At 65.8% G+C, this 55233-nt stretch carries 56 protein-coding genes and 1 pseudogene (1 of these 57 only partly in view); 22 read left to right on the top strand and 35 right to left on the bottom strand.

Going from position 1 to position 55233, the window contains the following annotated elements; genetic code table 11:
- Positions 1-2465, bottom strand: partial view of an Ig-like domain-containing protein gene (locus AB4Z32_RS03910; RefSeq protein WP_441934567.1) — the 5' portion only. The gene continues 5779 nt to the left of window position 1, outside the view; only the first 2465 of its 8244 coding nucleotides appear in the window; the start codon lies at positions 2463-2465; the stop codon falls past the left edge of the window.
- A 241-nt stretch (positions 2466-2706) separates the two neighbouring features.
- On the opposite strand from AB4Z32_RS03910, the gene AB4Z32_RS03905 reads away from it, so the two are divergent.
- Together AB4Z32_RS03905 and AB4Z32_RS03900 are read left to right on the top strand one after the other, a co-directional pair.
- A complete protein-coding gene (locus tag AB4Z32_RS03905; protein ID WP_441934565.1) occupies positions 2707-2949 on the top strand; it encodes a hypothetical protein in 243 nt (80 codons plus the stop codon).
- Positions 2950-2960: 11 nt separating this feature from the next.
- The gene (locus AB4Z32_RS03900) at positions 2961-3638 is read left to right on the top strand and encodes an HAD-IA family hydrolase (protein WP_441934563.1); all 678 of its coding nucleotides are present in this window, start codon (positions 2961-2963) and stop codon (positions 3636-3638) included.
- Here AB4Z32_RS03900 and AB4Z32_RS03895 read toward each other — a convergent pair.
- Positions 3627-4235 (bottom strand): cupin domain-containing protein, encoded by a 609-nt coding sequence (locus AB4Z32_RS03895; RefSeq protein ID WP_441934561.1) that lies wholly within the window; start codon positions 4233-4235, stop codon positions 3627-3629. The genes AB4Z32_RS03900 and AB4Z32_RS03895 overlap by 12 nt on opposite strands.
- Before the next feature lie 68 nt (positions 4236-4303).
- Between AB4Z32_RS03895 and AB4Z32_RS03890 the strand changes: the two genes are divergently transcribed.
- The gene (locus tag AB4Z32_RS03890; protein WP_441934560.1) at positions 4304-6370 is read left to right on the top strand and encodes a UvrD-helicase domain-containing protein; all 2067 of its coding nucleotides are present in this window, start codon (positions 4304-4306) and stop codon (positions 6368-6370) included.
- Positions 6371-6435: 65 nt separating this feature from the next.
- Positions 6436-7221, top strand: a complete 786-nt coding sequence (locus AB4Z32_RS03885) for a hypothetical protein (protein WP_441934558.1) — start codon at positions 6436-6438, stop codon at positions 7219-7221.
- Positions 7222-7226: 5 nt separating this feature from the next.
- Here the strand turns inward: AB4Z32_RS03885 and paaZ are convergent, their stop codons facing one another.
- The 12 genes from paaZ to paaA form a co-directional block, all read right to left on the bottom strand.
- A complete protein-coding gene (gene paaZ / locus AB4Z32_RS03880; protein ID WP_441934556.1) occupies positions 7227-9275 on the bottom strand; it encodes a phenylacetic acid degradation bifunctional protein PaaZ in 2049 nt (682 codons plus the stop codon).
- Positions 9276-9438: 163 nt separating this feature from the next.
- Positions 9439-10029, bottom strand: coding sequence for a phenylacetic acid degradation protein PaaY (gene paaY, locus AB4Z32_RS03875; protein ID WP_441934554.1), 591 nt, complete (start codon positions 10027-10029; stop codon positions 9439-9441).
- 1 nt (position 10030) lies between these two features.
- Positions 10031-11236 (bottom strand): 3-oxoadipyl-CoA thiolase, encoded by a 1206-nt coding sequence (gene pcaF, locus AB4Z32_RS03870; protein WP_441934552.1) that lies wholly within the window; start codon positions 11234-11236, stop codon positions 10031-10033.
- Between the two features lie 17 nt (positions 11237-11253).
- Complete coding sequence (paaK, locus tag AB4Z32_RS03865; RefSeq protein WP_441934550.1) at positions 11254-12576, bottom strand: phenylacetate--CoA ligase PaaK; 1323 nt, start codon at positions 12574-12576, stop codon at positions 11254-11256.
- Between the two features lie 18 nt (positions 12577-12594).
- Positions 12595-13050, bottom strand: coding sequence for a hydroxyphenylacetyl-CoA thioesterase PaaI (gene paaI / locus AB4Z32_RS03860; protein WP_441934548.1), 456 nt, complete (start codon positions 13048-13050; stop codon positions 12595-12597).
- Positions 13040-14620 (bottom strand): 3-hydroxyacyl-CoA dehydrogenase PaaH, encoded by a 1581-nt coding sequence (paaH, locus tag AB4Z32_RS03855; protein WP_441934547.1) that lies wholly within the window; start codon positions 14618-14620, stop codon positions 13040-13042. The genes paaI and paaH overlap by 11 nt, the downstream gene beginning before the upstream one ends.
- 3 nt (positions 14621-14623) lie before the next feature.
- Complete coding sequence (gene paaG / locus AB4Z32_RS03850; RefSeq protein ID WP_441934545.1) at positions 14624-15415, bottom strand: 2-(1,2-epoxy-1,2-dihydrophenyl)acetyl-CoA isomerase PaaG; 792 nt, start codon at positions 15413-15415, stop codon at positions 14624-14626.
- 120 nt (positions 15416-15535) lie between these two features.
- The gene (gene paaE / locus AB4Z32_RS03845) at positions 15536-16612 is read right to left on the bottom strand and encodes a 1,2-phenylacetyl-CoA epoxidase subunit PaaE (RefSeq protein ID WP_441934543.1); all 1077 of its coding nucleotides are present in this window, start codon (positions 16610-16612) and stop codon (positions 15536-15538) included.
- Positions 16613-16616: 4 nt separating this feature from the next.
- Positions 16617-17153: a 1,2-phenylacetyl-CoA epoxidase subunit PaaD gene (gene paaD, locus AB4Z32_RS03840; protein ID WP_441934541.1), complete on the bottom strand. Its 537-nt coding sequence runs from the start codon at positions 17151-17153 to the stop codon at positions 16617-16619.
- Positions 17154-17162: 9 nt separating this feature from the next.
- Positions 17163-17918, bottom strand: a complete 756-nt coding sequence (gene paaC, locus AB4Z32_RS03835) for a 1,2-phenylacetyl-CoA epoxidase subunit PaaC (protein ID WP_441934539.1) — start codon at positions 17916-17918, stop codon at positions 17163-17165.
- Between the two features lie 8 nt (positions 17919-17926).
- Complete coding sequence (paaB, locus tag AB4Z32_RS03830) at positions 17927-18211, bottom strand: 1,2-phenylacetyl-CoA epoxidase subunit PaaB (RefSeq protein ID WP_047821541.1); 285 nt, start codon at positions 18209-18211, stop codon at positions 17927-17929.
- A 112-nt stretch (positions 18212-18323) separates the two neighbouring features.
- Positions 18324-19313, bottom strand: a complete 990-nt coding sequence (gene paaA, locus AB4Z32_RS03825) for a 1,2-phenylacetyl-CoA epoxidase subunit PaaA (protein ID WP_441934537.1) — start codon at positions 19311-19313, stop codon at positions 18324-18326.
- A gap of 128 nt (positions 19314-19441) precedes the next feature.
- Here paaA and paaX point away from each other — a divergent pair, with 128 nt between their 5' ends.
- Positions 19442-20368 (top strand): phenylacetic acid degradation operon negative regulatory protein PaaX, encoded by a 927-nt coding sequence (gene paaX / locus AB4Z32_RS03820; RefSeq protein WP_441934535.1) that lies wholly within the window; start codon positions 19442-19444, stop codon positions 20366-20368.
- Here the strand turns inward: paaX and AB4Z32_RS03815 are convergent.
- Positions 20341-20604 (bottom strand): DUF2442 domain-containing protein, encoded by a 264-nt coding sequence (locus tag AB4Z32_RS03815; RefSeq protein ID WP_441934533.1) that lies wholly within the window; start codon positions 20602-20604, stop codon positions 20341-20343. The genes paaX and AB4Z32_RS03815 overlap by 28 nt on opposite strands.
- 260 nt (positions 20605-20864) lie before the next feature.
- On the opposite strand from AB4Z32_RS03815, the gene AB4Z32_RS03810 reads away from it, so the two are divergent.
- Both AB4Z32_RS03810 and AB4Z32_RS03805 read left to right on the top strand, forming a co-directional pair.
- Positions 20865-21998: a M14 family metallopeptidase gene (locus AB4Z32_RS03810; RefSeq protein ID WP_441934531.1), complete on the top strand. Its 1134-nt coding sequence runs from the start codon at positions 20865-20867 to the stop codon at positions 21996-21998.
- An 87-nt stretch (positions 21999-22085) separates the two neighbouring features.
- Complete coding sequence (locus AB4Z32_RS03805; protein ID WP_441934529.1) at positions 22086-22895, top strand: hypothetical protein; 810 nt, start codon at positions 22086-22088, stop codon at positions 22893-22895.
- Here AB4Z32_RS03805 and nfsB read toward each other — a convergent pair.
- A complete protein-coding gene (nfsB, locus tag AB4Z32_RS03800; RefSeq protein WP_441934527.1) occupies positions 22890-23543 on the bottom strand; it encodes an oxygen-insensitive NAD(P)H nitroreductase in 654 nt (217 codons plus the stop codon). The two genes, AB4Z32_RS03805 and nfsB, sit on opposite strands and share 6 nt — an antisense overlap.
- Before the next feature lie 92 nt (positions 23544-23635).
- Positions 23636-24988 carry a metalloprotease PmbA gene (gene pmbA / locus AB4Z32_RS03795; RefSeq protein ID WP_441934526.1) on the bottom strand — a complete coding sequence of 451 codons (1353 nt, stop codon included), beginning with the start codon at positions 24986-24988 and terminating at the stop codon, positions 23636-23638.
- Positions 24989-25081: 93 nt separating this feature from the next.
- Here pmbA and yjgA point away from each other — a divergent pair, with 93 nt between their 5' ends.
- From yjgA to AB4Z32_RS03775, 4 genes are read left to right on the top strand one after another with little or no spacing between them, the layout of a single operon-like run.
- Positions 25082-25681 carry a ribosome biogenesis factor YjgA gene (gene yjgA, locus AB4Z32_RS03790; protein WP_441934524.1) on the top strand — a complete coding sequence of 200 codons (600 nt, stop codon included), beginning with the start codon at positions 25082-25084 and terminating at the stop codon, positions 25679-25681.
- Positions 25665-26288: a molybdopterin adenylyltransferase gene (gene mog / locus AB4Z32_RS03785; protein WP_441934522.1), complete on the top strand. Its 624-nt coding sequence runs from the start codon at positions 25665-25667 to the stop codon at positions 26286-26288. Before yjgA ends, mog begins: the two co-directional genes overlap by 17 nt.
- 10 nt (positions 26289-26298) lie before the next feature.
- On the top strand, positions 26299-26967 hold the full coding sequence (locus tag AB4Z32_RS03780) for an alpha/beta hydrolase (RefSeq protein ID WP_441934520.1): 669 nt from the start codon (positions 26299-26301) through the stop codon (positions 26965-26967).
- 4 nt (positions 26968-26971) lie between these two features.
- Complete coding sequence (locus AB4Z32_RS03775) at positions 26972-27169, top strand: hypothetical protein (protein WP_441934518.1); 198 nt, start codon at positions 26972-26974, stop codon at positions 27167-27169.
- Positions 27170-27171: 2 nt separating this feature from the next.
- Here AB4Z32_RS03775 and AB4Z32_RS03770 read toward each other — a convergent pair whose 3' ends face one another.
- From AB4Z32_RS03770 to AB4Z32_RS03735, 8 genes are all read right to left on the bottom strand, one after another.
- A complete protein-coding gene (locus AB4Z32_RS03770) occupies positions 27172-27903 on the bottom strand; it encodes a LytR/AlgR family response regulator transcription factor (protein WP_441934517.1) in 732 nt (243 codons plus the stop codon).
- On the bottom strand, positions 27900-28970 hold the full coding sequence (locus tag AB4Z32_RS03765; RefSeq protein ID WP_441934515.1) for a sensor histidine kinase: 1071 nt from the start codon (positions 28968-28970) through the stop codon (positions 27900-27902). Before AB4Z32_RS03765 ends, AB4Z32_RS03770 begins: the two co-directional genes overlap by 4 nt.
- Entirely contained in the window at positions 28967-29530 is a 564-nt protein-coding gene (locus AB4Z32_RS03760; RefSeq protein WP_441934513.1) for a transcriptional regulator, read from the bottom strand. Before AB4Z32_RS03760 ends, AB4Z32_RS03765 begins: the two co-directional genes overlap by 4 nt.
- Positions 29531-29538: 8 nt before the next feature.
- The gene (locus AB4Z32_RS03755; protein ID WP_441934511.1) at positions 29539-30099 is read right to left on the bottom strand and encodes a transcriptional regulator; all 561 of its coding nucleotides are present in this window, start codon (positions 30097-30099) and stop codon (positions 29539-29541) included.
- Between the two features lie 136 nt (positions 30100-30235).
- Positions 30236-30790 (bottom strand): carboxymuconolactone decarboxylase family protein, encoded by a 555-nt coding sequence (locus AB4Z32_RS03750; RefSeq protein ID WP_441934509.1) that lies wholly within the window; start codon positions 30788-30790, stop codon positions 30236-30238.
- Between the two features lie 213 nt (positions 30791-31003).
- Positions 31004-31855, bottom strand: coding sequence for a fumarylacetoacetate hydrolase family protein (locus AB4Z32_RS03745; protein WP_441934507.1), 852 nt, complete (start codon positions 31853-31855; stop codon positions 31004-31006).
- 73 nt (positions 31856-31928) lie between these two features.
- Complete coding sequence (locus AB4Z32_RS03740; protein WP_441934505.1) at positions 31929-33143, bottom strand: YbfB/YjiJ family MFS transporter; 1215 nt, start codon at positions 33141-33143, stop codon at positions 31929-31931.
- Position 33144: 1 nt separating this feature from the next.
- Entirely contained in the window at positions 33145-35172 is a 2028-nt protein-coding gene (locus tag AB4Z32_RS03735; protein WP_441934503.1) for an FAD/NAD(P)-binding protein, read from the bottom strand.
- A 228-nt stretch (positions 35173-35400) separates the two neighbouring features.
- Here AB4Z32_RS03735 and AB4Z32_RS03730 point away from each other — a divergent pair, with 228 nt between their 5' ends.
- From AB4Z32_RS03730 to AB4Z32_RS03720, 3 genes are all read left to right on the top strand, one after another.
- Entirely contained in the window at positions 35401-36222 is an 822-nt protein-coding gene (locus AB4Z32_RS03730) for an alpha/beta hydrolase (RefSeq protein WP_441934501.1), read from the top strand.
- A 100-nt stretch (positions 36223-36322) separates the two neighbouring features.
- The gene (locus tag AB4Z32_RS03725) at positions 36323-36778 is read left to right on the top strand and encodes a cache domain-containing protein (protein ID WP_441934499.1); all 456 of its coding nucleotides are present in this window, start codon (positions 36323-36325) and stop codon (positions 36776-36778) included.
- 63 nt (positions 36779-36841) lie between these two features.
- Complete coding sequence (locus tag AB4Z32_RS03720) at positions 36842-38509, top strand: methyl-accepting chemotaxis protein (RefSeq protein ID WP_441934497.1); 1668 nt, start codon at positions 36842-36844, stop codon at positions 38507-38509.
- Positions 38510-38512: 3 nt separating this feature from the next.
- Here AB4Z32_RS03720 and AB4Z32_RS03715 read toward each other — a convergent pair whose 3' ends face one another.
- Entirely contained in the window at positions 38513-39082 is a 570-nt protein-coding gene (locus AB4Z32_RS03715; protein ID WP_441934495.1) for a DNA-3-methyladenine glycosylase, read from the bottom strand.
- Positions 39083-39261: 179 nt separating this feature from the next.
- Here AB4Z32_RS03715 and AB4Z32_RS03710 point away from each other — a divergent pair, with 179 nt between their 5' ends.
- The 3 genes from AB4Z32_RS03710 to AB4Z32_RS03700 all read left to right on the top strand — a co-directional run bounded on the left by AB4Z32_RS03710 (position 39262) and on the right by AB4Z32_RS03700 (position 42407).
- A complete protein-coding gene (locus AB4Z32_RS03710; RefSeq protein WP_441934494.1) occupies positions 39262-40131 on the top strand; it encodes an HDOD domain-containing protein in 870 nt (289 codons plus the stop codon).
- Between the two features lie 89 nt (positions 40132-40220).
- Complete coding sequence (locus tag AB4Z32_RS03705) at positions 40221-41372, top strand: tetratricopeptide repeat protein (RefSeq protein ID WP_441934492.1); 1152 nt, start codon at positions 40221-40223, stop codon at positions 41370-41372.
- A 33-nt stretch (positions 41373-41405) separates the two neighbouring features.
- On the top strand, positions 41406-42407 hold the full coding sequence (locus AB4Z32_RS03700; RefSeq protein ID WP_441934490.1) for an alpha/beta hydrolase: 1002 nt from the start codon (positions 41406-41408) through the stop codon (positions 42405-42407).
- 6 nt (positions 42408-42413) lie between these two features.
- Here the strand turns inward: AB4Z32_RS03700 and infA (AB4Z32_RS03695) are convergent, their stop codons facing one another.
- The 8 genes from infA (AB4Z32_RS03695) to AB4Z32_RS03660 all read right to left on the bottom strand — a co-directional run bounded on the left by infA (AB4Z32_RS03695) (position 42414) and on the right by AB4Z32_RS03660 (position 51424).
- Entirely contained in the window at positions 42414-42674 is a 261-nt protein-coding gene (gene infA, locus AB4Z32_RS03695) for a translation initiation factor IF-1 (protein ID WP_441934488.1), read from the bottom strand.
- Between the two features lie 208 nt (positions 42675-42882).
- Positions 42883-43149: a translation initiation factor IF-1 gene (gene infA, locus AB4Z32_RS03690; RefSeq protein WP_441934486.1), complete on the bottom strand. Its 267-nt coding sequence runs from the start codon at positions 43147-43149 to the stop codon at positions 42883-42885.
- Positions 43150-43465: 316 nt separating this feature from the next.
- Complete coding sequence (locus AB4Z32_RS03685) at positions 43466-44005, bottom strand: DNA-deoxyinosine glycosylase (RefSeq protein ID WP_441934484.1); 540 nt, start codon at positions 44003-44005, stop codon at positions 43466-43468.
- A 131-nt stretch (positions 44006-44136) separates the two neighbouring features.
- Positions 44137-45789 carry an efflux transporter outer membrane subunit gene (locus tag AB4Z32_RS03680; protein WP_441934482.1) on the bottom strand — a complete coding sequence of 551 codons (1653 nt, stop codon included), beginning with the start codon at positions 45787-45789 and terminating at the stop codon, positions 44137-44139.
- Positions 45786-48980 (bottom strand): efflux RND transporter permease subunit, encoded by a 3195-nt coding sequence (locus AB4Z32_RS03675; RefSeq protein ID WP_441934480.1) that lies wholly within the window; start codon positions 48978-48980, stop codon positions 45786-45788. The genes AB4Z32_RS03680 and AB4Z32_RS03675 overlap by 4 nt, the downstream gene beginning before the upstream one ends.
- Before the next feature lie 12 nt (positions 48981-48992).
- A complete protein-coding gene (locus AB4Z32_RS03670) occupies positions 48993-50198 on the bottom strand; it encodes an efflux RND transporter periplasmic adaptor subunit (RefSeq protein ID WP_441934478.1) in 1206 nt (401 codons plus the stop codon).
- A 198-nt stretch (positions 50199-50396) separates the two neighbouring features.
- Positions 50397-51275, bottom strand: a complete 879-nt coding sequence (locus AB4Z32_RS03665) for an alpha/beta hydrolase (protein ID WP_441934476.1) — start codon at positions 51273-51275, stop codon at positions 50397-50399.
- Positions 51272-51424: a hypothetical protein gene (locus AB4Z32_RS03660; protein ID WP_441934475.1), complete on the bottom strand. Its 153-nt coding sequence runs from the start codon at positions 51422-51424 to the stop codon at positions 51272-51274. The genes AB4Z32_RS03665 and AB4Z32_RS03660 overlap by 4 nt, the downstream gene beginning before the upstream one ends.
- A gap of 122 nt (positions 51425-51546) precedes the next feature.
- Here AB4Z32_RS03660 and AB4Z32_RS03655 point away from each other — a divergent pair, with 122 nt between their 5' ends.
- From AB4Z32_RS03655 to AB4Z32_RS03635, 5 genes are all read left to right on the top strand, one after another.
- Complete coding sequence (locus tag AB4Z32_RS03655) at positions 51547-52509, top strand: LysR family transcriptional regulator (RefSeq protein ID WP_441934473.1); 963 nt, start codon at positions 51547-51549, stop codon at positions 52507-52509.
- 52 nt (positions 52510-52561) lie between these two features.
- Positions 52562-52996, top strand: coding sequence for an Mpo1 family 2-hydroxy fatty acid dioxygenase (locus tag AB4Z32_RS03650; protein ID WP_441934471.1), 435 nt, complete (start codon positions 52562-52564; stop codon positions 52994-52996).
- Positions 52997-53049: 53 nt separating this feature from the next.
- The gene (locus AB4Z32_RS03645) at positions 53050-53511 is read left to right on the top strand and encodes a glycine zipper 2TM domain-containing protein (protein WP_441934469.1); all 462 of its coding nucleotides are present in this window, start codon (positions 53050-53052) and stop codon (positions 53509-53511) included.
- A gap of 67 nt (positions 53512-53578) precedes the next feature.
- Positions 53579-54526, top strand: a complete 948-nt coding sequence (locus tag AB4Z32_RS03640) for a DMT family transporter (protein WP_441934467.1) — start codon at positions 53579-53581, stop codon at positions 54524-54526.
- Positions 54523-55017 (top strand): GNAT family N-acetyltransferase, encoded by a 495-nt coding sequence (locus AB4Z32_RS03635; protein ID WP_441934465.1) that lies wholly within the window; start codon positions 54523-54525, stop codon positions 55015-55017. Before AB4Z32_RS03640 ends, AB4Z32_RS03635 begins: the two co-directional genes overlap by 4 nt.
- A gap of 21 nt (positions 55018-55038) precedes the next feature.
- On the opposite strand, the pseudogene AB4Z32_RS03630 reads toward AB4Z32_RS03635, so the two are convergent.
- Positions 55039-55233, bottom strand: a pseudogene (locus AB4Z32_RS03630) (hypothetical protein); the annotation flags it as partial.

Below are 55233 nucleotides of genomic sequence, written 5' to 3'. Positions count from 1 at the left end.
AGCTGTAGCGCACCAGTGCCGACGGCATCGAGGTCGGCCGTACGGTCGCCGGCCTGCACGGTGTACAGGAAGGTCAGCACATTGCTGCCGCTGCCGGACTGGTAGACGGCGGCGTGATCGGTGTCGCCGGTCTCCAGCAGCAGTTTGGGCGTGCCGGTGACGGTGACGCTTTCCGAGAACGCCACCTGGATCGAGATCACGTCGCCGACCTTGTAGGTGGCGTTCGCGCTGAGCGAGGTGATGCCGGTCACGGTGGGCGCCGTCTGGTCCAGGCCTTCCATGCTGAACTGGACCGGGGCCGAGGTGGCGCCGTCGCCGTCGTTCACGGTCAACATGAAGGAACGGGCGCCGGCGGTCGGTGCTGAATAGGTCAGATAGCCCAGGATTTCATTGATGGCGTTCGCGGTCGCATTCACCGTCGTGAATTCGATCAGCAGGTTGTGGCCGCCCTGCCCGTCCAGCAAGGCGTTCACGCGGCCGATTTCCGCGCCCTGGAAATACAGCGTGCTGCCGGCCGACAGGGCGCCGGTGACGTTGGCGCCCTGGTCGAGCACGAAACTGCCGTCGGTCGCGCCTCCAGTCTGGATGATCATGAGACTGCCGCCGAGGAAGTCGGGCGAGTCGCTGTCGTGTACCTGGGCCTGGTCGGGGCCGCTGTTCTGGAAGTCGATGTAGGACCCATCTCTGACCGGATTGGTGCTGCCGGCGATAAAGGTGCCATGTTCACCGTTTAGGCCCGTAATCACGGGCGCGGTATTGCTGACCAGGCCGAAGTCGGCCGAGGTGCCGGCGCTGTAGTAGATGTTGCGCAGGCCATCGGCTTCCGCAACCACGACGATGTCGCCGCCGGATTTGACGATGAAATTACGCTCGTTGAACGATTGCGAGCTACCCTGCAAGCTCAGCGCGGGGAGGTAGGCTTCGCCCTGGTAGCCATGGGTCCAGGTGCTGCCGTCCTTGCGCATCACATAGATGTCCGTGGTGCTGTTATCCAGCGCCCGGGAATTGACCAGCATGTAGGCTTTGCCGTCGGCATACTGCATCTGGCCGACGAGATCGGTACGCGCTTCGTTCAGGGCCAGGGTCGGCGCACTCCAGCTGCCGCTTTCATTGCTGACGGTGAAGATGTTGGTGCCGGTGGTCACGTTCGACGCATCGGCGGTCCTGACCGCGTAGCCGAGGTAGAAGTGGCCCTGGCCGTCTCCCGTCATCGAATAGGCGGAAGTCAGGTTGTCGGCCAGCTTTTGCGGCGCCGACCAGCTGCTGTCGTTCGGCCCCTTGGAAATGTGGTACAGGTTGCCGTAATAGGTGTTCTGGCTGTCTTCGCGCACATAGAAGACGTGCACGGTACCGTCGGCATCGACCGAAACCGTCGGCTTTTTCAGCTCGTCGGTGGCGCTCAGCGTGGTCACCAGTGTCGACGTGGACCAGCTCGTACCGCCGTCGCTGCTGCTCGCGAACTTGATGTTGTAGGTAAACGTGTTGCTGTCAGTGTAGTTGTACACGGAGTACAGTTTGCCGTTGGCGCCGGCCGCGATGACCGGGTCGTCGTAATTCTTCCAGCCGTTCGGATCCGAAGCCTGTTCGATCAGCTTGACGTTCCAGTTTCCGTTGCCCGGGTCGTATTCGGCAAACTTCACGCCGCGCTGGGAACCGATGTTGTCGCCGTTAATCGCCTTGCTATGCCTGAAGAGCAGATCCAGTTTGCCGTTCGCATTGACGGTCAGCGACAGGTCGTCCGAGAAACCGGTATCGCCGGTATCCGCGATCGTCAGACGCTTCAGTTCGGTCCAGCCGTTGCCATTCCACTGCTTCAGCGAAATTGCCGTGCTGTCGATCTTGTGGGCGAGATACACATTGCCCTGCGCGTCCTTGGCCATGGCGCTGAAGGCCCAGGTATTGGCGCCGTAGGCATATACCGTGCCCTCATTCAGCGCCAGCGTCGCCGCATAAGCGCCGCCGGCCGCGCCCATCGCAGCGGCCGTCTCGACCTGGCCGACGCTCGCTTCCAGGTTCCAGTCGCCGCCCGCAGCCGTGCCGCCGGTCGGGTTGGTCGACGCGGCCACGTCGGCGCCGGTGGCGGCGGCCAGGGCGTGCAGGAAGGTGTCGCCGACGGTGCCGGCGCCGGTGTCGCAGCCGTACACGAGGATGTCGCCGTCGCCGTTCAGCGAGCTGCCGATGCCGGCCAGGGCATCGGCGTGGGCCGCGATATAGCCGGCGTCCAGCAGGGTGCCGCCGATCTGCAGCGCACCGGCGGCGCCATGTCCGATCAAGTGGACGGCGTCCAGGTCGCTTCGTCCCGCCAGCGCCTGCGCGATCTGCGCCATGCCGTCGAGGGCCGGATCGAGCACCACGACTTCGATTCCCTCGCGCAAACCAAGGATGAGGTTCTGAAGATCCGGCAGGTTTCCGCTGACGAATGCGATTTCGTGACGCGCTGCGCCGGTTCCGGTTTGATCGGTCATAGTTCTCTCTCAGGAATTTATTGTTCTGCTTGGCAATTCTTGCCATGAAAGGCGACATATTACCTACAAGACACAACGGAAACTTCACAATGATCGTGAACTTTGGAAAACTGAGAGAGTGTGTTGCTACGTAGCATCAATATGATGACAGATAGTCCATAGTCATATGCATGTCACGCGTGGTATCTAAATACCCTGCGCGCGTAGAATCGTCCACGAAAAGACATCCGTGGAGGCTGCAATGCACCGCTACAAAAACCTGGGCGGCGACTCCGGCGTGCTTGCCTACGACATCGACGCCGGCCAGATCATCGTGCAATTCAGGAATGGCGACCGCTACCTCTACACCGAGGACAGCGCCGGCGCCGCCAACGTCGCGAAAATGCAGGAACTGGCCATCGCCGGCCGCGGCCTGTCCGGCTTCATCAGCCAGCACGTGCACGACCGTTACGAACGCAAGGTAAACTCCGGGCGACTCTACTAAGAAAGCAAACAGTGACCCAAGCATTCCGGACCGACCTGCCGCAGCGCAGCTACGCCGCCTTCCTGTTCGACATGGACGGCACCATCCTCACCTCGATCAAGGCCGCCGAGCGGGTCTGGGGCCAGTGGGCCAGGGGGCATGGCCTGGACGTCGAGGCTTTCCTGCCGACCATCCACGGCAAGCGCACCGAAGAGACCATCCGCGGCCTCGAACTGCCGGGCGTCGATCCGGTGGCTGAGGCCGCCTTCATCACCCGTGCCGAAATCGAGGACGTGGCCGGCATCGAAGCCATCGAGGGCGCCGCCGCCTTCCTCGACAGCCTGCCGCGCGAGCGCTGGGCGATCGTCACCTCGGCCCCGCGCCTGCTGGCCGAAGCGCGCATCGCCGCCGCCGGCCTGCCGATCCCGGATGTGCTGGTGGCGGCAGAGGACGTCGAGCGCGGAAAGCCGGCGCCCGATCCCTTCCTGCTGGGCGCGCGCAAGCTGGGCGTGGCGCCGGCCGACTGCCTGGTGTTCGAGGATACGCTGGCCGGCCTGAGGTCCGCCGAAGCGGCCGGCATGGACAGCATCGTCGTCACTATCACCCACGCGCATCCGCTCGACACCGGGGTGACGGCGGTGCGCGATTATGCGGATCTGCGCGCGGTGAAGACGCCGGACGGCCGGCTGGGCGTGGCTTCAGCCGCCTGAGTCGCGTTCGACCGGGTCGCGCTCGGCACGCTCCGGATGAACGCCATCCTGCTCGCCATGGTCGGCGATGTAGACGCGCGGAGCCAAAGTCTCGGCCTCGATCGGCAGCGGCGTCGTGGCCGGGGGCGCGTTCTTGTCGCGTTTCGGATACGGCGTGCCGTCGCGGCGGGTATAGCTGTCGGTGCTGCCGTCGTACAGCAGGTCGATGTCCGGGTAGGTGGCCCTGTCTTCCTTGCTGCGCGAGCCGACCACCAGGAACAGCGCCGTGCCCCAGCCGCGGTTGACCAGGTGATGGCCGTTCGGCCGGCCGGCCGGGAAGGCCGCGCAGTCGCCGGCGCGCATCAGGGTTTCGCCCTCGTCGGTGATGAGGGCCAGTTCGCCGGACACGACCATGACGAATTCGTCCTCGCGCGAATGCCAGTGGCGCTGCGAAGAGGCGGCGCCCGGCTGGAGCTCCACCATGTTGACGCCAAACTGGGTGATGCCGCCGGCGTCTCCCAGCGCCTGCCGGCTGCGCCCGCTGACGGCCTCGGCGAAGGGATCGGGATAACCGGTGCCGGTCATCACGGGGATACTGCTCAGGTCTAACCGCGACATGGACGCTCCTTGATGAAGGTAAGAGACAGGTGACAGTGTATAGTAGCCAAAAAGCCGGAACCACACGCATGTCCACGCAAGCAAACAGCCAGCAGGCTGCCATCCTGCAGTCCCCCAACAAAGTCAAGCTGATCGACGCCGTCGCCGGCGCCGGCAAGACCACCACGCTGGCGATGGAAGCGCGCCATGCCTGCGAGGGCGGCCTGTCCGAACGCGCGATCCTGGCCCTGTGCTTCTCGCGCGGCGCGCGCCTGCGCTTCCATGAAAAGCTGAAGGAGGAAGTCGGCGAAGACAGCACGATCTTCGTGATGACGGTCGAGGACTTCGCGCGCCAGCTGATCGAAGACCTGGCCGAGAAGGGCCGCATCGGCCGCCCGGTGGTGCACCCGGACGTCGAAGGCATCCGCGGCGAACTGGTCGATGCCGCCGCGCGGGTCTGGCAGCGCTACCAGGAACAGGGCATCCGCAGCGACTTCAATTTCGGCCTCGACGAGAACAACCAGCACCTGGACGACATCGCGCGCCGCCTGGCCCAGCTGAAGGCCGCGCTGGAAACCCGCGCCTTCGCGCCCAAGGACGCCGAGTCCCACGACGACGACGATACGAACGACGGCGACGATGCCGACTACGACGAAAGCGGCGACGGCGACTTGGCCGGCCAGCCGGACCCGATCGCGGACATCATCCGCGAGTACGAGGCGCAGCGCCATCCCTACCCCGAGGAATTCCGCTGGCAGGGCCCGAACGATGCCGTCGCCGACCTGGTCTACCTGCTGCAGCGCCAGCCGGCGCTGGGCCAGGAGCTGCGCCGCTGGTCGCTGTACCTGGTCGACGAATGGCATGACGTGAACGCGGCGGAGTTCGAGCTGCTGGCGCGGCTGCGGCGCGGCGCGCGCCTGGTGGTGGCCGGCGACAAGGACCAGACCATCAACCGCGACCGCGGCGCCGACCCTGTCTTTTCCGGCCTGCGCTTCATGGCAGCCTACCGTCCGGACGCCAGGCGCTTCCCGCTGGGGATGTCCTACCGCTTCGGCAAGGACCCGGCGCTGCTTGCCGACGGCCTGACCCACAACGGCTGCGAAGGCCGTCCGGACCGCGACACCGTCGTGCGCCGCATGCGCTACGATCCCTCGCAGCCGGGCGACTGCGCGCGCCTGGTGGCCGAGGCCATCAAGGAAAGCCTGCAGAAGGGACGCCCGAAGCCGAGCAACCGCGACTTCGCCGTGGTGCTGCGCGACGTCGACCAGAGCATCGAGATCGAGACCGCGCTGATGGAAGCGAAGATCCCGTACAAGTGCGACGGCTTCGAGACCTTCCTGCTGCTGCCGGAGATCCTGCTGCTGCGCGGGATCCTGCACTACGTCAGCAACGATTACTCGGCCCTGCACGGCCGCGCCCACGCCGACACCTGCGTGCAGATGGTGCTGGCGCTGTCGCGCTACTTCTACCTGACGCGCGATCCCAAGCACTGGAAGCTGGAATGGGCCGAACGCCGCTCGGTGCTGGCGTATGCCCAGGACGAGGTGAGGCGCACGCCGGAAGTGCTGAAGAGCTTCTTCGACGGCGCCCTGCTGCGCGAGACCGAGTTCGACAGCCCGCAGGCGCGCCAGTCCAAGAACCTGATCCGGCCCGTGATCGAGAAGATGGCGTCGATGGCCGGGACCGCGAGCGCACATGAGCTGCTGACCATGCTGCGCGACCAGGTCGACCTGCACGACGCCACCAGCCGCGCCTTCGTCAGCCGCGACCGCGTCGCTTCCGCCCGCCGCTCGATCGACGCGTTTTTACGCTTCGCTTCGAGCCACGGCCAGGTGCCGGCGGCGCAGTTCCTGGCCCTGCTTTCGCAGATGGAAAACGATGTCGCGCTGGTGCGCAGGTCGAAGAATGCGAACAGCATCGGCACGCGCCGCAGCCTGGTGCGGGTGACCACCATCCAGGCGGCCAAGGGCAGGGAGTGGCCCTATGTGCTGATGCCTTTCCTGGCGCAGGACGAGTTCGTGCGGACCCGGGATGCCACCAATGAGGTGCGGCATCTGTATGTGGGGTTGACGCGGGTGATGAAGGAGCTGGTCTTGTTTGAGCCGGATGAGGGGTCGGCGGAGCGGCGGCTGGCTTATCTGGGCGGTCTACGGTGAGAATGAACGCATTTCAGGGCGACTGAAACTGCTATCCTCCACTGATTCCACCGCAGAGGTTGACGATGAATGCACTGGAAAGACTGCACGCAGCGCGGCAGGCAGCGCGCGACGGCAGGCATGAGGAAGCGTTGCGCGAACTGGTCTGGTTTCATCACCACGCGCTGGAGGAAAACCGGTACCTGGCTGGCGTACGGCTGTCATACGCGCTGTATGATTGGCTAAACCTGGGCAAAGCCTATCCACCTGCGCAGCAAGCACTCATCAAGGTGCGCGAACAGAAGGCGCAAACCCTGCTGCAGGGTGAAGGCAACCGCGCCTTATTCCACGACATCGAAGCGATCGACGAACGGCTCGGCCAAGCCGGCGCCACCTATGAACTCTACATGGCGTTGGTCGAACGGCATCCGGCGCTTGCGGCGCAATGCGCGCAGTTGGCCTTGCCGTCCATCGTTGCAGTGAAGGACTACCGACTGGCCCATCAGCTCCGCATAGATCCGGAAGCGCGGCTCCGTACCTCGGCGGCTGCGCTGCGCGAAGACATCCGGGATATCAAGCACCGCCGCTTCACCCGGGCGCCGCAGCGCTGGGCCAGTATCAAGAGTTATACCGAATCGGCGCGCCGCGATGTTGAGATCACGGCCGGCATCGGCGAGCATGCCGAAGCCCGGCGCCTCGCCGCGCTTGCGGTGGATTTGATTCACGACCCGTCGCTGCGGGCTGCAGTTCGGGCCGGCATCGCCAAATCCTTGGCCTCGCCAGGGATGGGGAAACTGAATACACGTCGGGCCATGGCGCTGCGGAGGGAAATAGCTCTTAAACGCCGTTCCCGAGGAAGCGGGAACGGCTAGCAGGCTCAAGCGCGCTTCTGCACCAGCGTCAGGATGTCATAACTCGCCACCAGCTCATCATGCTGGTTGGTCACCTGCACATCCCACGCCACCACGCCCTGCCCGCGCCCCTGCTCGTCGGTGCGGTTGCGGTCCACCTTGCGCTTGCAGGTGAGGCGGGCGCGGATGGTGTCGCCGATCGCCACCGGCGCCACGAAGCGCAGGTTGTCGAGGCCGTAGTTGGCCAGCACCGGACCCGGCGCCGGCGACACGAACAGGCCGGCCGCCGCCGACAGCACGAAGTAGCCGTGGGCGATGCGCTTGCCGAACTGGGTGTCCTTGGCCGCGATCTCGTCGAAGTGCATGTAGAAGTAGTCGCCGGACACGCCGCCGAAGTTGACGATGTCCGCCTCGCTCACGGTGCGGCGGTGGGTCAACAGGGAATGGCCGATCTCCAGGTCTTCGAACCAGCGGCGGAAGGGGTGGACTTCGCTTTCCTTGACCTCGGCGCCGCGCACGTATTCGCCGGTCACCGCCGTCAGCATGGTCGGCGAGCCCTGCACCGCGGCGCGCTGCAGGAAGTGCTTCACGGCGCGGATGCCGCCCAGTTCTTCGCCGCCGCCGGCGCGGCCCGGACCGCCGTGCTTCAGCTGCGGCAGCGGCGAGCCATGGCCGGTCGAATCGACGGCCGCCACGCGGTCGAGGATGTGGACACGGCCGTGCGAGGCCGCCGCCACCGGCACCGCATGCGCGGCGATCGCCGGATCTTTCGTGACGAGGGTCGTCACCAGGCTGCCCTTGCCGCGCGCGGCGAGAATCAGGGCTTCGTCGATGTCGCGGTAGGTCATCATGGTGCTGACCGGGCCAAAGGCTTCGACGTCGTGCACGGCGTCGTTCGTCAAACCGTTGCGGCACAGGATCAGGGTCGGCGAGAAGAAGGCGCCGGCACCTACGCCCTCGCCCACCGGCTTGAAGCCGTCGCGTGCGCTGAACAGGACTTCGTTGCCGCGCGCGAGCGTCTCGACGCGCTCGCTGACGTCGCGGTGCTGCTCCATCGAGGCCAGCGCGCCCATGCGCACGCCCTCGACTTTCGGATTGCCGACCACGATCTTCGACAGGCGTGCGCGCAGGCGCTCGCCCAGCGCATCGGCGTGCTGTTCCGGCACGATGATGCGGCGGATCGCCGTGCACTTCTGGCCGGCCTTACCGGTCATCTCGCGCGCGACTTCCTTGACGAAGAGGTCGAATTCCTCGTCGTCCGGGCCGACGTCCGGCGCCAGGATGGCGGCGTTCAGCGAGTCGGCTTCGGCCGTGAAAGGCACGGCTTCGCGGATCAGGTTCGGGTTGGCGCGCAGCTTGGCGGCGGTGTCGGCCGAGCCGGTGAAGGTGACGGCGTCGAAGCCGGTCAGGCGGTCCAGCAGGTCGCCGGTGGAGCCGATCACCAGTTGCAGGCTGCCCTCCGGCACCAGGCCGGATTCCATCATCATCTTGACCACGGCATGGGTCAGGTAGCTGGTGGCGGTCGCCGGCTTGGCGATGCAGGGCATGGCCGCCAGGAAGCTGGGCGCGAATTTCTCGAGCAGGCCCCAGATCGGGAAGTTGAAGGCGTTGATGTGCACGGCCACGCCGCCGCGCGGCACCAGGATGTGGGTGCCGGCAAAGCCACCGCGCTTGCCCAACGCCATGGCCGGGCCTTCATGCAGCACGTTCGACGACGGCAGCTCGCGCGAGCCCATGCTGGCATAGGCGAACAGGGTGCCGATGCCGCCTTCGACGTCGACCCAGCTGTCCGGGCGGGTGGCGCCGGTCAGGTGCGAGATCTCGTACAGCTCTTCCTTGCGCTCCATGAGATGGAGCGCCAGGGCCTTCAGGCGCTGGGCGCGCTTCTGGAAGTCGAGCGCCATCAGCTCGCGTACGCCTTGCCTGCGGGCGTAGCCCAGGGCTTCGTCGAAGTCGATTTTTTCGGCGTGGGTGTGATAGATCAGCTGGTTGTCCAGGGCGCTGTGCAGGGGCTGGTGGGCTTGCTGGCCTTGCCAGCGGCCGGCGATGTAGCTTTGCAGGGTGGTTGGGGTCATTTTTTCTGTCTCCTTCGGTCAGTTTGGTCTAACGTCAGTATTTTCGAATTCGGATGCTTTTCCTTGGGTCCCCGCCTTCGCGGGGACGACGGTCTTTAGGCCACGTACCCAGAAACGTCATTCCCGCGCAGGCGGGAATCCAAGTTCCTACGAATACTCGCGGCTACTTTTTAGGACGGTGAGGTTCATCGAACACCAGCCGCCCGCGCCCAGCCTCCACCTCGGTAAAGGCCTCGACCTCCCGCAGCGACTTCATCGACCGCAGCGCCAGGTCGTGATACTGTCGCGTCCCATGACTCTTCCACGCGATCTCGTCGTCGGACACTTCGCGGATCACCTTGGCCGGCGCCCCCAGCACCAGGCTGCGCGGCGGGATCGCCATGCCGGCCTTCACGAAGCTTGCTGCGCCGACGATGGATTCCGCGCCGACCACGGCCTTGTCCATCACCACCGCATTCATGCCGACCATGGCATTGCGGCCCACGCGGCAGCCGTGCAGCACGGCGCCGTGGCCGATATGGCCGTCCACTTCGACCACCGTGTCGTCTTCCGGGAAGCCGTGCATCACGCAGGTGTCCTGCAGGTTGGCGCCCTCTTCCAGGATCAGGCGGCCGAAGTCGCCGCGCAGCGAGGCCAGCGGGCCGACGTAGCAGCGCGGGCCGACGATCACGTCGCCGATCAGCACCGCGGTCGGGTGCACGTAGGCGCTCGGGTGGACCACCGGGCGGATGCCGTCGATTTCGTAGATCGGCATCTCAGACCCGCTCGACGATAAGGGCGATGCCCTGACCGACGCCGATGCACATCGTGCACAGCGCATAGCGGCCGCCCGTGCGGTGCAGCTGGTTCACGGCGGCCGTCACCAGGCGCGCGCCGGAGGCGCCCAGCGGGTGGCCGAGGGCGATCGCGCCGCCGTTCGGGTTCACGCGCGGATCGTCGTCGCGCAGGCCGAGGTCGCGCAGCACCGCCAGCCCTTGCGAGGCGAAGGCTTCGTTCAGTTCGATCACGTCCATCTGCTCGATGCTCAGGCCGGTCATCTGCAACAGCTTTTTCGTCGCCGGCGCCGGACCGAAGCCCATGATGCGCGGCTCCAGGCCGACGCTGGTCATGCCGACCACGCGGGCGCGCGGGGTCAGCTTGTACTGCTCGATGGCGGCGCTCGACGCCAGCAGCAGCGCGCAGGCGCCGTCGTTCACGCCGGAGGCATTGCCCGCGGTGACCGAGCCGTCCGGCGTCACCACGCCCTTCAGCCTGGCCAGGCCTTCCAGGCTGACGTCGGGGCGCGGATGCTCGTCGGTGTCGAACACGCGCGATTCACCTTTCTTCCCATGCAGCGTGACGGGTACGATTTCCTCTTTGAAAACACCCGCCGCATTGGCCGCGGCCCATTTCTGCTGGCTGCGCAGCGCGAACACATCCTGGTCGGCACGCGAGACATTGAAATCGCGAGCCACGTTCTCGGCCGTCTCCGGCATCGAGTCGATACCGTATTCCGCCTTCATCTTCGGGTTCACGAAGCGCCAGCCGATGGTGGTGTCCTCGATCTTCGCCGTACGCGAGAAAGCGGTATCGGCCTTGCCCATCACGAAGGGCGCGCGGGTCATGCTCTCGACGCCCCCGGCGATGATCAAGTGGGCTTCGCCGGTGCGGATCGCGCGCGCGGCCATGCCGACCGCATCCAGGCTGGAGCCGCACAGTCGGTTGATGGTCGTGCCAGGCACCGAGGGCGGCAGGCCGGCCAGCAAGCCCGCCATGCGGGCCACATTGCGGTTGTCCTCGCCGGCCTGGTTGGCGCAGCCGTAGTAGACGTCGTCGACCTTGCTCCAGTCCACGCCCGGGTTGCGGTCGATCAGCGCCGCGATCGGCAGCGCGGCCAGGTCGTCCGCGCGCACGCCGGCGAGCGAACCGCCGAAGCGGCCGAAGGGGGTGCGGATGGCGTCGACGATGAATGCGTCAGTCATGAAAAAGTCTCCTCGGATTATTTGTTGCGCTGGTCGACCACGCGCCGCGCCTTGCCCGTCATCGAACGTTCGATGCCCTGGGCCGGCAGCAGGTTCACGCTGGTGGTCACGCCGATATAGGTCTTGATGCGGTGCTTCAGTTCCTGGGCCAGGGCCGCTACCTGCTCGTCCGCAAGGAGAGCTTCCCCCGCACCCGGGCGCAGCTCGCAGCGCACCTCCAGCTTGTCGAGGTGGCCGTCCTTGCTCACCACCAGCTGGTAGTGCGGGGCCAGCGCCGGCATCTGCAGCACCTGTTCCTCGACCTGGCTGGGGAAGACGTTCACGCCGCGGATGATCAGCATGTCGTCCGAGCGGCCCGTGATGCGGCCCATGCGGCGCATCGAGCGCGAGGTCGGCGCGAGCAGGCGCGTGAGGTCGCGGGTGCGATAGCGGATGATGGGCAGGGCCTCTTTCGACAACGAGGTGAACACCAGCTCGCCCTCGGCGCCGTCGGGCAGCACCTCGCCGGTTTCCGGGTCGATGATCTCGGGGTAGAAGTGATCCTCCCAGATCACCGGGCCGTCCTTGCTCTCGATGCATTCGCTGGCCACGCCCGGGCCCATCACTTCGGACAGGCCATAGATGTCGACCGCGTCGATGCCTGCGCCCTGCTCGATCTCGCGGCGCATGGCGTCGGTCCAGGGTTCGGCGCCGAAGATGCCGACCTGCAGCGAGGAGGTGGCCGGGTCGATTCCCTGGCGCTTGAATTCCTCGACGATGTTCAGCATGTACGAGGGCGTAACCATGATGATGGAGGGCTTGAAGTCCTGGATCAGCTGGACCTGCTTCTCGGTCTGGCCGCCCGACATCGGCACCACGGTGCAGCCCAGGCGCTCGGCGCCGTAGTGGGCGCCCAGGCCGCCGGTGAACAGGCCGTAGCCGTAGGCGATGTGGACCATGTCGCCGGGACGGCCGCCGGCCGCGCGGATCGAGCGCGCCACCAGGTCGGCCCAGGTGTCGATGTCGCGCCTGGTGTAGCCGACCACGGTCGGCTTGCCGGTGGTGCCGCTTGATGCGTGCACGCGCACCACCTGCTCCCGCGGCACCGCGAACAGGCCGAAGGGGTAGTTGTCGCGCAGGGTCTTCTTCTCGGTGAAGGGAAATTTCGCCAGGTCGGCGAGCGTCTTGAGGTCGTCCGGGTGCACGCCCTTCTCGTCGAAGGCGCGGCGGTAATGCGCCACGTTCTCGTAAGCGTGCTTGAGCGTCCATTTAAGGCGCTCGAGCTGCAGGGCCTGCAGCTCGTCGCGGCTGGCGCGCTCGATCGCTTCGAGATCGCCGGGTTGAGGAATGCCTTGCACCATCTGCCTCTCCTAACTTAATTACTGGGTATTGCCCGCTTCCGCCACCATGCCGTTCACACGGTGGGATTTGCCGCGAAAGAGCGCGACCTTGCGCCCCTCCTGGTTGGTGACCACGATGTCATAGACACCGGTCTTGCCGGACAGCGCCTGTTCGACCGCTTCGGCCGTCAACAGGTCGCCTTCGCGTCCCGGCGACAGGTAATCGATGCTGCAGCCGGCGCCGACCGTGTTGAAGTTGTGCGAGTTGCAGGCGAAAGCGAAGGCGCTGTCGGCCAGCATGAAGATATAGCCGCCGTGGCAGGTGCCGTGACCGTTCAGCATGTCCTCGCGCACGCGCATGCTCATGCGCGCATAGCCCGGGCGGATCTGGTCCAGGCTCATGCCGAGGCGCTGGCTGGCCGGGTCGCGCTCGAACATGGTCTTGCCGGCCAGTTCGGCCAGCTGCTGCGCACGTTCGCGGGTATCAAACTGCATGGAATCTTGCTCCTTCCGGATTGGCCGCCAGCTTGCGGCGCAACAGCGGCGAGACACGATAGCGGTCTTCGCCATAGCTGGCCGCCAGGTTGTGCAGCACGGCGGCCACGTGGCGCAGGCCCACCGTATCGGCCCAGGCCAGCGGCCCGCGCGGATAGTTCACGCCCTTCTGCATGGCGACGTCGACGGCGCGCGCACTGCACACGCCCTGGTTGACGGCGTCCGCCGCCTCGTTGGCCAGCATGGCGACGGTGCGCATCACGGCCATGCCGGGCACGTCGTCCAGGCGCGTGACAATGAAGCCGGCCGCCTGGAACAGGCCGACCGCGCCGCGCCAGGCTTCCTCGCTGCACTGGTCGGCTTTCGCCAGCGCGATGCGGGTGGCCCTGGCCGGGTCGAGCACCAGGTCGAACAGCACGGTATTCGGGTGATCGTCGTCGGCCGCGCGCTGGGTGGCGCTGCGGCCGTCGGTCAGGTAGATCGCGGCGCCATTGGCGTGGAAGGCCGGCTCTTTGCGGGTGTCGCTACCGTCGAACATCGAGGGATGGCTCGGATTGATCCCATGCGCCGCCAGGCGCTCGGTGACCACGGCCTGCAGCGCGTCGAAGACCGGATCGCTGAGGTCGCGCTGGCGCGTGATGCGCACCGTCGTCGGCATCTCAGCTGCCGGTTCGGCCTGGGCCGCCGGCGCAGCCACGCCCTCGCCATACCGGTAGAAGCCGCGTCCCGATTTGCGGCCGAGGAAGCCGGCATTCACCAGCTCCTGCTGCAGCACCGAGGGCGTGAAGCGGGGGTCGCCGAAATACGCCTTGAACACCGACTGCGTGACCGAGAAGTTGACGTCGTGGCCGATCAGGTCCATCAGCTCGAAGGGCCCCATGCGGAAGCCGCCGGCGTCGCGCATCACGGCGTCCAGCGTGGCCGCATCGGCCGCCTGTTCCTGCAGCAGGCGCAGGGCTTCCGCATAATAGGGACGCGCCACGCGGTTGACGATGAAGCCCGGAGTCGATTTCGCGTGCACCGGGTTCTTGCCCCAGGCTTCGGCCGTGGCGTAGACCGTGTCCGCCACGTTTTTATCGGTGGCGACGCCTTCGACCACCTCGACCAGCGCCATCAGCGGCACCGGATTGAAGAAGTGCATGCCGACCAGGCGCTCCGGGCGCTTCAGCCGGGCGGCGATGGCCGTCACCGAGATCGACGAGGTATTGGTGGCCAGGATGCAGTCCGGGCCAACGATGTCTTCCAGTCCGGCGAACAGTCCACGCTTGACCTCGAGGTCTTCGACGATGGCCTCGACCACCAGCGCCGCGTCCTTCAGCTCCGCCGTCGATGCGGCCGGCTGCAGGCGCTCGCGCGCCAGGCTGGCTTCATCCGCGCCCATGCGGCCTTTCTCGACCAGCTTGTCCCAGCCCTTGCCGATGCCGGCGATCGCCTTGGCGACGGCTTCGGGCCGCGTGTCGTAGAGGCGCACCTGGTGCCCGGCGCTTGCCGCCACCTGGGCGATGCCTGAGCCCATCGCGCCGCTGCCGACCACGGCGACGACGCTACCCTTCTCCAGTGCCTGAACCATCGCTCATTCTCCCTTGAAGTGAGGCTGGCGCTTCTCGATGAAGGCGGCCACGCCCTCGCGGTAGTCATGGCTGTAGCCCAGTTCGCGCATCATGCCGGCTTCCAGCTGCAGTTGCTGCTCGAGGGTGTTGGTCCAGCTGGCCAGCATGGCTTTCTTGGTGAAGGCCAGGCCCTTGGTCGGCGCCTTGGCGAAGTGCTCGGCCATCGCCATCGCCTCGTCCATCAGGGCTTCGTCCGGCACGCAGCGCCAGATCAGGCCCCATTGCTCGGCCTTCTCGGCCGGCAGCTTGTCGCCCAGCAGGGCCAGGCCCATCGCGCGCGCCGGACCGATGAGGCGCGGCAGCACCCAGGTGCCGCCGGTATCGGGGATCAGGCCCAGCTTGCAGAAGGCCTCGATGAAGCTGGCGGATTTCGCGGCCAGCACGATGTCGCAGGCCAGCGCCAGGTTGGCGCCGGCGCCGGCGGCCACGCCGTTCACGGCGCAGATCACCGGCATCGGCAGGGTGCGCAGGGTCGTCACCAGCGGCGCATAGTATTTTTCGACCGATTCGCCGAGGTCCACGCCGGGCGCGCCCGGTTCGACGGCGCGGTCGTTCAGGTCCTGGCCGGCGCAGAAGCCGCGGCCGGCGCCGGTCAGCACCAGCACGCGGACGGTCTTGTCGGCCTGGAGCTTGTCCAGGGCGTCGCGGACTTCACCGTGCATGGCCTTGGTGAAGCTGTTCAGGCGATCGGGGCGGTTGAGGGTGAGGACGGCGATGCCGTCGGCTATGGTGAACTGGATGGATTCGTAGGTCATGGGTGTCTCCTCGTTGTTGTTATCCCGTCGTTCCCGCGGAGGCGGGAACCCAAGTTTTTCGAACCGCTACGAACTTGGATCCCCGCCTCCGCGGGGACGACGTGCTAGCGTCAGTGGTGCTTAGTCATGCACGTCGAAATCAACCACGATCTTATCCGTCACCGGAAAACTCTGGCAGCTCAGCACGAACCCGCGCGCCACTTCGTAGTCTTCGAGCGCGTAGTTGACATCCATGTCCACCTGCCCTTCCAGCACCTTGCAGCGGCAGGTCGAGCACACGCCGCCCTTGCAGGAGTAGCGCATGTCCAGCCCAGCGCGCAGGCCGGCGTCCAGCAGCGATTCCTTGTCCTTGTCCATCGTGAAGCTGGCGTGGACACCGTCCATGACCACGGTGACTTCGGTCTGGTGACGCGGCTCCGCCGTCACCGGGCGCGGCTTGCGCTCGCTCTTTGCCGCGCCGGCCGCGAACAGCTCGATGCGGATGCGCTCCTTCGGCATGCCGGCGCCTTGGAGGGCGGCCGAGACACCATGCATCATGTCTTCCGGCCCGCAGATGAAGGCGTAGTCGACGTTCTCCACGCGCAGCCAGTGCTGGAACAGTTCGCGGCACTTGTCTTTGGTGATGCGGCCGTGGAACAGCTCGATGTCCTGAGGCTCGCGGCTCATGATGTAGACCAGGTTCAGGCGCTCCAGGTACTGGTCCTTCAGGTCGGTCAGCTCGTCGCGGAAGATCACCGACGACGAAGCGCGGTTCCCGTACAGCAGGGTGAAGCGGCTGTGCGGCTCGGCAATCAAGGTGGTCTTGATGATCGAGAGGATGGGCGTGATGCCGCTGCCGGCCGCGAAGGCCAGGTAGTGGCGGCGGCTCTCCGGTTCGAGCGGCAGGTTGAAGCGGCCCTCGGGCGGCATCACGTCGATGGTGACGCCGGGGCGGATGCATTCGTTGGCCCAGGTCGAGAACAGCCCGCCGTTCACGCGCTTGATCGCCACGCGCAGGCGGTCGTCCTGCACCGCCGAGCAGATCGAGTAGGAGCGGCGCACGTCCTCGCCGTCGATCATCGCGCGCAGGGTCAGGTGCTGGCCCTGCTGGTACTGGAAGGCCTCGCGCAGCTGCGGCGGCACCTCGAAGGTGACCGCGATCGCGTCGCGTGTTTCGTGCTTCACCTTGGCGACGGTGAGTGGATGGAATTTGCTCATCGTTTTAATGACACTTGAAGTAGTCGAAGGGCTCGCGGCAATCGAGGCAGCGGTACAGCGCCTTGCACGGGGTCGAGCCGAACTGGCTGATGGCGAGGGTGTGGCGGGAACCGCAGTGCGGGCACGGCACTTCCGGCTCCTGGATCGCGTGCCTTTTCACACCGTGCTTCAGGGCGCTGATGTCGATCACCTGCTGGCTAGGGGGTGCGATGCCGTAGCCCTTCAGGGCCGCTTTGCCGGCCTCGCTCATCCAGTCGGTGGTCCAGGCCGGCGACAGGCGGGTGGCGATGCGCACGCGCTGGAGTCCGCGCGCACGCAGGGCGCTCTCCACGTCCTCGGCGATCACCTGCATGGCCGGGCAGCCGGAATAGGTCGGCGTGATCGTGACCACCCACTCGCCGGTATCGCCGGCATTGCCGTCGAAGGCGACATCGCGCACGATGCCGAGATCGACCACCGAGATCACCGGGATCTCGGGATCGGGCACCTCGCCGAGCCAGGCCCAGACCTGGGACGTATCGATCACCGTCTCCTCGCTCATGGTGCTGCCTTACCAATCCGCGCCGGGATAGGCGCGCTGCAGGAACTGCATCTCGGCCAGGATGTAGCCGAGGCGTTCGGTATGCCGGCCCTGCTTGCCGCCGCGCTGCATATAGGCCTCCGGCGACGGCATCGCCAGGGTCGCATCAAGCAGCACTTCGCCGACGTGCTGCAGGAAGGCTTCGCGCAGCGGCTCGGCGTGCGGCGCGACACCCTGCGCCACCATGGCCTCGTCGAGCGCGTCGTAGATGAACATCTCGCCGGCATAGGTCCACAGCTCGTCGACGGCGGCCTGCATCTTCGCGTGGCTGAGCGGCGTGCCGTCGCCCAGGCGCACCACCAGGTCGCCGCTGCGGCGCAGGTGGTAAGTGACTTCCTTGAGCGACTTTTCCGCGATCTCGGCGATGCGTTGATCCGTCGAGGCCAGCAGCCCGCGCATCAGGAAGTAGTGCCAGGTATCGAAGAAGAACTGGCGCACCATGACCTGCGCATAGTCGGCGTTCGGCTGCTCGACCAGCAGGCAGTTGCGGAATTCGCGGCTGTCGCGCAGGTAGGCCAGGCGGTCCTCGTCGCGGCCATGGCCTTCGAGTTCGCCGGCGTAGCTCAGCCACATGCGCGTCTGGCCGAGCAGGTCGAGGGCGACGTTGGTGAGCGCCATGTCTTCTTCGAGCGCCGGACCCTTGCCGCACAGCTGGGACAGCTGCTGGGACAGGATCAGGGCGTTGTCGCCCTGGCGCAGGAGATATTCGAACTTCGCGTTATCCACGCCCGGCCTCACAGGTTCTTGACTTCTTCCGGCATCGGGAAGAAGGTCGGGTGGCGGTAGACCTTGCTGTTGGACGGCTCGAACAGCGCGTCCTTGTCGCTCGGGCTGGAGGCGACGATGTCGGCCGCCTTCACGACCCAGATCGAGACGCCTTCGTTACGGCGCGTGTAGACGTCGCGCGCATTGTTGATCGCCATCTCGGCGTCGGGTGCATGCAGGCTGCCGACGTGCTTGTGGGCGAGTCCGTGCTGGCTGCGGATGAAGACTTCCCACAGTGGCCATTCTTTGCTCATTTTTGTGTCTCCTGTCTGCCGTCGCCCCCGCGAAGGCGGGGGTCCAACTTACTTTGCGAACCACTCACGCAAACTCGGGTCCCCGCCTTCGCGGGGACGACGGTGCTTGTTCTTACGCCGCGGCTTTCTTGTCCGCCTGCTTGTCCGCATACGCCACCAGCGCATCGCGGAACCATTCGCCTTCTTCCCAGGCCTTCACCCGCGTGCGCAGGCGTTCCTTGTTGCAGGGGCCGTTGCCCTTCAGGACGTTGTAGAACTCGTCCCAGTCGATCTCGCCGAAATCGTAGTGGCCGCGTTCTTCGTTCCACTTCAGATCGGGGTCGGGGATGGTGAGGCCGAGGAATTCGGCTTGCGGCACGGTCTGGTCGACCATGCGCTGGCGCAGCTCGTCGTTCGAGAACAGCTTGATGCGCCACTGGGTCGACTGCGCGCTGTTGACCGATTCGGCGTCCGACGGGCCGAACATCATCAGCGAAGGCCACCACCAGCGGTTCAGCGCGTCCTGGGCCATCGCCTTCTGCTCGGGCGTACCCTTGGCCAGCTGCATCATGATGTCGTAGCCCTGGCGCGCGTGGAAGGACTCTTCCTTGCACACGCGGATCATGGCGCGCGCGTAGGGGCCATAGGAGCAGCGGCAAAGCGGAATCTGGTTGATGATGGCGGAGCCGTCGACCAGCCAGCCGATCGCGCCGATGTCGGCCCAGGTCAGCGTCGGGTAATTGAAGATGCTCGAATACTTGGCCTTGCCCGAATGCAGGGCATCGAGCAGCTCGTCGCGCGAGACGCCCAGGGTTTCGGCGGCGCTGTACAGGTAGAGGCCGTGGCCGGCTTCGTCCTGGATCTTCGCCAGCAAAATGGATTTGCGCTTGAGCGTGGGTGCGCGCGTGACCCAGTTGCCTTCCGGCAGCTGACCGACGATCTCCGAGTGGGCGTGCTGCGAGATCTGGCGCACCAGGGTCTTGCGGTAAGCCTCGGGCATCCAGTCCTTCGGCTCGATCTTGACGCCGGCGTCGATGCGGGCCTGGAAAGCCTGTTCTTCCGCGCTCATGTCGTCGCGGGTCTGCACTTTCTTGAGGCCGGTTTCTACCATTTGGGCGTACATGGCTGTCTCCGTTTGTGTTCTGACTGAATCCATAATACGATACAAAAAACTCGATGTACACAAAAATTTTGAATCATATCGTGATGCAAGAGCTGTCGGCTGCGTCGTGATTGCGGTAAAGTAATCATATGAAAATGCTCACCAGCAACGAGTGGATAAACCGCTTCCTCGCCACCGATCCGCCGCGCTCCAAGTCGCTGGTGATGACCATCTTCGGCGACGCCATCGCCCCGCACGGCGCCCGCCTGTGGCTGGGCAGCCTGATCGAACTGGTGGCGCCGATGGGCGTGACCGACCGCCTGGTGCGCACCAGCGTGTTCCGCCTGGTGCAGGAAGGCTGGCTGGTGGCCAACCGCGAGGGACGGCGCAGCAGCTATGCCCTGCTGCCGGAGGCGCGTCCGCGCTTCGAGCGCGCGAACCGCCGCATCTACGCCGCGCCGGGACTCGACTGGGACGGCCGCTGGACCCTGGTGATGGCGCCCAACGGCAGCATCGACGCGCCCCTGCGCACGGCCGTGCGCAAGGAGCTCGAGTGGGAGGGCTATGCGATGCTGGCGCCGGGCCTGCTGGCGCATCCGGCCGCCGATCCCGCGCCGCTGGCCGAAATCCTGGAACGGGTCAAGGCCGGCGGCAAGGTCTTCGTCTGCAGCGCCGCCGAGCTGCCGGATGCCGGCTCGCGTCCGCTGGGCGAACTGGTGCAGGAGGGCTGGGACCTGTCCGGCGTGGTATCCGACTACTGCCGCTTCATCGACGAATTCACGCCCCTGCTGGCGACCCTGCGCGAGGAAACGGACCTCACGCCCCAGGCCGCGTTCGTGGTGCGCAGCCTGCTGATCCACGCCTACCGCCGCGTCCAGCTGCACGATCCGATGCTGCCTTTGGCCCTGCTGCCGAATCCCTGGCCGGGCTCGGAGGCCTATGCGCTGGCGCAGGCGATCTACCGGCTGACCTGGGAAAGGGCCGAGGCCCACCTGATGGAGGTGCTGCGGCGTGAGGATCCGGAGGCGCCCGGCGCGGATGCCGGCTTCTACGACAGGTTCGGCGGATTGCGCTGAGACGCCGTCATCGACAGCCGGATACCCTCCACGCCCAGTTCCAGGTCCAGCCCCGGCCAGTACAGGCAGGTTTCGCCGAAGCACTCGACCCGGCACAGCTGCGCCACGGTCGCGTGCTCGAACCAGGGGAACATGGCGAATGGCAGGTACAGCTCCTCCCGATGGCAGCGCAGCCAGAAGCCCCGCCTGTCGATGCTGGTAATTTCGGCATGTGCGACACGAATTTCGTTCTTCATGTTTGTCCTCCCAAACGAGCACCTTAGCAAAAGCCGGATGGCCGACATTTGACCGGCAACAGACGAGCCGATTTGCGCACCGAAACGAGTCATGGGTATGATGCACGCCCTACCACTCAAATAACAGGACCTCGTCAAACCGTAGCGAGCGGCCGCAGTTTCGGCCGAGAAGCGCAGCCGTACTTACGGTACGGCGAGCATCGCAGGCCGAAAATGCAACGCGCAGCAGGTTTGACGAGGTCCCCACTACAGGACGCACCATGTCTATCAAGATCAGCAGCCAGTTCGACGCTGGCGCCATCGATATCGTGAACGCCACGAGCGCGAACGCCATCGACCTGAACATCCGCAAGGATTCGCACGCCGACATCACCCAGTGGTTCTACTTCCGCTTGCAGGGCGCGCAGGCCCAGCCCTGCACGATCCGCCTGCTCAACGCCGGCCAGTCGGCCTACCCGAAGGGCTGGGAAGACTACAACGCGATGGCGAGCTATGACCGCATCAACTGGTTCCGCGTGCCGACCAGCTTCGACGGCCAAGTGCTGACCATCGAGCACATCCCGGCCATGGACAGCGTCTACTACGCCTACTTCGAGCCCTACTCGTGGGAGCGCCACCTGGAGCTGCTGGACCGCGCCCAGCTGTCCGAGCAGGTGCGCATGGTCGACCTCGGCTCGACCGTCGACGGCCGCGACCTGAACATGCTGATCATCGGCGAACCTTCGCCCGCGAAGAAAAAAGTGTGGGTGATCGCACGCCAGCACCCGGGCGAGACGATGGCCGAGTGGTTCGTCGAGGGCATGCTCGACGCCCTGCTCGATCCCGCTCACCCCTTCGGCCGCCAGCTGCTGAAAGAAAGCGTGTTCTATGTGGTGCCGAACATGAACCCGGACGGCTCGGTGCGCGGCAACCTGCGCACGAATGCCGCCGGCGCCAACCTGAACCGCGAATGGCTGAACCCGACCATGGAGCGCAGCCCGGAAGTCTTCCTCGTCAAGCAGAAGATGCACGAGGTCGGCGTCGACATGTGCCTGGACGTGCACGGCGACGAAGGCCTGCCCTACGTGTTCATCGCCGGCAGCGAATCCCTGCCGAACTTCACGGCCGAACAGGCCGCCGCCCAGAAGGCCTTCTCGGACGCCTTCATGGTCGCCAGCCCGGACTTCCAGGACGTGCACGGCTATGGCGAAACGCCCTATAGCGAAGAGACCCTGACCATGGGTTCGCCACACATCACCCACGCCTTCGGCTGCCTGTCGCTGACCCTCGAACTGCCGTTCAAGGACAACGCCAACGATCCGGATCCGCAAGTGGGCTGGGATGGCGCGCGCAGCGCCCGCCTGGGCGCTAGCGTGCTGCAGCCGGTACTGCAGGCGGTCCGCGCGATCAAGTAAGTCTTTGCCCGGCCGGGAACCGGCCTGCGCCGCCGCCTGTCAAAAGCATGAGCGGCGGCCAGCGCCAGGGAAACTGCGGAGAGCGGCATGGGCAATGTCTATCGGCCAGGAGAAAGTCCGGCTGCGGGAGCGCTGCCTCCCGCCGGACTGGCGCTGGGCGACGCCTGGTTCTGGCATACCGACCAGACGCTGCTGCATGCGCTGGTCGAGCACCCGAAGGTCTCTCCCGAGCATGCGGGTGTCCGCCTGCTCGGCTTCAATGGCGCCAGGCTGAACGAGTACATCGGCGACGGTCACTATGCCAGCGTGATCCGCATGCACCTGTCGCCGGATTGCCACTTCAGCGAAGTCTATCTCGGCGGCTTCGCCAACGACGCGCTCGAGCACCGGCTGGCGCTGCGCGACGATTGCTCCTCCGCCTCCGATCCGGCCGCCTGCTTCTCGCCTGCGCGCCTCGACCTGATGCTCTACCACATCAGCGAAGGCCTGAACGGCATCATCCGCGCCATCCGCTGGGCCTACCGCAAGACCACTTGGCAACAGCCGATCTTCCTGAACGGCTACGACTATCCGGTGCCCGACGGCCGCGGCTTCGTCAACAGCCATGGCGGCTGGCTCACGACCATCATGGACGACGCCGACGTCGATCCCGACCTGGCCTTCCGCACCGAAGTCATGAAGCGCATGATCGACGTGGTGAACGACGAGGTGCTGGCGGAATTCCACTCGCCCCTCGAGCGCGTGTTCCACGTCGACAGCCGCGGGGTCCTGGCGACCGACCCGGAACACTACGCGGAAGACTGGGAGAACGAGGGCTATCCGACCCGCGAGGGATTCATGAAGCTCCTCGAGCGGGCCTGGTTTCCCGCGCTCCACCCCTTCCGCATCGTTTTATAGGAAAGTAAACACCTGTTCTTCCTGCAGGCGCGACTTCGGCAGGCCGGCGTTGAAGTCGGTCTCGGCGTGGTAGCCGAAGCTCAGCATGACCAGGCTGGTCAGGCCGCGCTCGTGCAGGCCGAATTCCGCGTCCAGCGCGGGGACGTCGATGCCTTCCATCGGCGTGGTGTCGATGCCCAGGTTGGCGGCGCCCAGCATGGCGGTACCGAGGGCGATGTAGACCTGCTTTTCCAGCCACTGCGGCAGGTCTTTCTGGGTGTAGCGGTGCAGGTTCACATAACCCAGGCGGCCCTTGGCCTGGCCGGCCCTGGCGGCTTCGTCGCGGAAGCGGCCGTCGCGCTGTTCCTGCTCGAGGATGCTGTCGAGGTGCTGCTGGTCGGCATCGGCGCGCACGCAGAACAGGATCACGTGCGAAGCGTTGAGGATCTTCGGTTCGTTGTAGATGAAACCGCCCTGGGCGCCCTTGGCCATGCGGGCCTTGGCTTCCGGCGTGCTGGCGACGATGAAGTGCCAGGGCTGGGAGTTGACCGAGGACGGGCTGTTGCGCAGCAGACCATAGATCTGCTGCATCAGTTCCTCGGGGACGCGACGGGTCGGGTCGTAGGCTTTGGCGGTGTGGCGCTTGGTGGCGGCGGCGAGAATGTTCATGTGGTTCCTTTTTATGTGCAGTGCATATCTGCACATTATTGCAGGAACCCAAAATTCGCGTGCGAGGCGGACTCGTCCGCCTTCAATGGCAATCAGCTGCCCGCAATCACCATCTTCTCGATCAGGATCGAGCCCGTCGACTTGTTGCCACGCGTCAGCACGTCATTGCCGATGCCGACGATGGACTGGAACATGTCCTTCATGTTGCCGGCGATGGTGATCTCTTCGACCGGGTACTGGATCACGCCGTTCTCGACCCAGTAGCCGGACGCGCCGCGCGAATAGTCGCCGGTCACGTAGTTGGTGCCCTGCCCCATCAGTTCCGTGACCAGCAGGCCGGTGCCCATCTTGCGCAGCATGCCTTCGAAGTCGTCGGCGATCTTCGTTTCCTTCGACAGGATTTCCAGGTTGTGCGAGCCGCCGGCATTGCCGGTGGTCTGCATGCCCAGCTTGCGTGCCGAGTAAGAAGATAGGAAATAGCCCTGCAGCACGCCATCGCTGACGACCTTGCGGGTCTGGGTACGCACGCCTTCTTCGTCGAAGGGCGAGGAGCCGACCGCGCCGACGATGTGCGGGTCTTCGACGATCTGGATGTGCGAAGGGAAGATCGACTTGCCGAGAGAATCCAGCAGGAAACTCGACTTGCGGTAGAGGGCGCCGCCCGAGGTTGCCTGGACGAAAGAGCCGACCAGGCCGGCGGCCAGCGGGGCTTCGAACAGTACCGGGCAGGTGCGGGTGTCGAGCTTGCGCGCGTTCAGGCGCGCCAGGGCGCGTTCGGCGGCGTAGCGGCCGACCTTTTCGGGATCGGCCAGCTTTTTCGGGTCGCGCGCGGAGGTATACCAGTCGTCGCGCTGCATCTTGTTGCCCTTGCCGGCGATCGGCGCGACCGACAGGGTATGGCGCGAGAATGGGTAGCCGGCGCAGAAACCGAGGCTGTTGGCGGCCACGAAGTGCGACTGCTGCACGTAGACGCTGGCGCCTTCGCTGTTGGTGATGCGCTTGTCGACGCCGAAGGCGGCCGCTTCGCAACGCTGGGCGATGCGCACGGCGTCCTCGGCATCGATGTCCCAGGGGTAGCACAGACGCAGGTCGCGCGGGTTCATTTCCAGCAGATCGGCGTCCGGCAGGCCGGCGGCCGGGTCTTCGGCGGTGAAGCGGGCGATGTTGTAGGCCGCCTCCACCGTGGCGCGCAGCGAGGCGCTGGAGAAATCGGAGGTGCTGGCATGGCCGCGGCGCTGGCCGCAGTAGACGGTCACGCCGATGCCCTTATCCTTGTTCTGCTCGATGGTCTCGACCTGGCCCTTGCGCACCGTCACCGCCAGACCGCTACCCTCGCTGATCTCGACCGCCGCGTCGCTGGCGCCGGTTTCCTTTGCAATTGCCAGCACGTCCTGTGCGAGCTGCTTGAGCTGATCCTGGGTATGGGTGAAGACGGAGTCGTTCATGTGCGTTTGTCGTAGCGAGCCCTAAAACAGTTATCATAGCAGCCGTTTACTGTTTTTACCGTCCAGACGTGCGTCTGACGAATCTAGATCATCATGCCAAATGCAAACCGCGGCGCTGTCGGCTTCCGCTCCGACGAGTTCGAACCGGAATACGACCGCCCCTCCAAGTCCGAACTGAAGCGGCAGAGTAACGAGTTGCAGAAGCTCGGCGAACAGCTCATCGAAGCGCCGCGCGACCGCGTCAAGCGCGTGCCGATGCCGGACGAGGTCAAGGATGCGATCCTCATGGCCCAGACCATCACCAACCACGAAGGCCGCCGCCGCCAGTTGCAGTACGTGGGCAAGATGATGCGCTCCCTCGACGAGGAGGAAGTCGCCGTCATCCAGCGCACCATCGAGAGCTGGAAGGGCACCTCGAAGGCCGAAGCTGCCGCCCTGCACGCGCTGGAGCGCCGCCGCGAGAAGCTGCTGGCCGACGACAAGGCCCTCACCCAGCTGCTGGGCGAGCATCCGGAGCTGGACGCGCAGCACCTGCGCACCCTGATCCGCAATGCGCGCAAGGAGCAGGCCGAGAACAAGCCGCCCAAGGCCTACCGCGAGATCTTCCAGATCCTGAAGGACCTGGCCAAGGCGCCCAAGGCTGCCGCGGAAGGCGATGGCGAAGAGGAAAGCGGCGATGAGTCTGGAGAATAAGGTCCAGGACCCGGCGCGTGAGCTCGTGATTGGCCTGATCTCGGTCTCGGACCGTGCCAGCGGCGGCGTGTACGAGGACAAGGGCATCCCCGCCCTGCAGGAATGGCTGGGCAAGGCCCTGACCACCCCGTTCCGCGTCGAGACCCGCCTGATCCCCGACAACCGCGACGACATCGAGAGCGCGCTCATCGAACTCGTCGACGAAGTGCGCTGCCACCTGGTGCTGACCACCGGCGGCACCGGCCCGGCGCGGCGCGACGTCACGCCCGAGGCGACCCTCGCCATCGGCACCAAGGAGATGCCGGGCTTCGGCGAGCAGATGCGCCAGGTCAGCCTGCACTTCGTGCCGACCGCGATCCTGTCGCGCCAGGTGGCCGTGATCCGCGAGACGCCCGACCCCGCTTCTGAACATGCTGCCCTGGTCATGAACCTGCCGGGCCAGCCGAAGTCGATCAAGGAAACCCTCGAGGGCCTGAAGGACGCGGACGGCAAGACCATCGTCAACGGCGTGTTCGCCGCGGTGCCCTACTGCATCGACCTGATCGGCGGTCCCTTCATCGATACCGACCCGACCGTGTGCGCCGCCTGGCGCCCCAAGAAAAAATAAGGATGCATGCATGAGCGAGCTGCTCGACCACGTCACCATCGACACCAGCGACAACCCGGAAATCTCCGTCATCTGGCTGCATGGCCTGGGCGCGGACGGCAACGACTTCGTGCCCATCGTGCGCGAGCTCGACCTGGCCGGCCTGCCGGGCATCCGCTTCATCTTCCCGCACGCGCGCACCATGCCGGTCACCGTCAACGGCGGCTACGTGATGCGCGCCTGGTACGACATCACAGGCGCCGAACTGACGCGCCGCGAAGACGAAACCGGCCTGCGCGCTTCGCAGAAGGAAGTCGAAGCCTTCATCGCGCGCGAAAAGGCGCGCGGCATCCCGGCTTCGCGCATCGTGCTGGCCGGCTTCTCGCAGGGCTGCGCGATGACCATCCAGACTGGCCTGCGCCACCCGGAAGCGCTGGCCGGCATGATCTGCCTGTCGGGCTATGTGCCGCTGTCGGCCACGCTGGCGACGGAACGCACCCCGGAAAGCCTGGCCACGCCGATCTTCATGGCCCACGGCCGCCACGACAACGTGGTGCCCTTCGCCCGCGCCGAGCAGTCGCGCGACCTGCTGGTCTCGCTGGGCTACCAGGTCGAGTGGCACGAGTACGCCATGCAGCACTCGGTGTGCCTCGAGGAAGTCCAGGCCATCTCGGCCTTCTTCAAAAAAGTATTGGGCTAAAGCGATGGCGAAGAAAGAAGAACTCGACGAAGAGACCATGGCGCTGATCAACTGGTGCATCGAGGTCGAGAAGCACCTGGTGGCCGGCGGCGCCACCCAGAAGCAGGCGCAGGACTACATCGAAGAGAATGTCGAGTGGTTCACCGACATGTTCTACGATGAGTTCACGCCGGAGCAGGCGGCCAAGGAAGCGTTGGCCTAGTTCTACATTCCGCGGAAGAGGTGCTGGAAGCGCTGGCTCACCGGCAGCCTGGCCTCATGTCCGCGCAGTTGCACCCATAAAGTCCCGTCCTCGGCGCGCGCCGCCGCCGCGATCCGCTTGACCGCCACCATGTAGCCGCGGTGGATCTGCCAGAACGCCGTCCCATCCAGCGACTCCGCCAGCTCCTTCAGGCTCAGGCGGATGTGCGCTTCCATCGAATCCGTCACCACCCGCGTGTACTTGGCGTCGGCGCAGAAGTACACCACGTCCGCCAGGTCGATGAAGTGAATGGTGTTGCCGACCGTGGCCTGCAGCCAGGCCGGCTGGCTCTTCGGCAGCGGCTGCGTCAGCCGCGCCAGGTCCGGCGGCGTTGCCTCGATGCGCGCCCGCACCCGTTCGACCGCCCGTGCAAGGCGCTCCATGCCCAGCGGCTTCGACACGTAGTCGACCGCGCCTTCGTCGAAGGCTGCCAGGGCATGCTCGCCGAAGGCCGTCACGAAGACGACGTGGGTGCGCGCCCCGAACACGCGCGCCAGTTCCAGGCCGTCCAGGCCGGGCATGCGGATGTCGAGAAAGGCGGCCTGCGGCGCCATCTCGCGGCACAGGCGCAGCGCCTCGATGCCGTCCTCCGCCTCGACGATGCGGGCCTCGGGCCACAGCTGCGCCAGCGCTTCCCTCAGCTCGGCGCGCAGCAGCGGCTCGTCGTCCGCGACCAGGATGCAGGGCCCGCTCAAGCCGCCCTCTCCAGGCCCGGCTTCCCGTCCGGCTTTCCGTCCAAGATCGGCAGCATCAGCACGGCCTCGGTCACGCCGGCCGGTGTGCGGCGCAGGTCGAAGGCGGCCGCATCGTCGTACAGCGCGGCCAGCCGCTGGCGCAGGTTGCGCAGGCCGACGCCGCTGCCCAGCGTCGTGGCGCCTATCCCTGCGCCATCGTCGCCGACCGTAATCGTCACCGCTGCGCCGGCGCGCTGCGCGTCGAGGCTCACGCTGACGGGGCCGGGTTTGCGCTCGACGCCGTGCTTGACCGCGTTCTCCACCAGCGTCATCAGGAGCAGCGGCGGCACCGGCATATCGGCCAGGTCGGCCGGACAATCCAGGCGGTAGTGTAGGCGCTGGCCGAAGCGGATCGCCATCAGGGCCAGGTAATGGCCGGCGAGGTCGAACTCGCGGCCCAGCGTCGATTCCTGGCGGCGCATGTCGGGCAAGGCGCTGTGCAGGTAGGCGATCAGGTGCTCCAGCATCTTCGCCGCGCGCTCCGGATCATGGCGCGCCAGGTAGCGGGTATTGGCGAGGGTGTTGTACAGGAAGTGCGGCTCGACCTGGGCCTGCAGGGCTTTCAGCTCCGCGGCCAGCACCGCGTGGCGTAAGCCGGCCAGTTGCCGGGCGCGGGTGCGAACCTGGGCCTGCCACAGCGGCAGGCCGAGCGCCAGCGTGCTCACGCCAAAGGCACAGGCCATGACCTGCAGGTCCGGCAGCCCCGGCAAACCACGCGACCGCATCCACGCGTGATAAGGCGTCAGCATCGCCACCGTTCCGGCGGCGCTGGCCATGAGCAGCGCACTCCATGCCGCGGTCCATCCGAAGCGGACGGCGGCCGCGCGCGCGCCCAGCAGCAGCGCCGCACAGCTCAGCAGCATCGGTCCGAGTACCGCCGCGAACAGGCCGATCAGCGAATACCGCTGCAGCCAGGCGGCGCCGGCCACGAAGGCGCACAGCACGGCCAGGCTGCACAAGCCCTGGCGCGCGCTGCAGCCGTACAGGCGCCGCACGGCCGCGACGGCGGTGTCGTCCTGCACGCTCACAGGATCGGCGCCGTCGGCAAGGCGGGGCCGGGCTGCATGGTGTCGACCGGGACGTCCTGACCGACCTGCTCGAAGCCGAGGCGGTCGATCCATACCTGCCCCTTGCCGATATTGTTCACGCCGAACATGATGGCCGCGGCATCCTGCGGCACGTCCAGCACCACGCTGCGCTCCTGCCAGTCCGTGCTGCCCCTGATCGGCCTGTCGGCGCTGTTGTAGAAGGCGACACTGCGGCCGGCACGGTTATCGACCCGCATCCACAAGCCCGCCCAGCCGCTCACGTCCTGGGTCTTTACGAATGCGCGGAAGCGGATGCGCTGGCCGAGGTAGTTCTGGGCCGAGATCACTTGTGCCAGCGACGCCCAGGCATTCGGATCGTCGGCCTTGTTGCGCAAGAATTTGGCGCCCCGCACCCCGGGGTCCTGGTCGACGCCGGCGCCGAACTTCTGTGCATGGGTACCGGTGACGAACCAGGCGGGCGGCAGCGGCTCGGGACCGGCTGCGCATACCGGCGCCGAGTATGCGGCGATGGCGGCAGCCAGGATGAAAGACGCTTTCATGGCCGCCTTCACAGCGACGGCGAAGCCGGCAGCGAGTGATTCCTGAAGCTGTCGACCGGCACGTCCTGGCCGACAGCCTCGAATGCGAGCTGGTCGATCCATACGGTTCCCTTGCCGCTGTCGATCACCCCGAACGCGATCCGGGTCGCCTCCTGCGGCACGTCCAGCACCACGCTGCGCTCCTGCCAATCCGTGCTGCCCTTGATCGGCCTGTCCTGGCTGTTGTAGAAGGCCAGCCGGGCCGGGCCGGCGCCATCCACCCGCATCCACAGGCCCGCCCAGCCGTCGACGTCGCGGGTCCGCACGCGGGCGCGGAAGCGAACCCGCTGGCCGACGTAGTTCTGGGCCGAGACCACCTGGGTCAGCGAAGCCCAGGCCAGACTGTCATCGCTGGTATTGCTCAGGAATTTGGCGCCCTTGACGCCATCCGCCTGATCGACGCCGGCCGTGAATTTTTTCACGTGCTTGCCGTCCAGCTGCCACGGCGCCGGCAGCGGTTCGGGAGCGGCGGCCAGGGCCAGAACCGAGGTGGCGGCGATCGCCGCGGCGAGCACATACTGTGGTTTCATTCGTGTCTCCGTTAGTTGAGGGCTGTTACGCGCCTCTACTTTGCCGGCTGCCGGCGCATCGTGTGCGGGCATGCGACGAAGGGCCGGCCGGCGGCGACGAGCGCGGCGTCCCGCCGACGAGCTGGTCCGGCAGCACTCATTCCGGCAGCGGATCAGCGCTCGACGCCGGCGCCGCAGTCTGCGCGCTGTTCATCACCATCGCCAGGAAGGTGTAGTAGCCGTTCACGCCCATCAGGTCGACCACGCCCTGCTCGCCGAACAGCGCCAGCGCATTCTGATAGACGCGGTCGGAGACCCGCTTGTCGCGGTGCAGCTCCACGCAGAAGTCGTACACCGCCTCTTCGTCGGCCAGCATCGCCTTCGGCCGCCGGCGGTGCGCGATGGCGTCGATCAGGTCCGCCGCGATGCCGGCCTGCAGCGCGATCGGCGCGTGGATCGCCCACTCGACCTGCTGGTCCCATTCGCGCGCGGTGACGAGGATCGCCAGCTCGGACAGCCGCACGCCGATGGCGCTGCGGTAGCGCAGGTACTCGCCCATGCGCTGCGCATGGCCCATCAGCTCGGGGCTGTGCAGCAGCGGCACGAAGGGCCCGTAGAGGGCGCCGCGCGGGCCGTTGACGATCTCTTGCGCGGCCGTGCGCTGGGCGGCGGTCCAGGCGTCAGGAGGGATGGGGCGGAGGCGGTCTGTCATGCAGGAAATATTCGCATGCCGTCCGGTAAAAATCAAAAGAATCCCGGCGCTTCGCGCTTATTTTCAATCCTCAATTTTTTGGAGGGGATTCCGGGCTCGGCTAGAGGAGGCGTCATTCCCGCGCAGGCGGGAATTCAAGGTCAGTATGCGGTCCAGCGAGCAAACTTGGGTTCCCGCCTGCGCGGGAACGACGTTTAAGGCAGCGGGCCTATATCAAGCCTTCGGGTAAGCCACCACTTCCTGCTGCTGCTCCCCCAATCCCGCAATACCCAGGCGCAGCTTGTCTCCCTTCTTCAGGAAACGCTGCGGCGTGCGGCCCAGGCCCACGCCCGGCGGGGTGCCGGTGCTGATGATGTCGCCCGGCTCCAGGGTCATGAAGCGCGACAGGTAGCTGACGATTTGCGCCACCGTGAAGATCATGTTCGAGGTATTCCCGGTCTGCACGCGCTTGCCGTTCAGTTCCAGGTAGAGGTCGAGGTCCTGCACGTCGAAGATCTCGTCCTTCGTCACCAGGAAGGGGCCGACCGGGCCGAAGGTGTCGCAGCCCTTGCCCTTGTCCCACTGCGAGCCCATCTCGAACTGGAAGGCGCGCTCGGAGACGTCGTTGACCACGCAGTAGCCGGCCACGTACTTCAGCGCGTCTTCTTCGCTGACGTACTGCGCGCGCTCGCCGATGACGATGCCCAGCTCGACTTCCCAGTCGGTCTTCTTCGAGCCTTTCGGCAGCTGGATCGCATCGTCCGGGCCGGACAGGGAGCTGGTCGCCTTCATGAACAGGATCGGTTCCTTCGGAATCGGTGCGCCCACCTCGGCCGCGTGGTCCGAGTAGTTCATGCCGATGCCGATGAATTTGCCGACGCCCTTGACCGGGACGCCGAAGCGCGGCTCGCCGCGTACGATGGGCAGGGTCTTCCAGTCGACCTTGGCCAGTTTGCGCAGCGCCTTTTCGGACAGCACCGACGCGTCGATGTCGTCGATGATGCCGGCCAGCGAGCGCAGGCGGCCTTCTTCGTCGAACAGGCCGGGTTTTTCCTTACCGGGGCGGCCGTAGCGAACCAATCTCATATTCTTCCTTCTGTGCGAGTAAACCGATCCCGCATTCTACTTGACCTCGCCGCAAGCGATGCTTCGCGCCGCCTCAGGCGATGCCCGGCTGTGCGCCGCCGCTCCGGTGCCTGAAGCGCAGCATGGCGATGGCGACGACGCACAGCGCCGAAACGGCGAGTGCGGCGGCGCTGATCCAGAACAGGATTGCGTACGACTGGCGGCCATGCATGAGCCACACCATGCCGCTGGCGCCGCCGGCCTGGGCCAGCGAAAAGCACAGGTTCATCGCGGTCCAGTTGCGCCGGTGGTCTCCGGCGCCGCCGATCTCGAGCGCATAGCTGGATGCCGCGCCGACGATACCCGGCGAGAAGAAGCCGACCAGCACCGACGACAACAGCAGCGTCACCGCGCCGTGGGAAAACATCGGCAGCGCCACGCCGAGGGCCTTCAGGGCGAATGCCACCGCCAGCGTACGGTTCAGGCCAAAGCGGTCGGCGATCACGCCGGTCAGGTAAGGGCCGCATGCCGCGCCCACGCCGAAACAGGCCCAGAAGAAGCTGGCGACGGCCAGGGGCTGGTGCAGTTCGCGCGTGATGTAATCGGCCCAGAACAGGGTATGCGGCAGGTAGCCGATCGCGTTCAGCGTATAGGCGAGGCACAGCAGCAGGATCGGCAAGGACAGGCGCGGCCAGCCCGGGGCTGTCCGGTGCGCCGCCGCTGCCGTGGGTGCGGCGGCCGGCCAGTAGCGCCATGTTAGCGCGGTCAGCAGCGCGCAGACGACGCCCAGTGCCAGCCAGGTCACCGCCAGCTGGTAGCTCGCCAGGCTGGGAACGATGGTGGAGGCGGCGACGATGCCGAGGCCGACACCGGAAAAGATGACGCCGCTGGTGCGTCCGCGCCGCGCCGCCGGCGTGCGCGGCAGGATCAGCACCGGCGCCTGCACCATCAGGATCGCACCGCAGGCGCCGGCGACGGTGCGCCACACCACGAACCAGGCCAGGCCGCCATCGCGCCAGCCGCAGGCGAAAAAGCTCAGCGCGCACAGCAGCATCGACAGCCGCACCATGCGGCCGGCCCGGCAGCGGCGCGCCAGCAGCGATGCCAGTCCGATGCCGAGCAGGTAGCCGGTCAGGTTGGCGGCGCCGAGGTAGCCTGCCGCGGTCAGGTCGAACCATGCCTGCCGCACCAGCAGGGGCAGGATCGCGGCATAGGCGAAGCGCCCGATCCCGACCCCGGTCAGCGTGGCAGCCATGCCGCACAGGCCGGGGCCGGCCTGTGCGAGGCGGGTACGCAGCGCAGCGCCCACCTCAGGCCCCGGTCAGGGCGAGCGGCGCAACCGGAACCTCCGGCGCTTCGGCGTCGGCCGGCTCCGCCGGTCTCTCCAGCGGATAGGCGAGCGCCGCGATCCCCGCGCCGGGTTCCGCCAGCTCATCGGTCGCCTGCAGCAGCCGCAGACGCGCGCTGCGCTCGCCGATCGCGTCCATCATGCGGCCGACGGCACGCCCGGCGTCGACCATCGTGGTCGAATTGGCGCCGGGACGCGGCAGCACGAAGGTGTAGAACTTGCATCCTTCGACCAGGGTGCCGAGCGCCCACAGGCTGGACTGCGGAGCGCCGTCGCGCCCGATCACATTCATGTTGCGGTCGACGGTGATGCCGCCCGGATGGAAGCTGCCGTTCATGAAGGGCGACACGATCCCGCGCTGCATCATCTTGCGCATCAGCGGCGACTTGTCCTCGCGCGGCCCCGGCAGCGAGGCGCGCCCGCGTACCAGTACGTCGGCCGTTTCGGTCTCGCCGTTCCAGTGGCTGCGTACCACGAAGCGGCCGGAGTGCTCGTCCAGGACACAGCTCGCACCGGGTCCGAAATCGGCCTGCACGACGCCGGCGTCCATCAGCGCGAGCAGCTGCGCGATCCTCTCCTTCGGCGGTCCGACCGCCAGCCGGTTCATGATCGGCAGGAACTCGGACAGCACCCAGCGGTGCGACTGCTCGGTCAATCCGCAATAGTCGATGGCGCTGCGGATCACGTCGCGCACGTCGCGCAAGACGTCGCAGGCGGACTTCAGCGGTCCGTCGAGGTTGCCGAGGCAGGCCTGCTCGAAGTCGCCCCACATATAGCCGCGCAGCCAGTCGTCATACTGGCGCCGGCTCTGCAGCGCGCGGGCGGGAATCGGGTTGACCAGTTCGTCCCACGACAGCTGGTCGCGCCGGGTGACGTACTTGCCGATCAGCTCCTGGCGCGCCGCCGCACTGCCGGCCGCCATGAACTCGTTACTGAAGGTCAGCGCGGTGAGCTTGTCCAGCTTGCGGTACAGATACGAGAAATAGTAGGCGAACTGCATGTCGCTCCAGAGCAGCGGCATGATCTGCCGGTCGAAATCGAGCTTGCCGCCCGGCGTTTCCGCCCGCAGTTCCTCGACCCTGGCCATGGTCAGGAATTTCGGCTTGTACTGGCCGAACACGCCTTTCTGATTGGTCGCGCGCGCCATCAGCGGCAAGCCCGAGCGCGAGTACAACAGGATTTTCGGTTCCTTGCCCGACGGCCGGTAACGCAGGCGGCCCACCGGCTCCATCTTGCTGCATGGGACGAAGCCGCCGCCCCGGCCGGAGGTCAACTGCGCCAGCAGGTCGAAGGTGGTCAGGCCGATGCCTTCGATGGCGATAGTGTCGCGTTCCTTGACGCTCGAGACGGCATTGCGGATCGGATAGGGTTCCAGCACGACCTGCAGGCTCGGGTTGTGGGCGCGCGCGCGCTCGACCTTCTGCATCAGCGCCGACTCGGCCTCGCTCGGCAGCTTGCGCGCGTGGCCGGTGGTCAGGAACACGAAATCGACCGGATAGGCGCAGCCGTCGTAGAACACATTCCAGCCCTCCCCGTTGGCCTCGAGATCGTCGACGTTGGCGAAGTTGTGCAGGAAGATCTTCACGTGCGGCGGCGCCATCTTCTTCAGGTACTCGAAGCCCCAGCGCAGGTAGTCGCCGAACAGGGCGCGCGAATAGTAACCGTTGCGGTCGATGACCAGATGCTCGGCCGCCACACCCGGTCCCCTGCCGCTTTTGCTGCCGAGCCAGTCGGCAAACGAAGGCCCGTACAGGAGCGGTCCGGCGCCGCGGACGGTGTCGTCGGAAAACTGCGTCATCTGGCAAGCGACCGTGTTGACCAGCAGGTGGTCTGCCTGGTCGGTGGTATGGCAGCCCGGCCCGAATTCCTTACCGTCAAACAGGTACAACCCCAGCGGCGTTGCATGCGGATCGTTCCGTGCATACGCGATGATGCGGTCGAGCACCGAGATACCGCGCGGTCCCAAGCCAATGACTGCGATCTTGTACATGTGAACCTCATATGGATGAGATGAGTGCATTTTTTGAACAATGGTTCATGAATAAAACAAACCAATGATAGATAGGCGGCCGATGACACGGTTGCGCATCCGCAACTTTTGAGGGTGTAGAACACTATCCGTGGGTTAACGTTTTGCCTTGCTTTCTGTCAAGGAAACGCTTGCGGAACAGAACGACACTGCGAATTTCGCTTTGCTCACGACCACATGGAGGCCTGAATGAAGTCGACCAAGCTGGGACGCCGTACCTTCCACCTCGCCGCGCTGGGCAGCCTGTTCCTGGGCGGCGCGGCCTCCGCCGCACGCCCGCCGGCATCGCCTGTGCCGAACAAGCCGAAGACCTTCGTGCTGGTCCATGGCGCATGGTATGGCGGGTGGTGCTGGGACGCGGTCGCGCACGCCCTGCGCGCACGCGGCCATACGGTCACCGCGCCGACCTGCCCGGGGCTGGGCGAACAGGCCCATTTGCTGTCAAAGGATCTTTCGCTATCGACCTTCATCACGAGCATTGGCAATCACATCCGCTACGAGAACCTGAGCGATGTGATCCTGGTGGGGAGCGGCTTCGGCGGCGTGGTGATCAGTGGCGTCGCGGACCGCATGCCGCAGCTGCTCAAAAGCATGGTGTTCGTGGACGCCATGGTGCTCGACAGCGGGCTGTCGGTGTTCGAAGCCCAGCCGGCCGCAGTGACGAAGAAGCGCCTCGAACAGGTGGAACGCCAGGGCAAGGGCATCGCGATTCCGGCGCCGCCCGCCAGCTCCTACGGCGTCGCCGACAAACAGACGATGGAGTGGCTCAGCGAACGCCTGGCGCCGCAGCCGGTAGGCACCTACCAGGAAAAGCTGGTGCTGAACAACCCTATGGGCAATGGCGTTCCGCGGATTTACATCGATTGCGTCGCATCGCCGTTCGAGCCCCTGGTCGAGATCAAGAAGAATCTCAAACGCCAGCCGGATTGGAAATGGGTGGAGCTGAACACCCATCACGATCCGATGATTACCGAGCCGCTGATGCTGGCCGACTTCCTGGCCGCCGTCTAGCTTGTGCCAGCGCAACTTATTTGCGGACCCGGTGTCGTACATTAATTAATGCAAATAGGAAACATTTCTTTTCGAATTTTTCTTAGAAAGGAATCCCACCATGAAGCTGCTGTTCACTGCCGCCGCATTATCCTGCGCATTCGCCATGGGCAATGCCAGCGCCACCGACGCCACCGAAAAGGATGCCGTTGCGCTGGTCGAAAAAGGTGTCGCCTTCATGAAGGCGAACGGCAAGGACGCCATGATCAAGCGGATCAACAGCAAGGATCCGGAGTTCTACAAGGGCGAACTCTACCTCCACATGCGCGACGCCAGGAACGCGATCATGCTGGCCCATCCGGTCAACCCGACACTGATCGGCAAGGACCTGATCGACGTGCCCGATACCAACGGCAAGATGTACCGCCGCGAAATGGTCCAGCTGGCGGCGACCAAGGGCAAGGGCTGGTACGACTACACCTACAAGAACCCCGTCAGCGGCAAGATCGAACCGAAGACCACCTATATGGTGAAGGTTGACGACGTCGTGCTGGAAGCGGGCATCTACAAGAAATGACGGCGTAATGCCGAACGGGGTACGATTCCGGCCGGCTCGCCGGCCATTACTGGCGGGGGAAGCATGCTGAAAAAATTACGGATCGGTCCCAAACTGCTGCTGGCTCCCACCCTGGTGCTGCTGCTCCTGATGCTGCTTTCCGGCGCCGCCTATTACGGCATGGTGCGCCAGAACGCATCGCTGGAAAACATCGTGCAGGTCCGCACCGCGCACCTCAAGTCCGCAGCCGAGATCTCGGGCGACGCCAAGTACGCGCATGGCAACATCTACCAGCTGCTGGCGTCCATCAGCGGCAGCTTCGGGCAGGGACGGATCGATGCGCTGGTCGCCGACATCAAGAAGAAACACGAAGCACTGCAGGCCCGCCTGGCGGCGCTGGCGGACGCATCGAATCCCGCCGAGCGCAAGCTGGTCGAATCGTCGATCAAGGCCCTGGCCGACTACCGCAAGAGCGCGACCGACAGCATCGAGCTGGCGCAGGTGGACCAGTCGCTGGCCACCGGTTCGATGCGGCTTGCGGAACAGCGCTTCGGCGTGCTGAACACGCAGCTGGCGCAGCTGTCGGCCCTCGAACAGCAACTGAGCTCCCAGGCGCACGACGCCGCCAAGGCCGAGTTCCAGATGCTCGGCATGACGATGGCGGGTCTGGTCGTGCTGTCGATCGCGCTGTCGCTGGTGGTGACGATGCTGGTACGGCGTGCGATGCTGGCCGATATCCACGCGATGTCGGAAGTGGTCGGCGAACTGGCCAAGGGGCGACTCAAGCGCGGCGCCGGCAACGACGGACGCGACGAGATCGCCGACACTTCGCGGGCGCTCGACCATTCGATCGCCACCCTGAACGAGACCCTGCGCAGCATCCTGGCCTCGGTCCACTCGATCGATACCGCCTCGAAGGAAATCGCCAGCGGCAACCTCGACCTCTCGACCCGCACCGAGCTGCAGGCCGGCTCGCTGCAGCAGACCGCCAGCGCGATGGAGACCCTGACCACGGCCGTCAAGGGCAACGCCGACAACGCGCGCCTGGCCACCGGGCTGGCGGCCGAGGCGGCGCGGCTGGCGGCCAGCGGCGGCCAGTCGGTCGAGCGCGCGGTGGCGACCATGGAATCGATCCGCGCCAGCTCGCGCAAGATCGTCGACATCATCGGCGTCATCGACGGCATCTCGTTCCAGACCAACCTGCTGGCGCTGAACGCGGCGGTGGAAGCGGCGCGCGCCGGCGAACAGGGACGCGGCTTCGCGGTGGTGGCCAGCGAGGTGCGCACCCTGGCCCAGCGCTCGGCCTCGGCGGCGAAGGAGATCAAGGCCCTGATCGCCGATTCGGTCGCCATCATCGACGGCGGCAGCGCCTCGGTCAACGAAGCCGGCGCCAGCATGGGCAGCGTGGTCGCCTCGGTACAGCAGGTGAACGACATCATCAACCGCATCAGTTCGGCCAGCACGGAACAGGCCGACGGCATCGCGGAAGTCAACCGCGCGGTCGGGCAGATGGACGACATGACCCAGCAGAACGCGGCCCTGGTCGAACAGGCGGCGGCGGCGGCGGCCAGCCTGCACGAGCAGACCATCAACCTGGCGCGCGCGGTATCCGTGTTCCAGGTCGAGGGCGTCGAGGCGGCCGATAAGGCCGAGCAGGAACGTCGCGCGCCGGACAGCCCGATGCGCGCCGGCGGCAGCCGGGGGCCGCGTCCCGCACTGGAAAACCGCCAGGGCCTGCGGCGGCGCGCCTAGCCCTCATGGAAAGCGCTTGCTGACGTAGCGCGAACCCTTCAGGCCGAAGCGCCACGGCACGTCGACCGCCTTCGAGATGCCGATCCGCGGGCCAGTCACCACCTCGATGCCCTTCGGCGCGGCCGCCAGTTCGAACGGCGGCTGCGCCAGCGACGACCCGTTCAGCGCCCGCGTCACCCCCAGCGCCTGGCACAGCTTGCCGGGCCCGGAGCACAGCAGCCACTCGTCGGTGGTGCCGCGCCGCTCGCGCATCGTCTCCAGGCCGGCGACCGGTTCGAGGGCGCGGATCAGCACCCCGGCGCCGTGCCCCTGCTCCATGCAGACGAAGTTGAGGCACCAGTGGATGCCATAGGAGCGGTAGACATAGGCATGGGCCGGCGGGCCGAACATCGCGAGGTTGCGCTCCGTCGGTCCGGAATAGGCGTGGGAGGCCGGGTCCTCGCCGTCATAGGCTTCGGTTTCGACGATCCGGCCGCCGACGCCGTCGACCAGCACGGTTACGCCGATCAGCCGGCGCGCCACCACGTCCGAACGGGCGGAGAAATCGATCCCCGCGAGAATGAAAGAAGACATGTGACAATCTTATAACGGCCGCGTCCGCCAAGTCGCACGGTCGCCTCTGCAGTGTGACAACGGCAACTGTCTGATTTGCCACACAAAATGAATACTTTGATGCAACTTGGCTTGTGCTGGTTTATAGTGACGAGCTTTGCACATCTTTCCGTGCAGCATCGTTTTCCCCCTCCCCTGCCATGAGTACAGCATCCGCCCTGGCCCGTCCCGCCGCCGCCGAGGATCCCGTCGACGCCCTGATCAAGTCGATCCGCATCCCGCCTCGTCCCAGCCTGCTGGCGGACCTGCAGCGCGAGCTTGCTTCGCCGGATCCGAGCCCGGAGACGATCGGCCGCATCGTCGCCAGCGACGTCGGCATGTCGGGCGCCCTGCTGAAACTGGCCAATTCGGCCATCTACGGCGGACGGCGCAAGGCCAAGTCGATCGAACAGGCCATCCTCTTCCTCGGCATTAACCAGGTCGCCTCGCTGATGACCGGCCTGCTGGCGCGCCAGGCGATTCCCGCCAACAGCGCGGCCCTGGCCAGCTTCTGGGACGTCTCGACCCGCCGCGCCCAGGCCATGGTATTCCTCTCGCGCCGCCTGCGCATCGGCGAGCCGGACGTGGCGCATACCTTCGGCCTGTTCTGCGACACCGGCCTGCCCCTGCTGATGGACCGCTTCGCCGACTACGGCGCCACCTACGCCGCCGCCTCGCTCGAAGCCGAGCGTCCGTTCACGGCGCTGGAAGAAGAGCGCCACGCCACCTCGCACGCCTCGATCGGCTGCCTGCTGGCGCGCAACTGGGGCCTGTCCGACCATGTCGTCTGGGCCATCCTGCACCATCACGACTACGCCGTGCTGGAAGACGCGCATACCGCCGGCGCGGTGCGTTCGCTGGTGGCGCTGTCGCTGCTGGCGGAAGCCGCGATCTGCAAGTACCAGGGCCATGCCGAATCGCTCGAGTGGAACAAGGGCGGCGTGCGCGCCTGCGCTTATCTGGGCCTGTCGGCGGAAGAAACCGCCGAGCTGCTCGACGAACTGCACGAAGCCTTCCACGACGACCAGTAACGAGCAGTAAGCTCCCCCTCGAGAGCGTCTTTACATCTTCTTCGCACCGGCAGATACTGAAGAAAAGTACACCGGACACGGAGGAGAAAATGAGATACCTCATAGCGTTCATGATGGTCCTGCTGGCCGGCTGCGCCAGCGCGCCGCCGGCCCCGGCACCCGACCTGTACCGCGACGCCGCCTTCGGTCCGCCGACGGAAAAGATCAGTACCGCCGACCTGTTCGCGCTCAGCCCCGAAATGCGCGAGTATCTGCACAGCTCGGCCTTCAATACTTATCTGCGCAACCGCGGCAAGGAATACGGCCTGCTGGAAGCCCTGTACACCGGCAGCAAGACCGGCCTCAAACTCGACTACGACGCGAGCTATACCCGCAACGCGGCCGAGACCTTCCGCGACCGCGCCGGCAACTGCATGTCGCTGGTGATCATGACGGCCGCCTTCGCCAAGGAACTCGGGATGACGGTGCGTTACCAGGACGTCATCATGGAAGAAAGCTGGAGCCGCAACAACGGCTTCTACCTGCTCAGCGGCCACGTCAATCTGCTGCTGGCCTATCGCGCCCCCGACCTCTACGGTTCGGATCCGGAACGCGCGCTGGTGGTCGACTTCCTGCCGGATGCGCGCGCCGACAAGCGCTATACCCGGCAACTGGACGAAGAAGACATCATCATGATGTTCCAGAACAACCGCGCCGCCGAAGCCCTGGTGCAGGGCAAGCTCGACGATGCCTACTGGTGGGCGCGCGCGGCCACCAGCGGCAACCCGCGCACCGCGCTGGCCTACAATACCCTGGGCGTGATCTACGATCGCCGCGGCGATTTCGCCATGGCCGAGCGTGCCTTCCGCGCAGCGCTGGCGCGCGAACCCGAAAGCGTCATCACCCTGCGCAACCTCGAACCGGTGCTGACGGCACAGGGCAAGACCGAGGAAGCCAGGGCGGTCGCCCAGCGCGCCGCCAAGATCGAACCGGCTCCGCCCTTCCTCTACTTCAACAAGGGCGTCACCGCCTACCAGCATGGGGAATACAGCGAGGCCAGAGATTTGTTCGCGCGCGAAGTCAGGCGCGCCCCCTACTACGACGAATTCCATTTCTGGCTGGCGGCGAGCCTGCTGCAGCTTGGCGAGGTCAAGGAAGCGCGCGAACAGCTGACCCTTGCGGCCGATACCAGCACGCGCAAGGACACGCGTAATCTCTATAACGCCAAGCTGGCCCACCTGCGCCAGCTCGGCATGCGTTAATCTTCGTCCATCACCAGGCACAAGGAGAACTGTTTGCCCAGCCGTATCGTCATCGAATCCTTCCACAGCCCCATCCTGGCCGGCAATCCCCTCGGGGACCCGGCCCGGCGCGACATCCCGGTCTACCTGCCGCCCGGTTACGACGAGGAGCGTGCACGCCGCTACCCCGTCGTCTACCTGCTGGCAGGCTTCAACGGCCGCGGCACGACCTTCCTGAACGATACGGTATGGGACGAGAACATCGTCCAGCGCCTGGACCGGCTGATCGGCAGCGGGACCATGCGGCCGGCGATCGTCGTGATGCCGGACTGCCTGACCCGCCTGGGCGGCAGCCAGTACATCAATTCCAGCGCCACCGGACGCTACGAAGACCACCTGGTGCAGGAACTGGTGCCCCACATCGACCGCAGCTACCGCACGCTGGACAGCCGCGATTGCCGCGCCGTGGTGGGCAAGAGTTCGGGAGGATATGGCGCGCTGATGCTGGCGATGCGCCATCCGGGCATCTTCGGCCTGACGGCCTCGCACAGCGGCGACCTGTATTTCGAGTTGTGCTACAAGCCGGCCTTCGTCGCCTGCGCGCGCGAACTGGCACGCCTGGGCGGCATCGACCGGCTGATGCGCGACCTGCACACGATCCGCCCGCGCGACGCCGGCTACCGCGCGGCGGTCAACACGCTGGCGATGGCGTCCTGCTATTCGCCGGATCCGCAGGCCCCGCACGGCTTCGTGCTGCCCTTCGATCCGCACAGCTGCGAACTCGACGAAGCAGTATGGCGCCGCTGGCTGGAATGGGATCCGGTGCACCTGGTAGACGAATACCGCCGCGCGCTGGCGTCGCTGCGGCTGATCTACCTGGACGCCGGAACGAAAGACGAATTCAACCTGCAGTACGGCGCCCGCATCTTCTGCGAGAAGCTCAGGCAGCGCGGCATTCCCTTCGTGCACGAGGAATTCGACGACAGCCACCTGAACATCCCCTACCGCTTCGATGCCTCGTTCGCCGCTATCTCGCAGGCGATGGCGGTCGATTAAATTCGATCAGTGCCGGCGCGGACGCGCCGGCGGCTTCGGCATGCCATGCTTCTCGAGGTGACGGAAAGTGATCCGTCCCTTGTTGAGGTCATACGGCGACATCTCCAGCGTGACGCGGTCGCCGGCGATGATGCGGATGTGGTTCTTCTTCATCCGGCCGGAAGTGTATGCCACCAATTGGTGACCATTCTCGAGGTCGACGCGGAAGCGCATTTCCGGCAGCACTTCAGTCACCTTGCCATTCATTTCAATCAGCTCTTCTTTCATCTCGTGTCCTTTAATCATGTGATTCGTTAACGCCAATGCCCAATCCCAGGCAATGCTGACGCAGCGCCTGGGGCGGTTGACAGGGTCGAAGTCGGGAAAAGCGGCTCCGGCTGCAGTGTCGAGCCGTGTGGAGACTGGGGGGTGGAGCAGATATGGGGACGTTGCGCCGAAAAAAAAGGGCTGGCGCCCTTTTACGTTCGCCGTGCTGTCAGCGGCGGCCGCGGAAGCTCGACCGGGCTGCCGGTGCGCCGCGTTTTTCGATGTGGCGGAAGGTGATGCGGCCCTTGCTGAGGTCATACGGCGACAGCTCCAGGCTGACCTGGTCGCCGGCCAGGATACGGATGTGGTTTTTCTTCATCTTGCCCGCGGTGTAGGCGATCAGCTTGTGGCCATTTTCGCAATCCACACGAAAACGCGAGTCGGGCAAAACTTCCGAGACAACGCCATTCATTTCGATCAGTTCTTCTTTTGCCATCTGCATACTCCAGTTCGGTAGGATGGTGAAAAAAAAGCCCGCTCACTGCGGGCTTCGTTTCAATGTGACGCCAATGCCTTAATCGCCGCTCCAGCCCTTGCTATCTGCAAGGTGCGGAGCCCGGACGCCCAGGCTATCTGCCAGGTGCACCCATCGTGTAAACCGACCAACGTATGTGGAATGACATCCCCGTCTGGCGTGCTCGCGCGCAGCATTACACATATTGCGCCGCGTGCCTTTGGCGAGGAACGGCAGGACCATCAGACCTGACCGATAACGTAGTGTAGCACGGTTCCTTTTGCACCGCACAAATACCTCAGAACAGCCGGGCGGTGACGCCGGCATCCAGGCCGGGGTCGACCAGCCTGCGCCACACGGCCAGCTTCTGCTCGAAGCCCATCGCCATGTGCGCCGGCGACGACGACGGCAGCACCACGGTGCGGTAGCCGGCCTGTTCGAACTGCGGCGCGAACTTGCCGGATGCCTGGCCGTTGAAGCCCACCGTTTCCAGTGCCGGACACAGATGCCGCAGGCGGTCGAAATCGTTGGCGGCCGGCTTGCGGATGGCGGAATCGAGGCTGCCTTCGCGCTCGCAGGCGGCCAGCACGTCCCACAGGCCGAAACGGTGGGCCAGCAGGCGCGGCAGGCGTTCGTCGTAGGGCAGGCTGTAGAGGTCTTCATCGACCAGGGCGCCGACCAGTTTCCAGAACTGATTCCTCGGGTGGGCGTAGTACTGCTGGGCGGCCAACGAGGCGGCGCCGGGGAAGCTGCCCAGGATCAGGATGCGCGTGCCGGGGGCGATGATAGGGGCAAGACCGGTGAGAAGGGAGGTCGATTCGAGAGAAGTGCTGGACATGGGGCGATTGTAGCCCGCTCGCCTGAAATACGTCGTTCCCGCGAAAGCGGAATGACGATGAAAAAAAAACGGCGGCACGCTCGTACGTACCGCCGCAAAGGGCATCCCAAAAACTACCCCCTCACCTCACATCATTTGCTGGCCAGCGCCACACTGCCTGCCGGCGAAGAAGCCGGCGCAGCATCCCAGCCGCCGCCCAGCGCGCGGATCAGCGCCACCGTGGTGACCGCCCGGTCGCCGCGCAGCTGCACGGCGGTGCGCTCGACTGCAGCCAGGTTGCGCTGCGCATCCAGCAGCTCCAGATAGCTGGAGCGGCCGGCGTCGTAGAGCTTCTGCGCCAGGTCGGCCGAGCGGCGCGCCGATACCAAAGCCTGCTCGACTTCGGCGCCCTGCCCCGCCAGCACGCGCAGGCCGGCCAGGTTGTCCTCGACTTCGGCGAAGGCCACCAGCACGCTCTGGCGGTAGGCGCCCACCGCTTCTTCCAGCGCGGCCTCGCTGCGCACCACGTTGCTGCGATTGCGGCCGCCGTCGATCAGCGGCATCGACAGCGCCGCGCCCAGCAGCCAGGAACGGCTGCTCCATTTGAAGACGTCGGCAAAGGTGCCGGCCACGCCGCCGCCATTGGCACCGATGCTCAGCGCCGGGAACATCGCACTTCTGGCCACGCCGATGCGGGCGTTGGCCGCTTCCATCGTGCGCTGGGCGCTGGCGATGTCCGGACGGCGCTCCAGCAGCGCGGACGGCAGTCCGGCCGGGATCAGCGGCAGGTTGGCGCTCGCTTCCAGCGGATCGCTGGCGGCGCCGAAGTTCGAGGCCGGCTGGCCCAGCAGCACCGCCAGCGCGTGTTCCGCCGTGGCGCGCTGGCGCTGCAGGCCGATCGCCTCGGCGCGCGCGGTCGACAGTTCGGTCTTCGCCCGCGACAGGTCGAACTCGCCGATGTCACCCAGTTCGAAGCGGCGCCCGGTCACGCGCACGCTCTCTTCGCGCAGGCGCACGGTCTGGTTCACGGTCGCGATTTCCGCGTCCAGGGCGCGCAGACGGAAGTAAGTCTGGGCGACGTCGGCCTGCAGCGACAGCAGCACCGAGCGATAGGTCGCCTCGACGGCGCCCGCATCGCCGCGCGCTGCCGCCACATTGCCGGACACGCGGCCGAACAGGTCGACCTCGTAGCTGGCGCTCAGGTTCGCCTTGTAGCTGGTCACCGGGGACATGCGCGTCCCGGGCGCCAGGCCGGCTTCCAGCGGCGACTGCTGCCCGCGCTGGGCGCCGACGCCGACGCCGATCTGCGGGATGCGGTCGGCTTCGGCGATGCCGGCGATGGCCCGCGCCTGCTTCACGCGCGCCGCGGCCACCGACAGGTTCTGGTTGCTGGCCGTGGCCTGGGCGATCAGGCTGTCTAGCCGGGCGTCATTGAAGGCCTTCCACCATTCGCCGCGCGGCTGGCTTTCTGCCGGCTGCGCCATCTTCCAGGTGGTGCCGTCGGCGGCGCTGCGCACCACCTCGGGCGATGCCGAAGGCGAAGCCACCTGCGCCTCCTTGAACGCCGCCGGCGTCGACACGGCCGGCTGGTGGAAGGCCGGCGCCGCGCAGGCGCTCAGCAGCAGGGCCGCCAGCACGGAGGCGAAGCGCGGCGCGAACTTCGCGACGGTCTTCACCACCGGCTGCGCCAGCGGGCGGCGCGGCTGCCGCGCCAGGGCTTCGTCGAGGGCCGCGTCTCTATCCGCCTTCCAGGCCTGTCCGGCCTGAGGCGTCGGGGAAACCGGGTTGATCATCACTACACTCATTTCAATGCTCCTTCGAGTTCGGGGGCGTGCGGCTCGACATGCTCGAGGCGATGCGAGGGCTTGCCGAAGCGCGCCGCCAGGGTGCGCAGCAGGACGTAGAACACCGGCGTCAGGAACAGGCCGAAGAAGGTCACGCCCAGCATGCCGGCGAACACCGCCACACCCATCGCGTGGCGCATCTCGGCGCCGGCGCCGTGCGAGAACACCAGCGGCACCACGCCCATGATGAAAGCGATCGAGGTCATCAGGATCGGACGCAGGCGCAGGCGGCAGGCTTCCAGCGCGGCGGCGACGATGCTGCGGCCGTGGTGTTCCAGCTCGACCGCGAATTCCACGATCAGGATCGCGTTCTTCGACGCCAGGCCGACCAGCACGAACAGGGCGATCTGGGTGAACACATTGTTGTCGCCACCGGTCAGCTTCACGCCGATCAGCGCGCACAGGATCGACATCGGCACGATCAAAATGACTGCCAACGGCAAGGTCCAGCTTTCGTACTGCGCGGCCAGCACCAGGAACACCAGCAGCACGCACAGCGGGAACACGTAGATCATGGTGTTACCGGCCAGGATGTCCTGGTAGGTCAGGTCGGTCCATTCATACGCGATCCCCTTCGGCAGCACTTCACGTGCGATCTCCTCCATCGCCGCCTGGGCCTGGCCCGAGGACACGCCCGGAGCCGGGCCGCCGTTCATCTCGGCGGCGACGTAGTTGTTGTAGCGCTGGACGCGGTCCGGGCCATAGGTGTCCTTGACCTTCATGATCGAGGACAGCGGGATCATCTCGCCGCTGCCAGAGCGGACCTTCAGCTGCGCGATCTGCTCGCGCTGCGAACGGAAGGGCGCATCGGCCTGCACACGCACCTGGTAGGTGCGGCCGAACTGGTTGAAGTCGTTCACGTACAGCGAGCCGAGGTTGATCTGCAAGGTCTGGTTGATCTCGGCCAGCGACACGCCCAGCTGCTTGGCCTTCACGCGGTCGACGTCGGCGAACAGCTGCGGCACGTTGATCTGGTAGCCCGAGAACACGCCGGCCAGGCGCTTGTCGGCCGCGGCCTTGGCCATGAAGGCCTGCACCGCCTTGTTCAGCTCATCGTAGCCGAGGTTGCCGCGGTCTTCGATCATCATCTTGAAGCCGCCCGTGGTGCCCAGGCCGTTCACCGGCGGCGGCGGCAGGACCATCACGAAGGCGTCTTCGATGGCGCCCATGCGCTTGTTGATTTCGCCGGCGATGGCTTCCGCGCTCTGTTCCTTGCCCTTGCGCTGGTCGAAAGGCTTCAGGGTGGTGAACACGATGCCGGCGTTCGGCGCATTGGTGAAGCCGTTGATCGACAGGCCAGGGAAGGCGACCGAGGATTCCACGCCCGGGATCTGCTTGGCGACATCCGACATCTTGCGGATGACGGTGTCGGTGCGGTCCAGCGAGGCAGCGTCCGGCAGCTGGGCGAAGCCGATCAGGTAAGCCTTGTCCTGCGAGGGCACGAAGCCCGGCGGCACCGCCTTGAACATGAAGATGCCGGCGATCGCGAGCAGCACGTACACGCCCAGCGAGGCGCTCTTGCGCTTCAGGACGCCCTTCACACCGCCTTCATAGGCATGCGAGGAGCGGTGGAAGAAGCGGTTGAAGCCCGCAAAGAAGCGGCCGAACACGGCATCCATGCCGCGGGTCAGCGCATCCTTCTTGGCGCCATGCGGCTGCAGCAGCACGGCCGACAGGGCCGGTGCCAGCGTCAGCGACAGGAAGGCCGAGATCACGGTCGAGATCGCGATGGTCAGGGCGAACTGGCGGTAGAACTGGCCGGTCAGGCCGGACACGAAAGCGATCGGCACGAACACGGCGCACAGCACCAGGGCGATCGCGATGATCGGACCGGACACCTCTTTCATCGCCTGCACGGTGGCGTCGTGCGGCGTCAATCCGTTCTCGATGTTCCGCTCGACGTTCTCCACCACCACGATCGCATCGTCGACCACGATACCGATCGCCAGCACCAGGCCGAACAGCGACAGGGTATTGATCGAGAAGCCGAAAGCCAGCATCACGGCAAAAGTACCGACCACCGACACCGGCACCGCCAGCAGCGGGATGACGGAGGCGCGCCAGGTCTGCAGGAACACGATCACGACCAGGGCCACCAGCACCACCGCTTCGATCAGGGTGTGGACGACCGAGTCGATCGACTCGCGCACGAACTGGGTCGGGTCGTAGACGATGCTGTACTTCATACCTTGCGGGAAGTCCTTGGACAGCTCTTCCATCTTGTTGCGCACGTCCGTCGACAGCTGCAGCGCATTCGCGGTCGGGGACTGGAAGATCGGGATCGCCACCGCCGACTTGTTGTCGAGCAGGGAGCGCAGGGCATAGGAGTTCGAGCCCATCTCCAGGCGAGCGACGTCCTTCAGCAGGGTGGTGGCGCCATCCTGGCTGGTCTTGACGACGATGTTGCCGAACTCCTCTTCCGACTGCAGGCGGCCCTGGGTGTTCACGGTCAGCTGGAAGTCCGCGCCTTTCGACGGACCCTGGCCGACCACGCCGGCCGCGACCTGCACGTTCTGCTCGCGGATTGCGCCCACGACGTCGCCGGCGGTCAGGCCTCTAGCCGCGACCTTCTGCGGGTCGAGCCAGACGCGCATCGCGTAGTCGCCCGAACCGAAGAGCTGGACGTCGCCCATGCCCTTGATGCGCGCCAGCTGGTCCTTGACGTTCAGGGTCGCATAGTTACGCAGGTAGAGGTCGTCGTAACGGCCGTCCGGCGAATTCAGGTGGACCACCATCGTGATGTTGGGCGAGCTCTTGACGGTGGTGACGCCGATCTGGCGCACCTCTTCCGGCAGGCGCGGCAGCGCGCGCTGGACGCGGTTCTGCACGGCCGTCTCGGCCTGCTCGACGTTGGTGCCGATCTTGAAGGTCACGGTCAGCTGCAGCGCGCCGTCCGAGGTGTTCTGCGAGGTCATGTAGAGCATGTCCTCGACGCCGTTGATCTCCTGTTCGATCGGGGTGGCGACGGTTTCCGCGATCACCTTCGGGTTCGCGCCCGGATACTGGGCGCGCACCACCACGGACGGCGGCACCACTTCCGGATACTCGGAGATCGGCAGCTGGAAGATCGAGATGAGGCCGGCCACGAAGACGATGACCGACAACACCGCCGCGAAGATCGGCTTGTCGACGAAAAAGCGTGAGATGTTCATGTTATTGATTCCTTATTTTGCATCTGCCATGGCCAGCTGCGCGGACTTGTCCTTGCCCACGCTGGTGGTGGCGACCATCGGCACGGTCTGCGCGGTGATCGGCGAACCCGGACGCACGCGCTGCAGGCCGTTGACGACGATTTTTTCGCCCGGCTTCAGGCCGGCCTTCACCACGCGCAGGCCCTCGACCACCGGGCCCAGTTTCACTTCGCGGTACTCGGCCTTGCCGTCCTTGTCGACCACGAACACGAACTTGTGGCTCTGGTCGGTGCCGACCGCGCGGTCGCTGATCAGGAGGGCGGGCTTCTCGCTGCCGCCACCGATCTGCACGCGGGCGAACAGGCCGGGCGCCATCACGTCGTCCTTGTTGGCGAAGATGGCGCGCATGCGCACGCTGCCGGCGCGGGTGTCGAGCTGGTTGTCGACGAATTCCAGCTTGCCCTCGTGCGGGAAGCCTTCTTCGTTGGCCAGGCCGACGCGCACCGTGACAGGCTGGCCGCTGTGGGCCTGCGAACGCACGCGCAGATAGGTGTCTTCGTCGCCGTCGAAGCTGGCGTAGATGCGCTCGAGCGACACCACCGAGGTCAGGATGCTGGAGGCGTCGACCAGGTTGCCCAGGGTGATCTCGGCCTTCGACACGCGACCGTCGATCGGCGCGACCACGCGGGTATAGCCCAGGTTCAGCTTCGCGGTTTCGTATTGGGCCTGGGCGGCGCGCGCATTCGCTTCCAGTTCCTTCTGCGCGGAGGCGCTGGCGTCGTACTCGCGCTGGGCGATGGCCTTGTCGCCCAGCAGGCGCTCGGCGCGGGTCAGTTCCAGCTTCGCCAGCTCGGCTTTCGCACGGGCGGATCTTGCGGCGGCGTCGGCGCGTTCGGCTTCGGCCTGGAACGGACGCGGATCGATCACGAACAGCACATCACCCTTCCTCACCGTGGCGCCGGGCTTGAAGTTGACGGCGGTGATGAAACCGGACACGCGCGGACGGATCTCGACGTGTTCGACGGCTTCCAGGCGGCCCGAGAATTCCTGGGTATCGGCGACCGGCTTCTCGACCACGACGGCGGCGGACACCGGCGGACCGGCCTGGGCCTGGGTCTGGGCTTCGGCCGCCTTGCCGGTCGCGTCCGAGCAGCCGGCGATCAGGACAGCGACGCCGGCGGCGCCGAGTGCCAGGACGACGGGTCGTACCGCGCTACGTAATTGATGAATTGCTTTCATGAGTGAGCCCTCCGATCTTGATGACTTATTAATAATTAGGCGAAAGCGGTCCCTTCCGGTCTCGCATGCGGGATGCGGACAGAAACGCAGGAAAAGACAGGTCTCCCGTGCCTGCGAACAGGCACGTTGTTGTGGTTTTGGGTGCGGTGAAGCGTTACCGGCTAGACGTTCCAGCCGGGCGATCCGTGACAGATCAGGTCATTTGCCGGGCGGTGCGTTGTCGGATTCGAGCCCGGCGATGAAGTTGGCGATTTCGTGCAGGGCATGGCCCGTACACGCACATTCGTTGCGGGCGTTCGGCTCCTCGATGCGGGCCGGCGCCATGCGCCGCACCGTGGTCCTCACGCCTGCGTTGATCAGCTTGGCACCGTAGGCTTCGGCCTCGTCGCGCAGCGGGTCGTCGTCGGCCGACAGGATCAGTGCCGGCGCCAGGTTCTTCAGGCGGCTCGACTGCAGCGGCGACGCATAGGGGTGGCCGCGGTCGGCCGCGTGCGGCAGGTAGCCGCGGTAGGCGGCGGCGCATTCGTCGAACACCCGGGCTTTATCGGGGCAGGTCGGCATCTCGCGCATCGAGCAGGTCGACAGGCCGGGATCGAGCATCGGCATGATCAGGATCTGGCCGGAAAGTAGCGGGCCGCCGCGGTCGCGCGACATCATCGCCGCCACCGCCGCCAGGTTGCCGCCGGCTTCGATGCCGGCCACGATCAGGCGCTTGCCGGTCCAGCCGAGCTTGCTCTTGTTCTTCTTGGCCCAGTTGACGATCGCATGCGCATCCTCGGCGGCCGCCGGAAAGGGTTTGACCGGCGCCAGCGTATAGGTCGAGGACAGCACCACCGGATAAGCGCTCGCGTCTGCGAGACGGCGCAGGAAGCTGTCTGACTCGTCCAGGTCGCCCTCGACGAAGCCGCCGCCATGGAAGAACACGATCAGGATGTCGCGCTTGCCGTCCACCGCCGCGCGGTACAGGCGGCCCGCCAGCGGGCCTTCGAAGCCGGCGACCTCGAGTTCGCGCACCACCAGTTCGCGCATCGCTTCCTGCTGGTCGAGCTGCTCATTGTTCAGAACGGCGGCATTCATGATTGCGCTCCATTGAACAGGGCCTGGTAGCCGGCGGCTTCGCCCGCGGCGGCGTTCGCGTAGACGTCCGTGCCAATCAGTCCCGCCATCAGCGTCACGCTGAGCGCGAGCGCCAGGCTTGTGAAGAAACCTCCATCGCGTCGTTTCATGACCTGCTTCCCTTCGTTAAGTGGCACTTTTATCAGTGACCATGCCGACACTATAGACATGATCTAGAATCTGATAAATACCTCAATCCCGAATCCATTATTCAGATCCCTGAACAATCGAAATGAACAACAAGCTGCAAGCCATGGAAGTTTTCGTGCAGGTGGTGGACGCCGGCAGCTTCACGCGCGCGGCCGAGACCCTGCAAATGCCCAAGGCCACCGTGTCGACCCTGGTGCAATCGCTGGAGGCCTCGCTGTCGGCCAAGCTGCTGCACCGGACCACGCGCCTGGTGACCGTGACCACCGACGGCGCCGCCTATTACGAACGCTGCGTGCGCATCCTGTCCGACGTGCGCGATGCCGAGGAATCGCTGTCGCGCACGCGGCTGTCGCCCAGCGGACGCCTGCGCGTGGACGTGCCCACCGGCCTGGCCAGCGAGATCCTGATCCCCGCCCTGCCCGCCTTTTTCGAGCGCTATCCGGACATCATGATGGAACTGGGCAGCACCGACCGTCCCGTCGACCTGATCGAGGAAGGTGTCGACTGCGCGATCCGCGGCGGCGAGCTGGGCGACGACAGGCTGATCGCGCGCCGGGTCGGCATCATCAACTTCCTGACCGCCGCCTCGCCCGCCTACCTGGAACGTTACGGCGTGCCCCAGCACCCGCTCGACCTCGAGCGCCACCGCTGCGTGAACTATTTCTCGGCCAAGACCGGCAAGACCTATGACTGGGATTTCCGGCGCGGCGAGGAACGCATCGACATCCCGATGCGCGGCGTGATCGCGCTGAACGATTCGAACGCCTATGTGCAGGCGGCCCTGGCAGGCCTGGGCGTGATCCAGATGACGGATTACCTGGTGACCCAGCACGTGGCGGCCGGGCGCATGGTCCAGCTGCTGCCCGACTGGACCAGCGAGCCGCTGCCGGTGCACATCGTCTATCCGCAGAACCGCCACCTGTCGGCCAAGGTGCGGGTCTTCGTCGAATGGGTGTCGGACCTGTTCGCGAACCACCCTTATATGCACTTGCGCGCGGTGCCGCGGCCGCAGGCGGTGCCCGCATTAATAGAGGCCACCGCCTAAAATGCGACGGTAGAATCGGCTGCATGACAAGTCACATGACGAGGAGACAGCGATGCAGCCGCGCACCATCGACACCCTGCTGGAACAGTACAGCGACAGCCATCGCAACCCGACCAATGAGCTGATCCATTTCGTGTGCGTGCCGGTGATCGTGTTGTCGCTGCTGGGCATCCTGTGGAGCATCCACCCGGCCGTCGCCGTCATCGCCTGCCTGGCCTCGCTGGTGTATTACTTCAGGCTGTCGCGTCCCTTCGCCTTCGGCATGCTCCTGATGAGCGCCGTGATGCTGGGCGTGCTGGCCCTGATGCCGCCGATGACGGAGCTGCCACTGTCGATCGCGATCTTCGTGGTCGCCTGGATCGGCCAGTTCATCGGCCACAAGATCGAAGGCAAGAAGCCTTCCTTCTTCGACGACCTGCGCTTCCTGCTCATCGGACCGCTGTTCGTGCTGGGCTTCCTGTATCGCCGTTTGAATCTGGCGTATTAAAAGAGTAGGCTGGATCGGCCGCTGCAGCCGCAGCGCCGCATGAGGAGCACATCATGAAATCCGCCGCCATTCCCCTTTCCGTCGCCCTGGCCGGAGCTGGCCTGCTGGCCGGCTGCGCCACACCGCCCGAGTCGGGCAGCGTGTACAACAGTTACCAGACCATGAACGAACAGGTGATCCGCATGGGCACCGTCGAATCGATCCGCAACGTCACCATCGCCAGCCCGGAATCCGGGGTCGGCACCATGTCCGGCGTCGCGCTGGGCGGGCTGGGCGGCTCCCAGATAGGCGGCGGCAAAGGGTCGATCGCGACCGGCATCATCGGCGCCGTGGCCGGCGGCCTGGTCGGCCAGCAGGTCGAGCGCAATGCCGGCAACCGCGCCGGCTTCGAGATCACGGTCCGCCTCGACAGCGGAGAGTTGCGCGCCATCACCCAGCCGGCTGACGAAATGTTCCGGCCCGGGGACCGGGTGCGTCTGCTGAGCAACGGTTATACGACCCGCGTGACGCACTGACGACGAATTCGACGAGCAAACCCGGCTGGCGCCACAATGAACTCCGGAAAGCACGTATACTTTCCGGATGCCTTCCTACGTCCTGTTCACCATCGCCTCCCTGATCTGGGGTTCCACTTTCTGGGCCATCACCCTGCAACTGGGCGACATTCCGCCCGCCGTCTCGGTCGTCTACCGGTTCGCGTTAGCGTCGGGGGCGCTGTTCGCCTGGTGCCTGGCGCGCGGCGACAAGCTGTGGTTGCCCTGGCGCACGCAAAAGTGGACCTTGCTGCAAGGTTTCCTGACCTTCGGCCTCTCGTATGTATGCACTTACAACTCCGAACAGTACGTGGTCTCGGCCCTGGTGGCGGTGCTGTTCGCACTGATGGTGTTCTGGACGCCGCTGCTGTCGCGCTTCGTGTTCGGCACGCCGATCCCGCGCAAGACCTGGACCGCCGGGGTCGGTGCGATCGCCGGCGTCACCCTGCTGTTCTGGCATTCGATCCAGGGCGCCCTGCACGACCTGAGCCAGGGCGGCCAGGGCCATTTCCTGCTCGGCCTGGGGCTCGGCATCTGCGCTTCGATCGCCAGCGCGGCCGGCAGCATCGTGGTCGGCAAGGTGCGCGAGCAGTCGAGCAAGCTGATCCTGACCACAGGCTGGTCGATGTTCTGGGGTACCTGCATGGTCGCGCTGTGGTGCCTGGCCAGCGGCCAGCAATTCATCCTGCCGCATACGACGCCCTACGTGCTCGGCCTGCTGCACCTGGCCATCTTCGGCTCGGTGGTGGCCTTCATCTGCTACTTCACGCTGATCAACCGCATCGGCTCGGCCAAGACCGTTTATATCGGCGTGATCACGCCGGTGCTGTCGGTGCTCATGTCGATCAAGCTCGAACACTACCGTCCCGGCCCCATCGAATGGCTGGGCATGGCAGTCTGCCTGGGCAGTGTCGCCTGGGCCCTGTACACGCCTAAACGCAAGGCGGCTTCCGTCAACCTGAACAATGCGCTCGACGCACCCCTCGAAACACCATGACCGCTCAACAGTCCACTTTTGCCATCCGTCCCGCCACCCCGGCCGACGTCCCCCACATCATGTCGATGATCGTCGAACTCGCCGTGTTCGAGAAACTCGAGCACATGGTGGTGGCGACCGAAGCCCTGCTGCACGAAGGCCTGTTCGGCACGAAACCGTCCTGCGAAGCGATCATCGGCGAGGCCGATGGCGAAGTGGTGACCTTCGCCCTGTTCTTCCATAACTTCTCGACCTTCCTCACCAAGAAGGGCCTGTACCTGGAAGACCTGTACGTGCGCCAGGCCCACCGCGGCCACGGCTACGGCAGCCGCATGCTGAAACACCTGGCGCGCATCGCCGTCGAGCGCGAGTGCGGCCGTTTCGAATGGTCGGTGCTGGATTGGAACACTCCGGCAATCAATTTCTACAAGTCCATGGGCGCCGAGATCCTGCCCGACTGGCGCATCTGCCGCGTGACCGGCGAGCCGCTGACGGCACTGGCGCAGGCCTGAAAGAAAAAGGCGCTGTTCGCGCTAAGTGTTGAATCTGCCGAGCGCCGCTCTCAAAAAGGCGTCTGGACTGGCAATGCGCTGGCCATCCAGCGCCCAGCGCCAGCCGAAGTAGTGGTCCAGGTAACGGCTGGCGATGCCGCGGAACGGCAGCAGCCAGGTTCGCATCCGGCTGTGATAGGCGTTCACGTTCTGGATGTGCAGCGCACCGCGCTTTCT

The sequence above is a fragment of the Massilia sp. 2TAF26 genome (assembly GCF_052115005.1).
Taxonomy (GTDB): domain Bacteria; phylum Pseudomonadota; class Gammaproteobacteria; order Burkholderiales; family Burkholderiaceae_D; genus Telluria.
This window is presented reverse-complemented; position numbering and strand designations above follow the sequence as displayed.

What these genes read in the sequence shown, in the direction of transcription:
- AB4Z32_RS03715 (WP_441934495.1), bottom strand. Translation starts at nt 39,082, where the DNA reads ATGTCTTCTTTCATTCTCGCGGGGATCGATTTCTCCGCCCGTTCGGAC.
- AB4Z32_RS03710 (WP_441934494.1), top strand. Translation starts at nt 39,262, where the DNA reads ATGAGTACAGCATCCGCCCTGGCCCGTCCCGCCGCCGCCGAGGATCCC.
- paaX (WP_441934535.1), top strand. Translation starts at nt 19,442, where the DNA reads ATGAAAATGCTCACCAGCAACGAGTGGATAAACCGCTTCCTCGCCACC.
- AB4Z32_RS03705 (WP_441934492.1), top strand. Translation starts at nt 40,221, where the DNA reads ATGAGATACCTCATAGCGTTCATGATGGTCCTGCTGGCCGGCTGCGCC.
- paaZ (WP_441934556.1), bottom strand. Translation starts at nt 9,275, where the DNA reads ATGACCCCAACCACCCTGCAAAGCTACATCGCCGGCCGCTGGCAAGGC.
- AB4Z32_RS03680 (WP_441934482.1), bottom strand. Translation starts at nt 45,789, where the DNA reads ATGAGTGTAGTGATGATCAACCCGGTTTCCCCGACGCCTCAGGCCGGA.
- AB4Z32_RS03650 (WP_441934471.1), top strand. Translation starts at nt 52,562, where the DNA reads ATGCAGCCGCGCACCATCGACACCCTGCTGGAACAGTACAGCGACAGC.
- paaG (WP_441934545.1), bottom strand. Translation starts at nt 15,415, where the DNA reads ATGACCTACGAATCCATCCAGTTCACCATAGCCGACGGCATCGCCGTC.
- pcaF (WP_441934552.1), bottom strand. Translation starts at nt 11,236, where the DNA reads ATGACTGACGCATTCATCGTCGACGCCATCCGCACCCCCTTCGGCCGC.
- pmbA (WP_441934526.1), bottom strand. Translation starts at nt 24,988, where the DNA reads ATGAACGACTCCGTCTTCACCCATACCCAGGATCAGCTCAAGCAGCTC.
- mog (WP_441934522.1), top strand. Translation starts at nt 25,665, where the DNA reads ATGAGTCTGGAGAATAAGGTCCAGGACCCGGCGCGTGAGCTCGTGATT.
- infA (WP_441934488.1), bottom strand. Translation starts at nt 42,674, where the DNA reads ATGAAAGAAGAGCTGATTGAAATGAATGGCAAGGTGACTGAAGTGCTG.
- AB4Z32_RS03675 (WP_441934480.1), bottom strand. Translation starts at nt 48,980, where the DNA reads ATGAACATCTCACGCTTTTTCGTCGACAAGCCGATCTTCGCGGCGGTG.
- paaA (WP_441934537.1), bottom strand. Translation starts at nt 19,313, where the DNA reads ATGTACGCCCAAATGGTAGAAACCGGCCTCAAGAAAGTGCAGACCCGC.
- yjgA (WP_441934524.1), top strand. Translation starts at nt 25,082, where the DNA reads ATGCCAAATGCAAACCGCGGCGCTGTCGGCTTCCGCTCCGACGAGTTC.
- AB4Z32_RS03730 (WP_441934501.1), top strand. Translation starts at nt 35,401, where the DNA reads ATGAAGTCGACCAAGCTGGGACGCCGTACCTTCCACCTCGCCGCGCTG.
- AB4Z32_RS03645 (WP_441934469.1), top strand. Translation starts at nt 53,050, where the DNA reads ATGAAATCCGCCGCCATTCCCCTTTCCGTCGCCCTGGCCGGAGCTGGC.
- AB4Z32_RS03815 (WP_441934533.1), bottom strand. Translation starts at nt 20,604, where the DNA reads ATGAAGAACGAAATTCGTGTCGCACATGCCGAAATTACCAGCATCGAC.
- AB4Z32_RS03760 (WP_441934513.1), bottom strand. Translation starts at nt 29,530, where the DNA reads ATGAAAGCGTCTTTCATCCTGGCTGCCGCCATCGCCGCATACTCGGCG.
- AB4Z32_RS03780 (WP_441934520.1), top strand. Translation starts at nt 26,299, where the DNA reads ATGAGCGAGCTGCTCGACCACGTCACCATCGACACCAGCGACAACCCG.
- AB4Z32_RS03775 (WP_441934518.1), top strand. Translation starts at nt 26,972, where the DNA reads ATGGCGAAGAAAGAAGAACTCGACGAAGAGACCATGGCGCTGATCAAC.
- AB4Z32_RS03885 (WP_441934558.1), top strand. Translation starts at nt 6,436, where the DNA reads ATGAATGCACTGGAAAGACTGCACGCAGCGCGGCAGGCAGCGCGCGAC.
- paaI (WP_441934548.1), bottom strand. Translation starts at nt 13,050, where the DNA reads ATGCAGTTTGATACCCGCGAACGTGCGCAGCAGCTGGCCGAACTGGCC.
- paaD (WP_441934541.1), bottom strand. Translation starts at nt 17,153, where the DNA reads ATGAGCGAGGAGACGGTGATCGATACGTCCCAGGTCTGGGCCTGGCTC.
- AB4Z32_RS03755 (WP_441934511.1), bottom strand. Translation starts at nt 30,099, where the DNA reads ATGAAACCACAGTATGTGCTCGCCGCGGCGATCGCCGCCACCTCGGTT.
- AB4Z32_RS03810 (WP_441934531.1), top strand. Translation starts at nt 20,865, where the DNA reads ATGTCTATCAAGATCAGCAGCCAGTTCGACGCTGGCGCCATCGATATC.
- paaH (WP_441934547.1), bottom strand. Translation starts at nt 14,620, where the DNA reads ATGGTTCAGGCACTGGAGAAGGGTAGCGTCGTCGCCGTGGTCGGCAGC.
- AB4Z32_RS03890 (WP_441934560.1), top strand. Translation starts at nt 4,304, where the DNA reads ATGTCCACGCAAGCAAACAGCCAGCAGGCTGCCATCCTGCAGTCCCCC.
- AB4Z32_RS03750 (WP_441934509.1), bottom strand. Translation starts at nt 30,790, where the DNA reads ATGACAGACCGCCTCCGCCCCATCCCTCCTGACGCCTGGACCGCCGCC.
- AB4Z32_RS03725 (WP_441934499.1), top strand. Translation starts at nt 36,323, where the DNA reads ATGAAGCTGCTGTTCACTGCCGCCGCATTATCCTGCGCATTCGCCATG.
- AB4Z32_RS03735 (WP_441934503.1), bottom strand. Translation starts at nt 35,172, where the DNA reads ATGTACAAGATCGCAGTCATTGGCTTGGGACCGCGCGGTATCTCGGTG.
- paaY (WP_441934554.1), bottom strand. Translation starts at nt 10,029, where the DNA reads ATGCCGATCTACGAAATCGACGGCATCCGCCCGGTGGTCCACCCGAGC.
- nfsB (WP_441934527.1), bottom strand. Translation starts at nt 23,543, where the DNA reads ATGAACATTCTCGCCGCCGCCACCAAGCGCCACACCGCCAAAGCCTAC.
- AB4Z32_RS03635 (WP_441934465.1), top strand. Translation starts at nt 54,523, where the DNA reads ATGACCGCTCAACAGTCCACTTTTGCCATCCGTCCCGCCACCCCGGCC.
- AB4Z32_RS03745 (WP_441934507.1), bottom strand. Translation starts at nt 31,855, where the DNA reads ATGAGATTGGTTCGCTACGGCCGCCCCGGTAAGGAAAAACCCGGCCTG.
- infA (WP_441934486.1), bottom strand. Translation starts at nt 43,149, where the DNA reads ATGGCAAAAGAAGAACTGATCGAAATGAATGGCGTTGTCTCGGAAGTT.
- AB4Z32_RS03665 (WP_441934476.1), bottom strand. Translation starts at nt 51,275, where the DNA reads ATGAATGCCGCCGTTCTGAACAATGAGCAGCTCGACCAGCAGGAAGCG.
- AB4Z32_RS03655 (WP_441934473.1), top strand. Translation starts at nt 51,547, where the DNA reads ATGAACAACAAGCTGCAAGCCATGGAAGTTTTCGTGCAGGTGGTGGAC.
- paaE (WP_441934543.1), bottom strand. Translation starts at nt 16,612, where the DNA reads ATGAGCAAATTCCATCCACTCACCGTCGCCAAGGTGAAGCACGAAACA.
- AB4Z32_RS03640 (WP_441934467.1), top strand. Translation starts at nt 53,579, where the DNA reads ATGCCTTCCTACGTCCTGTTCACCATCGCCTCCCTGATCTGGGGTTCC.
- AB4Z32_RS03905 (WP_441934565.1), top strand. Translation starts at nt 2,707, where the DNA reads ATGCACCGCTACAAAAACCTGGGCGGCGACTCCGGCGTGCTTGCCTAC.
- AB4Z32_RS03660 (WP_441934475.1), bottom strand. Translation starts at nt 51,424, where the DNA reads ATGAAACGACGCGATGGAGGTTTCTTCACAAGCCTGGCGCTCGCGCTC.
- AB4Z32_RS03805 (WP_441934529.1), top strand. Translation starts at nt 22,086, where the DNA reads ATGGGCAATGTCTATCGGCCAGGAGAAAGTCCGGCTGCGGGAGCGCTG.
- AB4Z32_RS03720 (WP_441934497.1), top strand. Translation starts at nt 36,842, where the DNA reads ATGCTGAAAAAATTACGGATCGGTCCCAAACTGCTGCTGGCTCCCACC.
- paaK (WP_441934550.1), bottom strand. Translation starts at nt 12,576, where the DNA reads ATGGTGCAAGGCATTCCTCAACCCGGCGATCTCGAAGCGATCGAGCGC.
- AB4Z32_RS03685 (WP_441934484.1), bottom strand. Translation starts at nt 44,005, where the DNA reads ATGTCCAGCACTTCTCTCGAATCGACCTCCCTTCTCACCGGTCTTGCC.
- paaB (WP_047821541.1), bottom strand. Translation starts at nt 18,211, where the DNA reads ATGAGCAAAGAATGGCCACTGTGGGAAGTCTTCATCCGCAGCCAGCAC.
- AB4Z32_RS03895 (WP_441934561.1), bottom strand. Translation starts at nt 4,235, where the DNA reads ATGTCGCGGTTAGACCTGAGCAGTATCCCCGTGATGACCGGCACCGGT.
- AB4Z32_RS03670 (WP_441934478.1), bottom strand. Translation starts at nt 50,198, where the DNA reads ATGAAAGCAATTCATCAATTACGTAGCGCGGTACGACCCGTCGTCCTG.